This is a genomic window from Microbacterium sp. Root1433D1 (assembly GCF_001426835.1).
In the GTDB taxonomy this organism is placed as follows: Bacteria; Actinomycetota; Actinomycetes; order Actinomycetales; family Microbacteriaceae; genus Microbacterium; species Microbacterium maritypicum.
Window position 1 is genome coordinate 228,057 of sequence record NZ_LMFN01000001.1, and the last position, 57,671, is coordinate 285,727.

General features: G+C 69.8%; 48 protein-coding genes (1 of these 48 only partly in view). 19 read left to right on the top strand and 29 right to left on the bottom strand.

From position 1 onward, the window contains the following. Positions 1-79: 79 nt before the first annotated feature. From ASD13_RS01040 to ASD13_RS01050, 3 genes are read right to left on the bottom strand one after another with little or no spacing between them, the layout of a single operon-like run. On the bottom strand, positions 80-745 hold the full coding sequence (locus ASD13_RS01040; RefSeq protein WP_055864804.1) for an SDR family oxidoreductase: 666 nt from the start codon (positions 743-745) through the stop codon (positions 80-82). Between the two features lie 40 nt (positions 746-785). Then, positions 786-1,721, bottom strand: coding sequence for an N-acetylmuramic acid 6-phosphate etherase (gene murQ / locus ASD13_RS01045; protein ID WP_055864805.1), 936 nt, complete (start codon positions 1,719-1,721; stop codon positions 786-788). Beyond that, positions 1,711-2,598 (bottom strand): BadF/BadG/BcrA/BcrD ATPase family protein, encoded by an 888-nt coding sequence (locus tag ASD13_RS01050; protein WP_055864808.1) that lies wholly within the window; start codon positions 2,596-2,598, stop codon positions 1,711-1,713. Before ASD13_RS01050 ends, murQ begins: the two co-directional genes overlap by 11 nt. Positions 2,599-2,695: 97 nt before the next feature. Here ASD13_RS01050 and ASD13_RS01055 point away from each other — a divergent pair, with 97 nt between their 5' ends. Continuing rightward, positions 2,696-3,553, top strand: a complete 858-nt coding sequence (locus ASD13_RS01055) for a MurR/RpiR family transcriptional regulator (protein ID WP_055864812.1) — start codon at positions 2,696-2,698, stop codon at positions 3,551-3,553. Positions 3,554-3,667: 114 nt separating this feature from the next. Here ASD13_RS01055 and ASD13_RS01060 read toward each other — a convergent pair whose 3' ends face one another. The 4 genes from ASD13_RS01060 to ASD13_RS01075 form a co-directional block, all read right to left on the bottom strand. Then, positions 3,668-4,783: a substrate-binding domain-containing protein gene (locus ASD13_RS01060; RefSeq protein WP_055864815.1), complete on the bottom strand. Its 1,116-nt coding sequence runs from the start codon at positions 4,781-4,783 to the stop codon at positions 3,668-3,670. 59 nt (positions 4,784-4,842) lie between these two features. After that, positions 4,843-6,213: a multiple monosaccharide ABC transporter permease gene (gene mmsB, locus ASD13_RS01065; RefSeq protein ID WP_055864818.1), complete on the bottom strand. Its 1,371-nt coding sequence runs from the start codon at positions 6,211-6,213 to the stop codon at positions 4,843-4,845. Beyond that, positions 6,210-7,805: a multiple monosaccharide ABC transporter ATP-binding protein gene (mmsA, locus tag ASD13_RS01070; RefSeq protein ID WP_442922310.1), complete on the bottom strand. Its 1,596-nt coding sequence runs from the start codon at positions 7,803-7,805 to the stop codon at positions 6,210-6,212. The genes mmsB and mmsA overlap by 4 nt, the downstream gene beginning before the upstream one ends. Positions 7,806-7,935: 130 nt before the next feature. Continuing rightward, positions 7,936-8,949, bottom strand: a complete 1,014-nt coding sequence (locus ASD13_RS01075) for a LacI family DNA-binding transcriptional regulator (RefSeq protein WP_017828810.1) — start codon at positions 8,947-8,949, stop codon at positions 7,936-7,938. 179 nt (positions 8,950-9,128) lie between these two features. On the opposite strand from ASD13_RS01075, the gene ASD13_RS01080 reads away from it, so the two are divergent. From ASD13_RS01080 to ASD13_RS01145, 14 genes are all read left to right on the top strand, one after another. Next, complete coding sequence (locus ASD13_RS01080) at positions 9,129-10,613, top strand: amidohydrolase family protein (RefSeq protein WP_055864824.1); 1,485 nt, start codon at positions 9,129-9,131, stop codon at positions 10,611-10,613. Then, positions 10,613-11,941 carry a serine hydrolase domain-containing protein gene (locus ASD13_RS01085; RefSeq protein ID WP_055864827.1) on the top strand — a complete coding sequence of 443 codons (1,329 nt, stop codon included), beginning with the start codon at positions 10,613-10,615 and terminating at the stop codon, positions 11,939-11,941. Before ASD13_RS01080 ends, ASD13_RS01085 begins: the two co-directional genes overlap by 1 nt. A 141-nt stretch (positions 11,942-12,082) precedes the next feature. Next, on the top strand, positions 12,083-13,471 hold the full coding sequence (locus ASD13_RS01090) for a serine hydrolase domain-containing protein (protein WP_055864830.1): 1,389 nt from the start codon (positions 12,083-12,085) through the stop codon (positions 13,469-13,471). Beyond that, a complete protein-coding gene (locus ASD13_RS01095) occupies positions 13,468-14,391 on the top strand; it encodes a serine hydrolase (RefSeq protein WP_235562440.1) in 924 nt (307 codons plus the stop codon). Before ASD13_RS01090 ends, ASD13_RS01095 begins: the two co-directional genes overlap by 4 nt. Before the next feature lie 75 nt (positions 14,392-14,466). Further along, the gene (locus ASD13_RS01100; RefSeq protein WP_055864833.1) at positions 14,467-16,062 is read left to right on the top strand and encodes an ABC transporter substrate-binding protein; all 1,596 of its coding nucleotides are present in this window, start codon (positions 14,467-14,469) and stop codon (positions 16,060-16,062) included. Positions 16,063-16,083: 21 nt separating this feature from the next. After that, complete coding sequence (locus ASD13_RS01105) at positions 16,084-17,082, top strand: ABC transporter permease (protein WP_055864836.1); 999 nt, start codon at positions 16,084-16,086, stop codon at positions 17,080-17,082. Further along, positions 17,079-19,010 carry a dipeptide/oligopeptide/nickel ABC transporter permease/ATP-binding protein gene (locus ASD13_RS01110; protein WP_055864839.1) on the top strand — a complete coding sequence of 644 codons (1,932 nt, stop codon included), beginning with the start codon at positions 17,079-17,081 and terminating at the stop codon, positions 19,008-19,010. The genes ASD13_RS01105 and ASD13_RS01110 overlap by 4 nt, the downstream gene beginning before the upstream one ends. Next, the gene (locus ASD13_RS01115; protein WP_082524247.1) at positions 19,007-20,050 is read left to right on the top strand and encodes an ABC transporter ATP-binding protein; all 1,044 of its coding nucleotides are present in this window, start codon (positions 19,007-19,009) and stop codon (positions 20,048-20,050) included. The genes ASD13_RS01110 and ASD13_RS01115 overlap by 4 nt, the downstream gene beginning before the upstream one ends. Positions 20,051-20,069: 19 nt before the next feature. Further along, complete coding sequence (locus ASD13_RS01120) at positions 20,070-23,402, top strand: serine hydrolase (RefSeq protein WP_055864842.1); 3,333 nt, start codon at positions 20,070-20,072, stop codon at positions 23,400-23,402. Beyond that, complete coding sequence (locus ASD13_RS01125; RefSeq protein ID WP_055864845.1) at positions 23,402-24,556, top strand: M20 family metallopeptidase; 1,155 nt, start codon at positions 23,402-23,404, stop codon at positions 24,554-24,556. Before ASD13_RS01120 ends, ASD13_RS01125 begins: the two co-directional genes overlap by 1 nt. 2 nt (positions 24,557-24,558) lie before the next feature. Next, positions 24,559-25,428, top strand: a complete 870-nt coding sequence (locus ASD13_RS01130; RefSeq protein ID WP_055864848.1) for a hypothetical protein — start codon at positions 24,559-24,561, stop codon at positions 25,426-25,428. Further along, complete coding sequence (gene menC / locus ASD13_RS01135; protein WP_055864852.1) at positions 25,425-26,531, top strand: o-succinylbenzoate synthase; 1,107 nt, start codon at positions 25,425-25,427, stop codon at positions 26,529-26,531. Before ASD13_RS01130 ends, menC begins: the two co-directional genes overlap by 4 nt. A 124-nt stretch (positions 26,532-26,655) precedes the next feature. Next, positions 26,656-28,329, top strand: a complete 1,674-nt coding sequence (locus tag ASD13_RS01140) for a helix-turn-helix domain-containing protein (protein WP_055864855.1) — start codon at positions 26,656-26,658, stop codon at positions 28,327-28,329. A gap of 259 nt (positions 28,330-28,588) precedes the next feature. After that, on the top strand, positions 28,589-29,050 hold the full coding sequence (locus ASD13_RS01145) for an Lrp/AsnC family transcriptional regulator (protein ID WP_055866768.1): 462 nt from the start codon (positions 28,589-28,591) through the stop codon (positions 29,048-29,050). A gap of 28 nt (positions 29,051-29,078) precedes the next feature. Here ASD13_RS01145 and ASD13_RS01150 read toward each other — a convergent pair whose 3' ends face one another. Genes ASD13_RS01150 through rsmA form a run of 3 tightly spaced genes read right to left on the bottom strand, consistent with a single transcriptional unit; the run spans position 29,079 to position 31,977 of the window. Continuing rightward, the gene (locus ASD13_RS01150) at positions 29,079-30,011 is read right to left on the bottom strand and encodes a 4-(cytidine 5'-diphospho)-2-C-methyl-D-erythritol kinase (RefSeq protein ID WP_082531362.1); all 933 of its coding nucleotides are present in this window, start codon (positions 30,009-30,011) and stop codon (positions 29,079-29,081) included. A 7-nt stretch (positions 30,012-30,018) separates the two neighbouring features. After that, positions 30,019-31,086: an L-glyceraldehyde 3-phosphate reductase gene (mgrA, locus tag ASD13_RS01155; RefSeq protein WP_055864858.1), complete on the bottom strand. Its 1,068-nt coding sequence runs from the start codon at positions 31,084-31,086 to the stop codon at positions 30,019-30,021. Between the two features lie 9 nt (positions 31,087-31,095). Next, positions 31,096-31,977 carry a 16S rRNA (adenine(1518)-N(6)/adenine(1519)-N(6))-dimethyltransferase RsmA gene (gene rsmA, locus ASD13_RS01160; protein ID WP_017828815.1) on the bottom strand — a complete coding sequence of 294 codons (882 nt, stop codon included), beginning with the start codon at positions 31,975-31,977 and terminating at the stop codon, positions 31,096-31,098. Positions 31,978-32,067: 90 nt separating this feature from the next. Between rsmA and ASD13_RS01165 the strand changes: the two genes are divergently transcribed. Further along, positions 32,068-33,318, top strand: a complete 1,251-nt coding sequence (locus ASD13_RS01165) for an MFS transporter (protein ID WP_055864861.1) — start codon at positions 32,068-32,070, stop codon at positions 33,316-33,318. Here the strand turns inward: ASD13_RS01165 and ASD13_RS01170 are convergent. The 10 genes from ASD13_RS01170 to rsmI all read right to left on the bottom strand — a co-directional run bounded on the left by ASD13_RS01170 (position 33,297) and on the right by rsmI (position 46,018). Next, positions 33,297-34,175: a TatD family hydrolase gene (locus ASD13_RS01170; protein ID WP_055864864.1), complete on the bottom strand. Its 879-nt coding sequence runs from the start codon at positions 34,173-34,175 to the stop codon at positions 33,297-33,299. The genes ASD13_RS01165 and ASD13_RS01170 overlap by 22 nt on opposite strands. Positions 34,176-34,204: 29 nt before the next feature. Further along, the gene (gene metG / locus ASD13_RS01175) at positions 34,205-35,797 is read right to left on the bottom strand and encodes a methionine--tRNA ligase (RefSeq protein WP_055864867.1); all 1,593 of its coding nucleotides are present in this window, start codon (positions 35,795-35,797) and stop codon (positions 34,205-34,207) included. Between the two features lie 61 nt (positions 35,798-35,858). After that, positions 35,859-37,400 (bottom strand): molybdopterin-dependent oxidoreductase, encoded by a 1,542-nt coding sequence (locus ASD13_RS01180; protein WP_235562442.1) that lies wholly within the window; start codon positions 37,398-37,400, stop codon positions 35,859-35,861. 63 nt (positions 37,401-37,463) lie between these two features. Continuing rightward, on the bottom strand, positions 37,464-38,633 hold the full coding sequence (locus tag ASD13_RS01185; RefSeq protein ID WP_055864873.1) for a glycoside hydrolase family 1 protein: 1,170 nt from the start codon (positions 38,631-38,633) through the stop codon (positions 37,464-37,466). 38 nt (positions 38,634-38,671) lie between these two features. Continuing rightward, positions 38,672-40,399, bottom strand: a complete 1,728-nt coding sequence (locus ASD13_RS01190; protein ID WP_055864876.1) for an ABC transporter ATP-binding protein — start codon at positions 40,397-40,399, stop codon at positions 38,672-38,674. After that, on the bottom strand, positions 40,396-41,310 hold the full coding sequence (locus ASD13_RS01195; protein WP_055864879.1) for an ABC transporter permease: 915 nt from the start codon (positions 41,308-41,310) through the stop codon (positions 40,396-40,398). The genes ASD13_RS01190 and ASD13_RS01195 overlap by 4 nt, the downstream gene beginning before the upstream one ends. Beyond that, entirely contained in the window at positions 41,307-42,287 is a 981-nt protein-coding gene (locus ASD13_RS01200; protein WP_017828823.1) for an ABC transporter permease, read from the bottom strand. The genes ASD13_RS01195 and ASD13_RS01200 overlap by 4 nt, the downstream gene beginning before the upstream one ends. After that, positions 42,284-43,933 (bottom strand): ABC transporter substrate-binding protein, encoded by a 1,650-nt coding sequence (locus ASD13_RS01205; protein WP_082524250.1) that lies wholly within the window; start codon positions 43,931-43,933, stop codon positions 42,284-42,286. The genes ASD13_RS01200 and ASD13_RS01205 overlap by 4 nt, the downstream gene beginning before the upstream one ends. Before the next feature lie 148 nt (positions 43,934-44,081). Continuing rightward, positions 44,082-45,188 carry a LacI family DNA-binding transcriptional regulator gene (locus ASD13_RS01210; RefSeq protein WP_055864884.1) on the bottom strand — a complete coding sequence of 369 codons (1,107 nt, stop codon included), beginning with the start codon at positions 45,186-45,188 and terminating at the stop codon, positions 44,082-44,084. Then, the gene (gene rsmI / locus ASD13_RS01215; protein WP_055864887.1) at positions 45,185-46,018 is read right to left on the bottom strand and encodes a 16S rRNA (cytidine(1402)-2'-O)-methyltransferase; all 834 of its coding nucleotides are present in this window, start codon (positions 46,016-46,018) and stop codon (positions 45,185-45,187) included. The genes ASD13_RS01210 and rsmI overlap by 4 nt, the downstream gene beginning before the upstream one ends. A 62-nt stretch (positions 46,019-46,080) precedes the next feature. Here rsmI and ASD13_RS01220 point away from each other — a divergent pair, with 62 nt between their 5' ends. Further along, complete coding sequence (locus tag ASD13_RS01220) at positions 46,081-47,634, top strand: dolichyl-phosphate-mannose--protein mannosyltransferase (RefSeq protein ID WP_055864890.1); 1,554 nt, start codon at positions 46,081-46,083, stop codon at positions 47,632-47,634. A gap of 4 nt (positions 47,635-47,638) precedes the next feature. Here the strand turns inward: ASD13_RS01220 and ASD13_RS01225 are convergent, their stop codons facing one another. The 7 genes from ASD13_RS01225 to ASD13_RS01255 form a co-directional block, all read right to left on the bottom strand. Continuing rightward, the gene (locus ASD13_RS01225) at positions 47,639-48,127 is read right to left on the bottom strand and encodes an Lrp/AsnC family transcriptional regulator (RefSeq protein ID WP_017828828.1); all 489 of its coding nucleotides are present in this window, start codon (positions 48,125-48,127) and stop codon (positions 47,639-47,641) included. A 2-nt stretch (positions 48,128-48,129) separates the two neighbouring features. Continuing rightward, on the bottom strand, positions 48,130-49,533 hold the full coding sequence (locus tag ASD13_RS01230; protein WP_055864893.1) for an amino acid permease: 1,404 nt from the start codon (positions 49,531-49,533) through the stop codon (positions 48,130-48,132). After that, positions 49,530-50,621: a histidinol-phosphate transaminase gene (gene hisC, locus ASD13_RS01235; RefSeq protein WP_055866774.1), complete on the bottom strand. Its 1,092-nt coding sequence runs from the start codon at positions 50,619-50,621 to the stop codon at positions 49,530-49,532. Before hisC ends, ASD13_RS01230 begins: the two co-directional genes overlap by 4 nt. A gap of 176 nt (positions 50,622-50,797) precedes the next feature. Next, entirely contained in the window at positions 50,798-51,532 is a 735-nt protein-coding gene (locus ASD13_RS01240; protein WP_055864896.1) for a formylglycine-generating enzyme family protein, read from the bottom strand. A 65-nt stretch (positions 51,533-51,597) separates the two neighbouring features. Then, positions 51,598-53,400 (bottom strand): thioredoxin domain-containing protein, encoded by a 1,803-nt coding sequence (locus tag ASD13_RS01245; protein ID WP_055864899.1) that lies wholly within the window; start codon positions 53,398-53,400, stop codon positions 51,598-51,600. 33 nt (positions 53,401-53,433) lie between these two features. Beyond that, positions 53,434-54,003 (bottom strand): FMN reductase, encoded by a 570-nt coding sequence (gene msuE / locus ASD13_RS01250; protein ID WP_055864902.1) that lies wholly within the window; start codon positions 54,001-54,003, stop codon positions 53,434-53,436. A 90-nt stretch (positions 54,004-54,093) separates the two neighbouring features. Then, the gene (locus tag ASD13_RS01255) at positions 54,094-54,930 is read right to left on the bottom strand and encodes an aldo/keto reductase (RefSeq protein WP_055864904.1); all 837 of its coding nucleotides are present in this window, start codon (positions 54,928-54,930) and stop codon (positions 54,094-54,096) included. 104 nt (positions 54,931-55,034) lie between these two features. Here ASD13_RS01255 and ASD13_RS01260 point away from each other — a divergent pair, with 104 nt between their 5' ends. Then, positions 55,035-55,769: a hypothetical protein gene (locus ASD13_RS01260; protein WP_055864907.1), complete on the top strand. Its 735-nt coding sequence runs from the start codon at positions 55,035-55,037 to the stop codon at positions 55,767-55,769. A gap of 39 nt (positions 55,770-55,808) precedes the next feature. On the opposite strand, the gene ASD13_RS01265 is transcribed toward ASD13_RS01260, so the two are convergent. After that, the gene (locus ASD13_RS01265) at positions 55,809-56,426 is read right to left on the bottom strand and encodes a TetR/AcrR family transcriptional regulator (protein ID WP_235562443.1); all 618 of its coding nucleotides are present in this window, start codon (positions 56,424-56,426) and stop codon (positions 55,809-55,811) included. A gap of 125 nt (positions 56,427-56,551) precedes the next feature. Here ASD13_RS01265 and ASD13_RS01270 point away from each other — a divergent pair, with 125 nt between their 5' ends. Then, positions 56,552-57,337: an SDR family NAD(P)-dependent oxidoreductase gene (locus tag ASD13_RS01270; protein ID WP_055864913.1), complete on the top strand. Its 786-nt coding sequence runs from the start codon at positions 56,552-56,554 to the stop codon at positions 57,335-57,337. 51 nt (positions 57,338-57,388) lie between these two features. Here the strand turns inward: ASD13_RS01270 and ASD13_RS01275 are convergent, their stop codons facing one another. Beyond that, a protein-coding gene (locus ASD13_RS01275; protein ID WP_235562444.1) for a LamG-like jellyroll fold domain-containing protein crosses the window boundary here: on the bottom strand, positions 57,389-57,671 show its 3' end. Its footprint extends 2,975 nt past the window's final position; 283 of the gene's 3,258 nt are visible here — the last part of the coding sequence; its start codon lies off the right edge, out of view; the stop codon is at positions 57,389-57,391.

Here is a 57,671-nt window from a genome sequence, read left to right on the forward strand (position 1 = left end):
GGGCAGGCGCACAGAGACCCCGGTCTCGCCGCCTCTGCGCGTCGAGCTCTGCGCGTCGAGTCCGCGCCTGCCCCGCGGCTCAGTACCTCGCCGAGAACGCGCCGTCCGACTGCAGCAGCTGCCCCGAGATCCAGCGCCCTTCCTTCGACACGAGGAACTCCACCACGGCCGCGATGTCGCCGGGGCGCCCGAGACGCCCGAGCGGTGTCATCTCCCCCAGCCCGCGGCGCGTCTCGTCGTCCATCCAGCCGGTGTCGATGGGGCCGGGGTTGAGCACGTTCGCCGAGATGCCGCGCGGGCCGAGCTCGCGGGCCGCCGAGATCACGAGCCGGTCGAGAGCGCCCTTGGAGGCCCCGTAGGGGAGGTTGCCGGTCACGTGGTCGCTGGTGAGCGCCACGATCGCACCTCCGCCGTCGCCCACCTGCCGCGCGAAGGCCGCGATCAGCAGCAGACTCGCCCTCGCGTTCACGGCGACGTGCCGATCGAAGCTCTCGGCCGTCGTGTCGAGGATGCCGGATTCCACATCGTGCGCATGACTCAGGACGAGTGCCGAGACCGGGCCGTGGGCTGCGTTCACCTCAGCCATCAGGGTCTCCGGCCCCCCGGGCGTTGCGAGGTCGGCGATGTGATCGGCGTCGTGCAGGTCGCTGGTGACGACGGTCCAACCGGCGGCGCGCAGACGAGGAGCGATGCCGGCGGCGATGCTGTCGGCACGCGCGGCGCCGGTGATCAGAGCAAGGGGCATCCGCACACCGTATCGGACTCCCCGGGCGCTCGCATCGCCCTCAGGCGAGCGCGGCGATCGCGTCGCGGAGGATGCCGTCGGCCTCGTGGAGGGCTGCGGCCGCGTCCTGCGGCGTCGCGTCGGCGGCGAGCATCAGCAGCGCGAGCTTGACCGAACCGTCCGCCGCCTGCAGCGCCGCCGCAGCCTGGTCGATGTCGACGCCGGCGAGCTGCGACACCGTGCGGATCGAGCGGGCATGCAGCTTCTCGTTCGTGGCCAGCAGATCGACCATGACGCCGCGGTAGGTCTTGCCGAGGTTGATCATCGACAGTGTCGTCAGCATGTTGACGACGAGCTTCTGCGCCGTCCCCGACTTGAGGCGCGTGGAGCCGGAGATGAACTCGGGGCCGGTGACGACCTCGATCGCGACCTCCGCGGCCGCGCCGATGTCGGAACCGGCGTTCGAGGCGATCGCCGCGGTGAAGGCACCGACGCTGCGGGCGTAGGCCAGCCCTCCCACGACGTAGGGCGTGCGGCCGGAGGCGGAGATGCCCACCACCGTGTCGTTCTCCGAGAGACCGAGCTCGCGCAGCGAGGCTTCCGCGGCAGCGTCGTCGTCTTCGGCGTTCTCCACGGCGGAGCGGATCGCCGTCTCGCCCCCCGCGATCAGCCCGACCACCATCGACGGGTCGGTGCCGAAGGTCGGCGGGCACTCGCTCGCATCCAGAACGCCGATGCGCCCGGCCGTGCCTGCACCGATGTAGATGAGGCGTCCGCCGCGGCGGAACCGCTCGGTGATGCCGTCGACCACGATGGCGATCTCCTCCGCCCGCTCGGCGACGGCCTCCGGCACCCGCCGATCCTCCGCGTTCATGCGTCGCACGAGCTCGGCGGTGCCCAGCAGGTCGAGGTCGCCGCGATCGGTCGTCGAGGCCTCGGTGTCGAGGCGCTCGAGCACGGAGAGGAGGGTGGCCAGGCGGGAATCGTCATTCGGCACGGTGGACGAACCTTTCGTGGGGGAGGTCGGTGCGGCGCGCGAGCAGCAGCGCGCCGTCGAGTGCATCGCCGCTCGCGGGCACGATCGTGCGTCCGGCGGTCTGCAGGGAAGAGGTCAATGACGCGCGGAACCACGCGTGGTCGGTGAGGCCGCCGTGGATCACCACGTCGGTGGTGCGGGTGGATGCGGCGACAGCCGTCGCGGTGAGGAGTCGAATCGCCTCGGCCACGATCTCGCCGGCGACCGCATCGCCGTCGGCAGCGGCATCCAGCACGAGAGGTGCGAGCGTCGCGAGGCGTCGAGGGAGGGGTTCGCGCTGGGCGAGCCAGGCCTGGATGTCGGATGGCGCACCCACCGGCTGCACGATCGCCGCGGTGAGGGCGGTGCGGGCGCCCAGGGCGTCGTCCGCACGCAGCACGGCACGCAGGGCCTCGCGCCCGAGCCACGAGCCGCTGCCGAAGTCGCCGAGTTCCGGACCCCAGCCGTCGACGAGTCGCGCGCCCTCGGCGTCGACGCCGAGGGCCGCCGCTCCGGTTCCCGCGATGAGGAGCACTCCCCCGGCACCGGCGAGTGCACCGGCGTGAGCGGTGACCACATCGGAGGCGACGGCCACCGCGGCTCCGCTCGCTGCGGCGAGCCGGGACGACAGTTCCTGCGCCGCATGCGGCGCCAGCCAGGCGCCCGCGGCGCCCACCCCGATCAGGTCGAGGCGGTCACCCTCCAGAAGCGGGAGGATCGCCTCGAGTGCACTCTCCACCCCGCCGGCTGCGGCGAGCCCGGGAGCTCCGACGCCTGCGCGCGCGACCCGCTCGCCGTCGATCACGACGCGGCACCGGGACTTGCCGAGATCGACGGATGCGGTCGTCTTCGCGCTCATCGACTCTCCCGGGGATCGGTGGAAACAGGTGATGAAAAGAGACTACATGCGAAGTAGACTCTGCAAAAAGAATTTACACCGAGCAGACGGAGAACCGATGAGCATCCAGTCGACGATCGAAGCCGCCGCTTCCACGCTGACGCCGTCGCTGGCCCGTATCGCGCTGGTCGTCCGCGAGAACCCCTCCGTCGTGATCGACAACACGATCAACGAACTGGCCACGGAATGCGACACCTCGGTCGCTTCGGTCGTGCGCTTCTGCCGGGCGATCGGCTTCAGCGGCTACGCCCCGCTGCGCATGGCCCTCGCCGCCGAGCTCGGCAAGGAAGCCGCCCAGTTCTCCGCACGCGGCGCCTACGGGTCGGAGATCTCCGACGCAGACACCCTGCAGGAGGCGGTGTCGAAGGTGGCGGCGCTCGAACTGCTGGCGATCGAGGAGACCGTCGCCCGACTCGACTTCACCGTGCTCGAAGCGGCAGTGGACGCGATCGACGGGGCCGAGCGCATCATCCTCTACGGGCTCGGCGCCAGCCGGTTCGTCGCGGAGGATCTCGCCCACAAGCTCCTCCGCGTCGGACGGAACGCGCATATTCCCGCCGATCCGCACGAGGCCGTCGCCGTCTCCGTGCTGCCGACCGCATCGACCGTCGCGATCGGCTTCTCCCACTCCGGTTCGACGCTCGAAACCGTGCGGTTCTTGGAGACGGCGCGTACCAGCGGCGCCACCACGATCGCCGTCACGTCGGCGAAGGACTCCCCCCTCACCCGCGCGGCCGATCACCCGCTCTTCACTGAGGTGCGCGAGTCGACCTTCCGCGCAGGCGCCATGGTAAGCCGCATCGCGCAGCTCACGCTCGTCGACTGCCTGTTCCTCGGTGTCGCCAAGCGCCGGTACACCGAGACCGTCGACGCCCTGCAGCGCACGGGTCAGGCGACGCGCGCCCTCCGCGGCTGACGAACACGGCGACGGACACGGCCCGCATACGAGAGAGCCACCCTGACCCGAAGGTCAGGGTGGCTCTCGGTCACAGCGAGGTGCTGTGGGGTGTTCCTCGAAGGAGCATCCGGATTACTGGTACGACTTCACGATCTCGAGGAGGCTCGGGACGTTGGCGTATGCCTCGGCCGCGTTCTCCTTGGTGACGATGATCGGGTCGAGCAGGTAGGCCGGGACGACCTTCACGCCGTTGTCGTACTGCTCGGTGTCGTTGACGTCGACCTCCTCGCCCTTCTGGAGCTGGCCGACCATCTTGATCGACTGCTCGACGAGGAGCGTGGTGTCCTTGTTGATCGTGGAGTACTGGATGCCCTCCATGATCGACTTGACGGACTCGACCTCGGAGTCCTGACCCGTGACGACCGGGACCGGCTTGCCTGCTCCCTGCACCGAGGTGATGATGGCGCGGGCGAGCGTGTCGTTCGGCGAGAGGACGCCGTCGAGCGTCTCGGAACCGTAGGTCGACGTGAGGATCGAGTCCATGCGGCGCTGGGCGTTCTCGGCCTTCCAGCCCTCGGTCGCCGTCTGGGAGATCTCGGTCTGACCGGAGACGACCTTGAGCGTGCCGTCATCGATCTTCGGCTGGAGCACGTCCATCGCGCCGTTGAAGAACACGGGAGCGTTGGCGTCGTCCGGCGAACCCGAGAACAGCTCGATGTTGTACGGCGCCTCGTGGCCCGCGCGCTCGGCGAGACCGTCGAGCAGCGCCTGGCCCTGCAGCTGACCGACCTTGAAGTTGTCGAAGGCGACGTAGTAGTCCACGGCCTCGGTGTTCTCGATCAGACGGTCGTACGCGATGACGGTGACGCCGGCGTCGCGGGCTGCCTCGACCTGCGTCGACAGCTGCTTGCCGTCCTTCGCACCGATGATGATGACCTTGGCGCCACCGGTGACCATCGCCTGGATCTGGTTCTGCTGCTCGGCGACCGTGTTGCTGGCCGGTGCGTACTGCACGTCGGGCTTGAATCCGGCCTTCTTCAGGCCGTCGGTGAACAGCTGACCGGCGAGAACCCAGTTCTCGGAGGTCTTGTCAGGAAGGGCGACACCGATAGTGGCATCAGCGGCGAAGCCCTTGGCCTCGTCCCCCGACCCGGAGCCGGTGTCACCGCCGCGCTCCGAGGAGCAGCCGGTGAGGGCGAAGGCGCCCGCGACGACAAGCGCTGTCGCCGACAGAAGAATCTTCTTCATGTGATCTCTTTCTCTGGTGTGTGAAGGTCAAGGCGCGTGTGCGGTGCGCGACTCGACCCTTACTTTCCGCGCGTCTCGTCGACGGCGGGGGCTTCGTACTTCTGGCTGGTGGGGTAGTTCGCCTTCGGGTCGAAGGTCTCGAGGGCGGGGTCTTCCTTGCGACCGAACCGGCGCGTCAGGAACCCGATGATCGAGGGGCGGCCCTGCTGCTTGTTCCAGACGTCGACACCGACCGCGAACAGGAGCACCAGGCCCTTGATCATCGACACCACGTCGGCACCGGCGCCGAGCAGCGCGAGTCCGTTGTTGAGGAACGCCATCACGAGACCACCGATGATCGACCCGATCACGGTTCCGATGCCGCCCGAGACGGCGGCACCACCGATGAAGACCGAGGCGATGGCGTCGAGCTCCCAGCCGTTGCCGTCCTGCGGACCGGAGGCCGTGGCACGGGCCACGTAGATCATCCCGGCGAGCGAGGCGAGCACCGACATGTTCATCATGACGAAGAAGTCGACCCAGCGGTCCTTCACGCCCGACAGACGCGCTGCCTGGCGGTTGCCGCCGACGGCGTAGATGTGGCGGCCGAAAACGGTGTTGTTCGTGATGAACGAGTAGAGGATGACGAGGGCGAGCAGGATGACGCCCGAGATCGGGAAGCTGGTGCCTTCACGCCCTGTCGCGAACAGCCACCCGGCGATGAGGATCACGGCCGAGATCAGCACGACCTTGGTGATGCTCACCCAGCGGGGCGCCATGTCCGAACCCATCTTGGCCTGCGCGCGGCGGGTGCGGATCTCCGAGATGACGATCCAGAGCACACCGATCAGGGCGAGGACCATGGTGAGCACGTTGAACTGCACGGGGATGAAAGACAGCTCGGGCAGGTAGCCGGCGCCGATGACCTTGAACCCCTGCGGGACGGGGATCGACTGCGAGTCGCCGACCCACTGGTTCGCGCCACGGAAGAACAGCATGCCCGCCAGCGTCACGATGAAGGCGGGCACCCCGACATACGCGACCCAGAATCCTTGCCAGGCGCCCACCAGCACGCCCACGCCGAGGCCGAGGAGGATGGCCAGCGGCCACGGCAGGTTCCAGTCCGCCATCGCCTTGGCGACGATGATGCCGGTGAACGCCGCGACCGACCCGACCGACAGGTCGATGTGGCCCATGATGATGACCATCACCATGCCGATCGCGAGGATCAGGATGTAGGAGTACTGGTTGACGACGTTGATCAGGTTGCCCGACGAGAGCGTGAGTCCCTGACCCTTGAAGATCCAGGTCAGCACCTGGAAGACGACCAGGATCACGACGAGGCTGCCGAGGATGCCGAACTGACGGAGGGTCGACTGGCCGCCTCCGAACATCTTCGTGATGTCCTTGAAATGGAAGCCGCGCTTCGTTGCGGTGGTGTCGGTGGTCATGCGGATGCTTTCTGGGTCGCGGAGGTCATGCTGCGCATGAGGTCCTCAGGTGTCGCCTGATCGGCCGGGATGCAGTCGGTGACCCGACCTTCGAAGACGGTGTAGATGCGGTCGGAGATGCCGAGGAGTTCGGGAAGCTCGCTGGAGATGACGATGACGCCCTTGCCCTGGGCTGCGAGCTGGTTGATGATCGCGTAGATCTCGTACTTGGCACCGACGTCGATGCCGCGTGTGGGCTCGTCGAGGATCAGCAGGTCGGGGTCGGTGAACATCCACTTCGCCAGCACGACCTTCTGCTGGTTGCCGCCGGAGAGCTTGCCGACGCCCTCCTCCACGGAGGGCGTCTTGATGCGGAGCGCCTTGCGGTACTCCTCCGCGACGGCGAACTCGGCGCGGGCGTCGACGACACCGCGCTTGGCGATCTTGGAGAGCTTGGCGGCGACGACCGAACGCTTGATCGTGTCGAGCAGGTTGAGCCCGAGCACCTTGCGGTCCTCGCTCACGTACGCGAGCCCGTGCTTGATCGCCGACGCCACATCGTGCAGGGCGACCTCCTGGCCGTCCTTGATCAGGGTGCCGGAGAGGAAGGTGCCGTAGGAGCGGCCGAAGATGCTCATCGCGAACTCGGTGCGCCCTGCGCCCATGAGACCGGCGATGCCGACCACCTCGCCGCGGCGGACGTTGATGTTCGAGCCCTTCACGACCATGCGCTCGGGGACGGTCGGATGCTGCACCCACCAGTCCTTGACCTCGAAGAACACCTCGCCGATCTCGGGGGTGCGGTCCGGGTAGCGGCTCTCGAGCGAGCGGCCGACCATGCCGCGGATGATGCGGTCCTCGTTGACCTCCCCACGCGAGATGTCGAGCGTCTCGACCGTGCGGCCGTCGCGGATGATCGTGATCTCGTCGGCGATCTGCTCGATCTCGTTGAGCTTGTGGCTGATCATGATCGACGCGATGCCCCTGGCCTTGAGGCCCAGGATCAGGTCGAGCAGGTGCTGCGAGTCGTTCTCGTTGAGTGCGGCGGTCGGCTCGTCGAGGATCAGGAGCTTGACGTCCTTGTTGAGCGCCTTCGCGATCTCGATCAGCTGCTGCTTGCCGACACCGAGGGTCTTGATCTGCACGTCGGGGTCTTCGCTCAGCCCGACGCGGGCGAGCAGTTCGATCGCCCGTTCCTTCTGGGCCTTCCAGTCGATGCGGCCACCGCGCTGGATCTCGTTGCCGAGGAAGATGTTCTCGGTGACCGAGAGCTCGGGGATCAGGGCGAGCTCCTGGTGGATGATCGCGATGCCGGCATGCTCGCTGGCGGCGATGTCCTTGAAGCGCTGCTCCTCGCCGTAGAGCAGGATCTCCCCGTCGTAGGTTCCGTAGGGGTACACCCCGGACAGGACCTTCATCAGGGTCGACTTCCCGGCGCCGTTCTCGCCGCAGATCGCGTGGATCTCGCCGGCGCGGACGGTGATCGAGACGTCGGCGAGTGCCTTGACCCCCGGGAACTCCTTGGTGATGCTGCGCATCTCCAGGATGGGGCCTGACACGGTAGGCAACGTTGCTGTGGTGCTCACGGATCTTTCCTCGCGACGTGCGGTCACCTTCGATGTGACCGTTCACATTGGATTACATAGTCCACTCACGACGAACCGCTGTCAAGTCCGCGCGCCGATTTCGTGTCGCTACCGTGATGCATGCGGCCCGATCGGCTGGGAGCGGTCCCGCGACAGGTCAGCGTGCTGCGGCGGATTCGCGCGCACGCAGGATCGTCTGCAGCGGGCCGAACTCCGGCACCTGCTCTCCCCTGATCTGCGCGAGGAGGATGCGCACGGCTCGGCGCCCGAGCTCGGGGAAGTCCTGGTGCACCGTGCTCAGCGTCGGCGCCACGTGCGCGGCGACCGGTATGTCGTCGAACCCGATCACGCTCACGTCGTGCGGCACCCGCACCCCGGAATCGCGGAAGCCGTGCATCAGCCCGATCGCCATCAGATCGTTCGCGGCGAACACCGCCGTGAAGTCCCGACGGCGCGAGAGCTCCTTGCCCGCGAAGTAGCCGAAGTCGGCTGTCCAGTCGCCGCGGATCGGCGGGAACGTCGGCAGGTCGGCCTCGCGCAGTCCGTCGAGATACCCGCGCATGCGCGACTCCGCCTCGATCCAGTCCTGCGGGCCGGCCAGATGCAGGATGTCGCTGTGACCGAGCGATATCAGGTGGGCCGTCGCGGCCTTGGCGCCCGCCACCTGGTCGGCGGACAGGCTCACCCCGTCCGAGCCCGATGCCGTCTGCAGGGTCACGAACGGCATGTCCACCGACATGCCGCGAAGGACATGGAACACCCGCACCTGCGGTGCGAGCACCACGATGCCGTCGACCTGCTCGCGCGACAGCTGGCGCACCGCGTTGCCGATCGCCTCGGGCGTCGTGTCGGCGAGGTTCAGGGTCGAGACCGAGTACCCCTCCTCGCGCGCCGCATCCTCGATGCCGGCGATGGACGAGGTCGGACCGAACTCCCCGATCGTGGCGGACAGGATGCCCAGCATGTTCGACTTGCTGGTGACCAGAGCGCGGGCGGCCAGGTTCGGCCGGTAGTCGAGCACCGAGATCGCATCGAGGACCTTGGCCTTCGTCTCCGGACGGATGCTCGGATGATCGTTGAGCACTCGGGACACCGTCTGATGCGAGACACCGGCGAGCCTGGCGACGTCGCGGATGCTCGGCAACCGCGCACGCTCGGAGGCGGTGGACATCACTTGCCTCCTCGCGTGTGCACGGTCACATCGTCACTACATTATGTCTGGCGGCGCGCGCGTGTCACCACTCGAACGCCGTTGCCGCGCGTGACGGGTTGTGCGCGAGCACCGGAAGCACCACCCGGTTTCGTCGAGCGGCACCGGAACGGCTCCCTCCAGCATGGCATCGTGGCGGCGTGGACACACTGCTGCGCGGCGGGCGCGTCATCGACCCGAAGACGGAAACCGACCGGATCACCGATCTGCTGATCACCCAGGGGCGGGTGGCCGCGGTCGGCGACGGGCTCACGGCGCCGACCGATGCCGAGGTGGTGGACGCGACGGGCCTCATCGTCGGACCGGGTTTCGTCGACCTGCACAGCCACGTGCACTCGATCGCGGGGCACCGGCTGCAGGCGATGGACGGTGTCACCACCGCCCTCGATCTCGAGGCCGGACTCATGCCGATCGCCGAGGCCCTCGCCCGCGCCGCCGCGGACGGACGCCCGCTGAACTACGGCTTCTCGGCTTCCTGGTCGCAGGCGCGGGCGTACGCGCACCTCGACCGGGTGCCCGTCGCCGACTTCACCGCGTCGATGGATCTGCTCGGCACACCCGACTGGCAGCGGTCCTCCTCCCCCGCCGAACGCCGCCGATGGCTGAGCCTGCTGGAGGATGAGCTGGGTGCCGGCGCACTGGGGATCGGCGTGCTGATGGGTTACGCACCGCGGTCCGACCCCGACGAGTACCTCGCCCTCTCCCGGCTGGCCGCCGCTGCCCACGCCCCGACCTTCACGCACGTGCGCGAACTGATCGAGGCCGATCCGCGCACACCGATCGACGGCTCTGAGGAGCTCGTCCGCGCCGCCGCGGAGACCGGGGCGGCGATGCATCACTGCCACGTGAACAGCACCTCGCTGCGCCACATCGACCGGGTGCTGGGCCTGCTGGATCGCAGCCGCGCCGCAGGTTCCCGCGTGACGGTCGAGGCCTACCCCTACGGCGCCGGCAGCACGGCGATCGGCGCGTTCTTCCTCGCCCCGGAGAAACTCGCGGGGCTCGGCATCACTCCGAGTTCTCTGGTGCTCGTCGACACCGGCGAGCGCATCGCCGACGAAGCCCGGCTGCGCGAGGTGCGGACGACCGACCCCGGCGCCACCTGCATCGTGACGTTCCTCGACGAGGCCGATCCCTTCGACCGCGCGCACCTGCACCGGGCGCTGGCCTATCCCGACTCGATCGTGGCGAGTGATGCGATGCCCATCTCCTGGGCGGCGAGCGGCGGGGGGACGGTGTACGAGCAGCACGAGTGGCCGCTTCCCGCGGGCGGGCACACGCATCCCCGCACCGCGGGCACGTTCGCGAAGTCACTGCGGCTCATGGTTCTCGACAGCGGCACGTGGAGCTGGGTCGAAGCCTTCCGGCGCTGTTCGTTCCTCCCCGCTCGTGTGCTCGACGAGGTCTCGTCCGGCATGCGGGGCAAGGGCCATCTGACGATCGGGGCGGATGCCGACGTCGTGGTGATCGACCCGACGACGCTGACGGACAGAGCCAGCTATGCCGATCCGACTCGCCCGTCGCGGGGTGTGCGCGAGCTCTTCGTGCACGGCACTCGTGTCGTGCACGCAGGAGAGATCGTGACCGATGCCCTGCCGGGGCGCGCCGTACGAGGGGATGCCTGATGGACGACGAGCTGCAGGAGTTCCTGGACGCCACGGCCGCGGAGCTCGGCGTGCCCGGCGCAGTGGTCGGCGTGATCGACCGCGACCGGGAAGTCATCGCCGCCACCGGTGTCGCCGCTGTCGACACCGGTGCCGCCGTGACCGCGCGCACGCTCTTCCAGATCGGCTCGACGACGAAGACGTTCACCGGAACCGTCGCGATGCACCTGGTCGAGAGCGGCGTGCTCGACCTCGACGGCCATGTGGTCGATGTGCTCCCCGACTTCCGGCTCCGAGACGAGGACGCCCTCGCAGAGCTGCGCATCCGCCACCTCCTCACGCACTCTGGCGGCTTCCTGGGCGATGCGGACGATCATCCGGGGTGGGACGACGACGCCCTCGCCCGCAGCGTCGCCGGCTTCTCCGAGCTCCCGCAGTTCTTCTCCCCCGGCACGATCGCCTCCTACAGCAACTCCGGCATCCGCCTGCTGGGTCGTGTGATCGAGGAGGCGACGGGCGAGACGTTCGAGCAGGCGGTGCAGCGCATCGTCCTCGACCCGCTGGGTATGTCCGAGACGTTCTTCTTCCCGTGGGACGTGATCGCACGCCCCCATGCCGTCGGACACGTGCCCGGTGAGGACGCAGCGATGGCCGCGTTCCCCCAGTGGCCGCTGACCCGCGACATCGCGCCCGAGGGCGGCATCGTGTCGTCCGTGCGCGACCAGCTCACCTACGCCCGTTTCCAGATGCGCGGCGAGTCGGAGGGCGCAGCACCCGTGGGCGAGGCGACCAGACTCCTGATGCAGCAGCCCCACCTCGCCGCGGGGCCGCCCATCGACGCCATCGGTCTTCCCTGGTTGCTCACCCGGCACGGATCGGCACGGGTCGTGATGCACGGCGGGAACATCTCCGACATGCAGCTGAGCGAGTTCGTCCTCGCCCCGGATGAGGATCTGGCCATCACCGTGCTGACGAACAGCGGCAGCGGCAAGGCACTCGGATCCGCGGTCGTCGACTGGTGCTTCGCGCGGCTGCGCGGCATCGAGAAGCCCATGGAGGCTGCGCAGCTGCAGCCGGTCGAGAAGCTCGAAGGACTGCTCGGCACGTACGACGCCGGGCAGTGGCGCTACGACGTGACCCGTGACGGCGACGCCCTCGAGTTCGCGATGGTGCTGCGTGAGGACATCGCGGCCCTCGGCATCCCTCCTCGTCCGCCGCTACGGCTGCGCGTGCGTGCCGACGGCGCCCTGATCACCGACACGGACCAGCCCGTCGGCCGTCTTCTCGACCCGGCGGAGGGCGGCCCCCAGCTCCTGCACGTGGGCATGCGCGCGGTGCGCCGCCGCTGAGCCGCCGATCCTTCGTCGGAGCGCACCAAGGTCCGCGCAAGTCTCGTCGCCGCGCACCAACGAGGCGAGGGAGCGCGCGAATAGTCTCGGCCCATCGCCGTCGCCCGCAGACGACGGCCCACTCGACGAAGAGGAGCGCACGTGTCCGACCTGAACGAAATCGGCAGCTGGGTGCGGGAGAACCTTCCCACGATGCTGGCCGACGCGCACATCCCTGCAGCATCCGTCGCGATCCTGGCCGGTGGCGAGATCTTCACCACCGCCGCCGGGATCCTCAATCGCAACACCGGCGTCGAAGCCGACGAGGACTCGGTCTTCCAGATCGGCTCGATCACGAAGACGTGGACCGCGACACTCGTCATGCAGCTCGTCGACGAGGGTCTGCTCGACCTCGACGTCCCGGTGCGCGACACCGTGCCCGCGTTCGCGATCGGCGACGACGCGGCGGCGAGCGCGATCACCACCCGCCAGCTCCTGAGCCATGTGAGCGGATTCGAGGGCGACCTGTTCAACGACACCGGGGTCGGCGACGACGCCGTGGAGAAGTACCTCGCCACGATCGCCGACGCCCCGCAGCTCTTCGCCCCCGGTGAGCGCTTCTCCTACAACAACGCGGCTTTCGTCGTGCTCGGCCGCATCATCGAGGTGCTGCGCGGAACGTCGTACGACCAGGCGCTGCGTGCCCACCTCGCCGCCCCGCTGGGACTCACGCACGTTGCCACCACGGCCGCCGAGGCGATCATGTTCCGTGCAGCTCTGGGACACATCCCCGCAGGCGGCAGCGATGAGCCGGTACCTGCACCGGTGTGGAGCCTCGTGCGCTCGAACGCCCCGGCCGGATCGATGCTCGCCATGACGGCACGCGACCTGGTGACCTATGCGCGCATGCACCTCGACGGCGGGGTCGCAGCCGACGGCACCAGAGTGCTCTCCGAGAAGAGCGTGCGGGCCATGCAGGAGCGCCAGGTCGACCTTCCCGAACTCGGACTGATGGGCGATGCGTGGGGTCTGGGCTGGGAGATCTTCGACTGGGACGGCGGCCCCGTCATCGGTCACGACGGCGGAACGATCGGGCAGAACGCGTTCCTGCGGATGGTGCCGGGTGCGGGTGTCGCGGTCGCTGTGCTCACGAACGGCGGACGCACGGTCGACGCGTATCACGCGATCACGTCGAAGGTGCTCGACGCTCTCGCCGGAGTCACGGTTCCGGCCCTCCCCTCTGTTCCGGAATCGCCGGTCGCGATCGACCTCGAACGGGTGATCGGCACGTACTCGTCGTCGGTCTCCGACTCGACCGTGCGTGTCGATGAAGACGGCCGCATCTGGCTCGAACGCACCATGAAGGGCATCTTCGCCGAGCTGGGCCCTGCTCCCGAACCCGTCGAGCTCGTCGGCTGGGCCGGGGACACGCTCCTCCCCCGCGAACCGCAGAACGGCATGCACATGCCGCACGCGTTCGTCGGCGACGACGGCAGCGGTCGCGCCCTGTACCTGCACACCGGACGTGCCGACCGCCGGATCGACGCATGACGAACGCGCCCGCCTCGATGACGGACACGCAGACCGTGCCCGACGTCGCCGAGATCTTCGCGGATGCGGGGGCCACGGGCTTCCTGCATGCGCGGGAGATCGGCGGGGCCGACGGCCCCGAGGTGACCTTCGGCGCCGACGAGCCGGTGGTGCTCGCCTCGGTGTTCAAGATCCTGGTACTCACCGCCTTCGTCCGCGCGGTCGCCGCGGGCGAGCTCGATCCGACCGAGCGCACCACCGTGACGGCGCGCTATCGCATCGGCGGCGTGGGCACGGCCGGGTTCGCCGACGACGTCGAGGCCAGCTGGCGCGACCTGGCACTGAACATGATGTCGATGAGCGACAACGCAGCCACCGACATCATCTACCACCGCCTCGGCGGCGAGGCCGTCAACCGGGTCATCACCGATCTGGGACTGCGCAGCACTCGTCTCATCGGATGCTGCGAAGACCTGTTCGCCTCGGTGGTGTCAGACCTCGGCGGCGCCGCCGACAGCGACCTCGACGAGCTGTTCACCGGTGCGACCGCAGAGCAGATCCTCGCACTCGACGTCGTGCAGCCGCTGCGCACCTCGCACTCCACGCCGCGCGACGTCACCACCCTGCTGAACGCGCTGTGGACCGACACCGCGGCACCGGCCGAGGCCTGTCGTCAGGCGCGCGACATCATGGCCCTGCAGATCTGGCCGCATCGGCTGACCGCGGCGTTCCCCGGTGACGTGCGCATCGCGGCGAAGACCGGCACCCTCCCCACCTGGCGCAACGAGGCCGGTGTCGTCACGTATCCCGACGGCCGCCAGTACGCCGTGGCGGTGTTCACGCAGGCCGCCTCGCTCGTCGACCGGCAGCCTCTCGTCGACGCGTCGATCGGACGCGCCGCGTTCGCCGCCGTCGAGCAGCTGCGCGCTCGGACCGTCTGACCCGCACTCCCCGCACCACTGCACTCTCCCTGCACAACACACCTGCACCATCCCGAACACTGCTGGAGGCTTCTGATGCGTTCTCGTACCCCGCTGATCGCGCTGCTGGGCGCTGCGGCGCTCGCCCTGACATCCTGCGCCGGCGGCGCCCCGCCGAGCGGAGGTGACGGAGCCGACGGCGTCCTCGCCGACGGCAAGACCTTCACCTCGGTGATCTCGACCGACCCGGGCAGTCTCGACCCGTTCGTCACCGTGATGTCGGTCGCCCGCTCCATCGACCGCTTCCTCTACGCGCGGCTCGTGGAGGTACTGGAGGACGGCAGCATCGCCTCCGGCCTTGCCGACTCGTGGGAGGCCGACACGACCACCGCCACCTTCACGCTGCGCGACGGCCTCACCTGCGAGGACGGCACGCCGCTGACGGCCACCGACGTGGCGGCCAACATCACCCACATCGGCGACCCGGCGAACGGCTCACCCCTGATCGGTCTGCAGGTGCAGCCGGGCACCAGTGCCGTCGGCGACGACGCCGCCGGCACCGTCACCGTCACCAGCGGGCGGCCCGACTCGTTCCTGCTCGAGAACGTCGGCAGCATCTCGATCGTCTGCGGCACCGTGATCGACGACCCCGACGCGCTCGCGAAGGGCGAGGGCGCCACGGGCATGTTCTCCATGAGCGAGCTCGTGCCCAACAGCCAGTACACGCTGACCCGCCGCGACGACTTCACGTGGGGTCCGGACGACTGGGACCCGAAGCAGAAGGGTCTCCCCGACTCCGTGGTCTTCCGCGTGGTCCCGAACGAGACGACCGCGACCAACCTGTTGCTCTCCGGCGAAGTCAACGCGGCCCTCGTGATCGGTCCCGACAACAAGCGGCTGAAGGATGCGGGCCTGTTCCACACCGAGATCCCGACCCCGGTGGGGCAGTTCATCTTCAACCAGGCGGAGGGACGCCCCACCGCCGACCAGGACGTGCGCGAAGCGCTGATCGCAGCGCTCGACCTCGACCAGATGCGCCAGGTGCTCGGCAGCGGAGCCGGCACCGTGCCGACGGGCCTGGTGACCGTGTCTCCGAACCCGTGCCGCGCGGACGTGCTGGCGGACTTCCTTCCCGAGTTCGACGCCGAGGCCGCGGCCGCCGCGCTCGACGATGCGGGCTGGAAGGCCGGCAGCGACGGAGTGCGCACCAAGGACGGCGAGAAGCTGACCCTGCGCATGATCTACTCCTCGCAGCTCGGCGACGCCGGAAACGCCTCGGCGGAGCTCGCCCAGGCGGCCTGGAAGGACCTGGGTGTCGACATCACCGTCGCCGCCGTGGACTCCCCGACCCTGAGCGAGACCCTGTTCTCCACCGGCGACTGGGACATCTCGGCCGCACCGCTCACGGTCTCGCTGCCGAGCATGCTCGTTCCGTTCTACTCCGGACCGAACCCGCCGGACGGCACCAACTTCGCCTCCATCGACAATCCCGAGTACACGGCAGCCGTCACCGCGGCATCCGCCAAGGCCGGCAGCGAGGGATGCGACGACTGGGGCGCCGCCGAGCAGGCCCTGTACGCGACGACCAGCGTCATGCCGTACGCGAACATCAACCGGTCGACCTTCGCGACCAAGGCCACGTTCACCGAGGGCGACGGCATCGACCCCACGTCGATCCGCATGTACGAGTAGACCGAAGACCGGAGACAGCCGATGGCCAGCACCACCGCCACGCAGGCGATACTGATCAGATCCGCACGGTCGGACAACCCCTGGGTGTCCTTCCTGGTCCGGCGCGGAGGGCAGTTCCTGCTCTCGGTGTGGGTGCTGGTCACGGCTGCCTTCCTCATGATCCACCTGGTACCGGGCGACCCGGTGCGCGCGGCCCTCGGGCTGAACGCCCCGGCAGAGCTCGTCGAGGCCCGGCGCGCAGCCCTCGGCCTCGACCAGCCGCTCATCGTGCAGTACTTCCGCTACATCGGCGGCCTGTTCACCGGCGACATGGGCAGTTCGATGATCACCAGTCAGCCGGTCTCCCAGATCATCGCCACGCGGCTCCCCGCCACACTGCAGCTCGCCCTGCTCGCGGTGCTGCTGGTGCTGCTGGTCTCGGTCCCCCTCGGGGTGACGATGGCCGTCGCCACCCGCGGCGGTCGACGACGTGGCCTCGAGCTGGCGTTCGCCACCGGATCCGTGATCCTCGCCGCGATCCCCGAGTTCCTCCTCGCCGTGGGCCTCGTCTACGTGTTCGCGGTGTCACTGGGATGGTTCCCGGTGGCAGGCAACACCGCCCCGTTCTCGCTCGTCCTGCCCGTGGTGGCGCTCGCGGTCGGACCGATCGCGGTGTTCTCGCGCATCATCAGGGTCGAGGTCCTCTCGGTGCTCGGCCAGGACTTCATCCGCACCGCACGCGCCAAGCGTCTCGCACCGCACCGCATCTATTCGCGCCACGCGCTGCCGAACGCCATGACCGCGACCCTGACCCTCACGGGCCTGCTGCTGACGGGAATGGTCGCCGGCACGGTGCTGGTCGAGAACGTCTTCGCGTGGCCGGGCCTCGGCACCATGATCGTGCAGTCGATCCTCACCAAGGACTACTCGGTCGTGCAGGGCATCGTGCTCGTCTACGGCGTCGGCGTACTCGTCGTGAACCTCGTGATCGACGTGATCCTCGCGCTCCTCGATCCTCGATCCACCATCAGGGAGGCATGATGTCGGCACGCACGGCATGGTCAGGCATCGTCCGCTCACCGCTCGGGATCACCTCTCTCGGCCTGATGCTGCTCGTCACCCTCGGCGCGATCTTCGCCCCGATGATCTGGGGCGCTCAGGCGGAACAGGTGAACCCTGCCGCCATCACCCAGGGCCCGAGCGTCGAGCATCTGCTGGGCACCGACACCCTCGGACGCGACGTGCTCGCACGCGTCCTGGTCGCCACCCGGCTCTCCGTGGTGCTCGCCGTGGTCGCCGTGGTCATCGGGGTGGTCGCGGGAACCCTGCTCGGCACCGCGCCGTCGGTGCTCCCGCGGTGGGCCGGACGACCGATCGTCGGGTTCGTGAACATCGCGGTCGCGTTCCCCGGGCTCCTGCTCGCGCTGTTCTTCGCGGTCATCTTCGGCGTCGGCTCCACCGGCGCCGTGCTCGCGATCGGCTTCGCGATGGCCCCGCAGTTCGCCCGGCTCACGCAGACCCTGTCGGCGGCGATCGCCGGTCGCGACTTCATCTCGGCCGCGCAGGTGGCCGGTGTCTCGCGCCTGCGCATCCTGATCCGGCACATCCTGCCCAACATCGGCGAACCGCTCATCGTGAACGCGACCGTGGCGGCAGGTTCCGCACTGCTCGCCTTCGCCGGCCTGTCGTTCCTGGGTCTGGGCGTGCAGGTGCCCGAATACGACTGGGGGCGCCTGCTCGGAGAGGGACTGAACCGGATCTACCTCAACCCGGCGGCCGCCCTCGGACCCGCGGTGGCCGTGGTGATCGCCGGACTGGCGTTCAACCTCCTCGGCGAGACCGCCGCCGCCGCCCTCGGCGGGCGATCGGCCCGTCGCCGCCGCCGCCTGCCCGCCATCGCGCTCTCCGGCGCCACCCAGCCCGCGCAGGTCGACGGTGAAGAAGTGGTGCTCCTCGTCGACGACCTGCGCGTCTCCTTCCCGACGCCAGGCGGATGGGTCACCCCGGTGCGCGGCGTCTCGTTCACGGTCTCGCGCGGCGAGGCGATCGGCGTCGTCGGCGAGTCCGGATCGGGCAAGAGCCTCACCGCGCTCGCCGCCGCCCGGCTCATCGAGCGGCCAGGCCACGTCGCAGCCGCACGGCTCGACTTCTGCGGCACCCCGCTGCTGACCACGTCAGACCGTGCGGTGCGGAGCCTGCTGGGCACCTCGCTCGCGATGGTGTTCCAAGACCCGATGACCTCGTTCAACCCGACCAGGCGCATCGGATCGCAGCTCGCCGAAGCCGCCTCAGAGCACCAGGGCATCACGCGGAAGCAGGCCTTGGACCGGGCGATCGAACGGCTGCAGTCGGTACGGGTGCCCGCGGCCGCGCGACGGGCCCGCCAGTACCCGCACGAGTTCTCCGGCGGCATGCGTCAGCGCGCCATGATCGCCATGGGGCTCATGAACCACCCCCGGCTGATCATCGCGGACGAACCGACCACGGCACTGGACGTGACCGTGCAACGGCAGGTGCTCCAGCTGCTCGCGGGTGTGCGCCGCGACACCGATGCGGCGATCCTGCTCATCAGCCACGACATCGCCGTCGTCGCGCAGACCTGCGACCGGGTGCTCGTGATGTACGCGGGCCGGATCGTCGAGGATCTGCCGGCGGCGACCCTGCACACCGACGCCCGGCATCCGTACACCCGCGCCCTGCTCGACGTCGTGCCCGAGCTCGACGCCGACCGCGACGAACCGCTCAAGATGATCCCCGGCCGTCCTCCGGCACCGGGGGCCTTCCCTGTCGGCTGCGCCTTCGCCGCGCGCTGCCCGCTCGCGACCGACCTCTGCCGCGAGAGCGACCCCGAACTCGTGGCCGACACCGATGGGCACAGGGTCGCCTGCTGGCATCCGGTCAGCGGCGAGACAGCGGTACCCGTGGCGATCGCCACGGCGGCAGAAGAGGAAGAGACGGTCCTGCGATGAGCGAGCTGCGTTTCGATCGGGTCAGCGTGCGCTACGGCACGCATCGGGCAGGTCTCACCGCCGTCGACGACGTCTCCCTCGTCGTCCCCTCCGGATCCGTGGTGGGGCTCGTGGGCGAGTCGGGTTCGGGCAAGTCGACGCTGGCCCGCGCCGCGATCGGGCTCGCACCGATCAGCGAGGGTGCGATCACGCTCGACGGCGTGGACGTGCGCAGCTTCCGCCGTCGCCGCCCGCTCCAGATGGTGTTCCAGGATCCGTTCTCCTCGCTCGACCCGCGCATGACGATCGGCGAGTCCATCGCCGAGGCCCTCCCCCGCGACATCCGCGGTTCCGCGGCCCGGCGGGCCGAGGTTGCGCGTCTGCTCGACCTGGTGAGCCTCGACGCCGACCGCGCGCAGTCGCTCCCGGCCGCGCTCTCGGGCGGCCAGCGTCAGCGCATCGCGCTGGCCCGCGCGCTCGCTGCCCGGCCCGAGGTCGTGATCGCCGACGAGATCACCTCGGCGCTCGACGTGTCGGTCCAGGGCTCGGTGCTCAACCTCGTGCGGGAGCTGCGCGGCGAACTCGACCTCACCATGCTGTTCATCTCGCACAATCTGTCGGTCGTTCGCTACCTGAGCGACCACATCGCGGTGATGTATCTCGGGCGCATCGTGGAGTTCGGGCCCACCGAGCAGGTGCTCGCCGACCCGCAGCACCCCTACACGCGGGATCTGCTCCAGGCGGCGCCCACCCGGAACGGGAATCTGCTGGCGGTCGACCCGCTCGCGCCCGTCGACGTCGAGCCCGCCGACCCCCATTCGCCGCCCAGCGGATGCCGCTTCCATCCGCGGTGCCCGATCGGTCCTGCGGCGCGACCGGACCGGCAGATCTGCATGATCGCGGAACCTCCGCTGCCCGCGGGCGCGGCCGGCGCCGCCTGTCACTTCGCGGGCACGCACGCCGACGCGGCACTCGGAACTGTGCCCACCTCCCAAAGCATCCCCCTGGTTTCGGCCCCGCCCACAACACGGTCCCCGCTCCCAGCGGACACAGTGAACTGACCATCCGATTGGAGCTCTCATGAACCGCGTCACCGTCGACGATCTGCTCTCCGTCCGCACGCCGGAGCAGCCCGCCCTCTCTCCGGACGGCACACGCGTGGCCTTCGTGCTGCGCACGACCGACCGCGACGGCGACCGCGACACGCGAGCGCTGTGGCAGGTGCCGGCCACCGGCGGGACCCCCGTCGCACTGACCCGCGCGACCGCGGACTCGACTCCGGTGTGGAGCCCGGACGGTTCGCAGCTGGCGTTCCTGCGTGCGCAGGACGGACCGGCGCAGATCTGGCTCCTTCCGTCCGCGGGGGGTGAGGCGCACGGGGTCACGACGCTTCCCCTCGGCGCCGGCGCACCGGCCTGGAGTCCCGACGGGGAGCGCATCGCCTTCACCGCGCCTGTCGACAGCGCGGCGCTCCCTGGCGAAGGGGCCGAGACGATCCTCGCGCGCCGGTCGGCACCGACCGCCGCCGACCGGCTCGGCTACAAGGCAGACGGCGCCGGCAACCTCGGCACCCTGGTGCAGCAGCTGCATGTGCTCGACGTCGCCTCGGGGAAGATCACGGTGCTCACTCACGGGCGCTCGCACGCATCCGAGCCGTTCTGGTCGCCCGACGGCACGCGGATCGCCTACTCCACGAGCGTCGACGACGACGCGGATCTGACGATGCGGATCCCCGTGTTCGTGCGCTCCTCGACCGATCCGAACAGCGAGGCCGTGCAGGTCAGCGCCGCCGATGTGCAGGCGACGGCCGTGGGCTGGACCCCGGATGGTCGCCATGTGCTCGCGGTCGGACGCACCGACACCGAGGTCGGCAATGCGGACCTGCTGCTCTTCCCGATCGACGGCGGCGATGCACGGAACGTCACGGCGAGCCTCGACCGCAACGTGATGCCGGGCGGTCCCGGCTACCCCGGCGGTATGCCGAAGTTCACGGACGACGGCGACATCGTGTTCTGCCTGCGCGACAACGGCTACTCGCACGTGTACCGCGTGGCACAGGACGGCACGGGAGCCGTGTCGCTCGTGGACGGCACCGCGAACGTGTCGGGGCTGTCGATCGCCGGATCCTCGGCCGCGATCGTGCTCGCGACGCCGGAGTCGTTCGGCGACGTCGCCCTCGTGGACCTCGGCGGCGGACCGACGCACATCCTCACCGCATACGGCACGCCCGACGTCGAGCTCGTCCCGGCCGAGGAACGCCGCTTCACCATCTCCGACGGCACCGTGGTCACCGGATGGCTGCGCCGCGATCCCGACGCCACGGGGCCTCTCCCGCTGCTGCTCGACGTGCACGGCGGGCCGCACAACGCCTGGAACGGTGCCGCTGACCTCATCCACCCGTACCACCAGGTGCTCGCGCGCCGCGGCTGGGCGATCCTCACCCTCAACCCCCGCGGCAGCGACGGCTACGGTGACGCGTTCTTCTCCGCGGTCTCCGGCGAGTGGGGCGTCAGTGACGCGAACGACTTCCTCGAGCCGATCGACCTGCTCGTGGCAGAGGGCATCGCGGACCCGGCCCGCCTCGCCGTCACAGGGTACAGCTACGGCGGCTTCATGACCTGTTACCTCACTTCGCGCGACGACCGCTTCGCCGCGGCCGTGGCCGGAGGTGTGGTCACCGACCTGTTCTCGATGGGCGGCACCTCCGATTTCGGCCACCATCTCTCCGCGAAGGAGAACGGCGGTCTGCCCTGGCGCGACGAGGAGCGCATCTCGGCACAGTCGCCGTACACGCAGGTCGACCGGGTTACCACTCCCACGCTCATCCTGCATGGCGCGGCGGACGACCGCTGCCCGGTGGGTCAGGCCGAGCAATGGTTCACGGCGCTGCACGAGCGGAACGTTCCCACGCGGCTCGTGCTGTACCCCGGCGGCTCGCACCTGTTCGTGCTCTCCGGCCCTCCCTCGCACCGGGCGGACTACTCCCGACGGGTGATCGACTGGGTGGAGCAGTATGCGCCGCCGGCGGGAAAGCCGGTGCGCGCACGTCTCGACGCCCGCCACTGGCAGCAGCGGCTGAGTGCCCTCGCCGAGGCGCACAAGGTTCCCGGTGCGACGCTCGGCATCCTCCGCCTCGGCGAGGATCCGGTGTATGCCCATCACGGCATACTCAACGTGCGCACCGGGATCGAGACCACCGACGACTCGGTGTTCCAGATCGGCTCGATGGGCAAGGTGTGGACGGCATCCGTGGTGATGCGCCTGGTCGACGAGGGTCGGCTCGATCTCGACGCCCCGATCGTCGATTACGTGCCGGAGTTCGCCTCGTCCGATGCCGAAGTCACCCGCACCGTCACGATGCGCCACCTGCTCAGTCACACCAGCGGGATCGACGGCGACGTGTTCACCGACACCGGTCGCGGTGACGACACCCTCGAGAAGTACGTCGCGCTGCTCGACGGGGTCGCGCAGAACCATCCGCTCGGTGCGACCATGTCGTACTGCAACTCGGGATTCGTGCTCGCCGGCCGCGTGATCGAGAAGATCACCGGCACCAGCTGGGATCAGTCCATGCGAGACCTGCTGTTCACCCCGCTCGGGCTCACGCACTCGTGCACGCTGCCGGAGGAGGCGATCATGTTCCGCGCGGCGAGCGGCCACACCGAGGTCGGCGACGAGGGACCGACGCTCGCCCCGGCGTGGATGCTCCCCCGCTCGATGGGGCCGGCGGGTCTCATCAACTCCACCACCGCCGACGTGCTCGCGTTCGCCCGCATGCACCTCACCGGGGGCCTGGCCGCCGACGGCACGCGGGTGCTCTCGGAGGCCAGCGTGGAGCGGATGCAGCAGCACGAGGTCGATGTGCCCGATCCGTACTCGATCGGCGACAGCTGGGGCATCGGCTGGATCCGGTTCGACTGGGGCGGCCGCAAGCTCGTCGGCCACGACGGCAACACCATCGGACAGTCGTCCTTCCTGCGCATCCTGCTCGACGAGGGCGTTGCGGTCACCCTGCTCGCCAACGGCGGGAACACCCGCGACCTGTACGACGCGCTCTTCGGGGAGATCTTCGCCGAGGTCGCCGACGTGCACCTGCCTGCGGGACTCGTCCCGCCCGAGGAGCCCTTCACCGCCGACTTCTCGGAGTTCGAGGGCATCTACCACCGGGCCGGTGTGCGCACCGAGATCTTCCGCGACGACGAGGGACTGCGCATGCGCACGACCTTGAACGGTCCCCTCGCGGCGCTGCTCCCCGACCCGGTGCAGGAGCACCCGCTGGTGCCCGTCCGCCCCGGCGAGTTCGTGATGCGCACGGAGGGTGAGCAGGCCTGGCACGCCGTGGTCTTCTACTCCCTGCCCAGCGGCGAGCGCTATCTGCACCACGGCGTGCGCGCAGCGCCGAAGGTGTCGTGATGAGCGTGCAGGCGGGCCGGGACCTCGACCTGGTCCTGGCCGACATCGAGACCCTCGTCTCCTGCGAGTCGCCGTCGGACGACCTCGATGCCGTCGCCCGCAGCGCCGATGTGCTCGCGGCCCTCGGCGAGAGGCTTCTGGGCACCGCGCCGGAGCGCATCGTGATCGACGGGCGCACCCACCTGCGCTGGCGGTTCGGCGATCCGGTCGTGCTCGTCCTCGGCCACCACGACACGGTCTGGCCCCTCGGCTCGCTGCAGCGGCTTCCTTTCCGGGTCGACGATGGCGTGCTGCGCGGCCCGGGATGCTTCGACATGAAGACCGGGGTCGTGATGGCCTTGCACGCCGTGGCGGCGCTGCCCGACCGCACCGGCGTCAGCATCCTGATCACGGGAGACGAGGAGCTGGGCTCTCCCAGCTCGCGCACGCTGATCGAGCAGGAGGCGCTCGGCTGCAGCGCGGCGTTCGTGCTCGAAGCCGCAGCCGATGACGGCGCCGTGAAGATCGCCCGCAAGGGCGTCTCGCTGTACCGCGTGCATATCGCGGGGCGGGCGGCGCACGCCGGACTGGAACCGGAACGCGGTGTGAACGCCGCGGTCGAGGCCGCGCACCTGCTGCTCGCGATCTCCCGGCTCGGCGACGCGAACGCCGGAACCAGCGTGACCCCCACGCTCCTGCGCGCCGGCAGCACCACGAACACGGTGCCGGCCGAGGCGGAGTTCGCGGTCGATGTGCGGGTGCGCACGGTCGCCGAGCAGGACAGGGTGGATGCGGCACTCCGCGCCATCCCCGCGACGCTTCCGGGTGCGTCCATCCGCGTGGAGGGTGGTGCGAACCGTCCTCCGCTGGAGCCGGGATCATCGGCGCACCTGTTCGCACAGGCCGTCGCGATCGGCGAGAGCTCCGGCCTGACTCCGTTCCAGGGTGTTGCGGTCGGCGGGGCCTCCGACGGCAACTTCACCGCGGCTCTCGGCGTACCGACACTCGACGGCCTGGGCGCTGTGGGCGGCGGCGCGCACGCCGACGACGAGCATGTGGTGGTCGCGATGATCCTCGAGCGCACGTTGCTGCTGCGGGAGCTGATCGCCGCCGCACTGGCTGACCGAGAGAGATCCGCTACAGGGCACGGGACGCCGGCAGGAGGAAGGGTATGAGCATGACGGATGCCGCGGCCTTCCGCGCCTCGCCGGAGGAAGCCTCCGACGCCGCGATCGCCGCCGCCACGAGAGCCGGGGTGGAGATCCGGCTGCTCTCCGAAGTGGGCGATTTCGCCAGGGTCGCCGCGCTGTTCCAGAGCATCTGGACGAAGCAGGGCGAGACCTCCCCCGTCAACGTCGAGACGCTGCGGGCCCTGTCGAAGGCCGGCAGCTATGTGGGCGGCGCGTTCGAGCACGACGAGCTCGTCGGCGCATGCTTCGGGTTCTTCGCCGCGCCCGATCAGCGCGCCCTGCACAGCCACATCGCCGGTGTCTCCTCGCGGATGCGGGGGCGCAGCGTCGGCTTCGCCCTCAAGGTGCATCAGCGCGCGTGGGCGCTGGAGGAAGGACTCGACGAGATCTCCTGGACCTTCGATCCGCTCATCAGCCGCAACGCGCACTTCAACCTCGTGAAGCTCGCCGCGACGCCGACGTCGTACCACCGCAACTTCTACGGGCACATGGCCGACGCCCTCAACGGTGCCGACGACACCGACCGGATGCTGGTGACCTGGTACGTGCGCGACCCCCGGGTCGTGGCGGCCTGTCACGGGGAGCCATTCGACGCTGCGCGCGACATCGCGGCCGCCGAGCCGCTGCTCGGTGTGGGCGAGGATCTCGGACCGCTCCGCCATCGCACCGACGCGCGACTGGTGCGCGTGGCACTGCCGCGCGACATCGAGACGTTGCGCCTCACGGAGCCGGCGCTTGCGACCGCGTGGCGTCTGGCGCTGCGCGAGACTCTCGGATCATCGCTGGAGGGTGGAGGGCGCGTGCTCTCGTTCGACCGCTCCGGCGCGTACACCATCGACAGAGGAGAACAGGGATGAAGCTCACCGGATTCGAGCTGCGTGTGATCGAGATGCCGCTGGTGTCGCCGTTTCGGACGTCGTTCGGCGTGCAGACCGTGCGCGAGGCGCTGGTGGTCCGCGCCGTCACCGACGAGGCGGAGGGCTGGGGCGAGGGTGTCGCGATGAACGACCCGCTGTACTCCTCGGAGTACGTCGAGGCGAGCGTCGATGTGATCACTCGATTCCTGCTGCCGGCGCTCGCCCAGGTGAAGGATCTGGATGCCGGGGGCGTCGCTCCTGCTCTCGCGAAGTTCAAGGGGCATCGCATGTCGAAGGCCGCCGTCGAGCTGGCGATCCTCGATGCCGAGCTGCGGGCCACCGGAGTGCCCCTCTCCCGCGAGCTCGGCGCCGTGCGCGACCGGGTCGACTGCGGCGTCTCGGTGGGGATCATGGACTCGATCCCCGAGCTGCTGGGCGCGGTGGGCGGCTACCTCGACGAGGGGTACGTGCGCATCAAGCTCAAGATCGAGCCGGGATGGGACATCGAGCCCGTGCGCGCCGTGCGCGAGCGCTTCGGCGACGACGTGCTGCTGCAGGTCGACGCGAACACCGCCTACCACCGCGGCGATGCGCGGCATCTCGCCAAGCTCGATCCGTTCGACCTGCTCCTGATCGAGCAGCCGCTCGACGAGGAGGACCTGCTCGGCCACGCGCAGCTGGCCAGGGCGATCACGACCCCGGTGTGCCTGGACGAGTCGATCGTGTCGGCCAGGGCGGCGGCGGACGCGATCGCTCTCGGCGCGTGCTCCATCGTGAACATCAAGCCGGGTCGCGTCGGCGGGTACCTCGAAGCGCGTCGCATCCACGACGTGTGCGTCGCCAACGACATCCCGGTGTGGTGCGGCGGGATGCTGGAGACCGGGATCGGGCGCGCGGCGAACGTCGCCCTCGCCGCCCTGCCGGGCTTCACGCTCCCAGGCGACACCTCGGGTTCCGGCCGCTACTACTCGCGCGACATCACCGATCCCTTCGTCGTGGAAGATGGCACGCTCACGGTTCCCACGGGGCCGGGGATCGGGGTCACCCCCGACCCCGATGCGCTGGACGCCGTGACGGTGCGCACCGAGTGGATCACCCTCTGAACGCGGGCTGACGTCCCGGGTGGGGCACGATGATCCTGTCGAGATCGACGAAGAGTCGATACGATTTCGTCGTGCCCCACAGCTCCGCGACCGGCGGTCGCCCCCTAGCCTGGGCCCTGTGCTCATGTCCGTGACGACCAGGCCCCGCGCCAGCCTCGGCCGGGTCATCGAAGACCTCGGCACCACGCTGCTCGAAGTGGTGAGCGGCGCGGCCGACGACGACGCCGAGATCGAGACCGTCGTGATCCACGACGTTCTCGACGACGCGATGCCGATGCGCGGTGCGCTCGTGCTGGGCGTCGGGCTGAGCGATCCGGATGAGATCGCCGCGTTGCTGCGGACCCTCGCCGCCCAGCACGCCTCCGCCCTCGTGCTGCGCGCTCCGGTGCGGGCGGAGCAGCCGGTGCGCGAAGCGTCCGAGGCCAGCGGCATCCCGGTCCTCGCCCTCACCCGCGGTGCGTCGTGGGCACAGCTGACGGCGATGCTGCGCTCGCTGATCGCCGAGGGCGACGTCGGCGACCAGGCGGCCACGACGCTGGGCGGGATGCCCTCCGGCGACCTGTTCGCGCTCGCGAATGCGATCGCGACCTTGCTGAATGCGCCGGTCACGATCGAGGACCGCAACTCCCGGGTGGTCGCGTTCTCCGGTCGCCAGCACGAAGCCGATCCGGCCCGCATCGAGACGGTGCTCGGTCGGCAGGTACCCGAACGGTTCGCCCGGCAGCTCGAGGAGCGCGGCGTCTTCCAGGAGCTGTACCGCAGCGAGGATCCGATCGACGTCGGTCCTGTGCTCAACACCGAGGGCCTCCCCTCGTTCCCCCGCGTGGCGCTCGCGGTACGCGCCGGCGATGAGATCCTCGGCTCGATCTGGGCCGCGGTGCAGGAGCCCCTCTCCCCCGATCGCGTGCAGGCGCTCAAGGACTCCGCGGGCCTGGTGGCGCTACATCTGCTGCGGCTGCGCGCCGGAGCGGACGTCGAGCGTCGGCTGCGCGCCGACCTGCTCGCCACGATCCTCGAAGGAGGCCCGGGGGCGGCGGATGCGACGGCGCGACTTCGTCTGAGCGACCACCGATGCGTGGTGCTCGCGTTGTCGGCCACAGAAGAGGTCGACGACGAGCCGTCCGCCGGAGCCCGCGGAGTGGCCGAGCGGCAGCGGATCGCCGATGCGTTCGCCGTGCATCTGGGCGCCGTGTATCTCCGTTCGGCGGTGGCCGTGATCGGAAACGTCGTGTACGCCGTCGTCGGCATCCGCCCGGAGCAGGGCGACGCCGATCCCGGCGATGCGAAGACCAGCGATGCCGACAGCCGTGCCGCGCGGGTCGCGGCGGACTTCCTCGGCCGGCTCGGCGCGACGAGCGAGATCCGCATCGGGGTCGGCACCGTGGCGCAGGAGGCAGCGAGCATCCCGTCGTCGCGCGCGAACGCCGACCGCGCGCTCCGTGTGGTCCGTCAGGCGCCCTCGCGCGAACCCGTGGCACGCTTCACGGCCGTGCAGATGGAAGCCCTGCTGGTCGAGCTCGGCGACCTCGTCCGCGCCCGGGGCGACCAGCCGACCGGTCCGGTCGCGCAGCTGCTGGCGCAAGACCGGGAGAAGGGCACGCATCTGGTCGAGACGCTGCGGGCCTGGCTCGACGCCTTCGGAGATGTGGCGGTCGCCGCCGCACGGGTCTACACGCACCCCAACACGTTCCGCTACCGGCTGCGCCGCCTGTCGGAGATCAGCGGACTCGATCTGACCGATCCGGAAGCCCGGTTCTCGGCCATGGTGCAGCTGCGCCTGCTGGTGCCCCGGGACTGACGCACGACGTGCGATGACAGCGCCTGCCCCGCCCCTCATCGGGACGGGGCCGACAGAGGCTCGTGGCCCGTCGCCGTCTGCACTCGGCGACTGCGGGCTCGTGGCCTCCGCGTCGAGTGCGCTCGATGTCCGCTCGTGGCCGACATCCTGCGTTTCTGACACTGATTCCAACACACGGCGATCACGAAGACCATAGAGTGGATTCTGATTGATCAATTCGATCAATCATGACCCGATGACGAAGGCGACGGTGATCGAAATGGCCAACCTCGACGAGACCGACCGGAGGATCCTCACGGTGCTCGACACGGACCCGCGGCGGCCGGTCGCCCTGATCGCCCAGGATCTGGGTCTCGCCCGCGGCACGGTGCATGCCCGTCTCGACCGCCTCGAATCGGGCGGATACCTGCGCGCGCACAGCTCGCGCATCCTCCCTCAGGCCCTGGGTCGCGGCGTCGCGGCGTCGATCCTGGTCGAGTTGGATCAGCATCAGATCACCGCCGCCATCGATGCCCTCAGCCGCGTGCCCGAGGTGCTGGAGTGCTTCGCTCCCGCCGGCGACACCGACCTGCTGCTGCGGGTCGTCGCCAAGGACCCGGACGACCTCTACCGCGTGGCAGAAGTCGTGCGCCTATGCCCCGGCATCCTCCGCACCTCGACGAGTCTCTTCCTCCGCGAGGTGATCCCCTACCGTGTGAGCGCCCTGCTCAACGCGGGGTGAGGCCGCATCCCGCCGAAACGGCGTCCGCTCAGCCGATGATGCGCGCGCCGGGCACCGGACCGTGCACGTGGAGCGGATCGAGACCGGTCTCCCGCAGGGAGGACTGCACGTCCTGTGCCGTCTCGGGGTCGGGGCAGAGCAGCGCGACCGTGGGTCCTGATCCCGACACGATGCCCTGGAGCGCGCCGGCGGCGACGCCCTGCCGGATCGTCTCGGCGAGGTCGGGCCGTTCGTAGAGGGCCGCGGCCTGCAGGTCGTTGAACAGCGTCTCGGCGAGCTGGACCGGGTCGCCCGACCGGAGAGCCTGCAGCACCGGGATCGGCACGTCCAGCGACAGCGGCGGGTCGTCGGCGAGGGCGCCCTCCTCCTCGCGCAGCAGGTCGAGACGTTCGTAGACCACGGGCGTCGAGAGGCCCTGCTCGCTGGGCACCAGGATCCAGTCGAAGCGACCCCGTGCGAGCGCCGGATTGAGCTGATCGCCGCGGCCGGTGCCCACCGCCGTGCCGCCGTGCAGCGCGAACGGCACATCGGCGCCGAGGCGGGCGGCCAGATCGTGCAGACGGGTCTGCGACAGGCCCGTGCCCCACAGTGCGTCGCAGGCGACCAGCGCCGCCGCGGCATCGGCTGATCCGCCGCCCATGCCGCCGGCCACGGGCACGCTCTTGCGGATCTCGAGCGCGACGCCGCCCCGGTGATCCACCGCCACCGCGAGCAGCTTGGCCGCACGCATCGCCAGGTTGCGGTCGTCGAGGGGGACCGAGTCGATGTCTTCCACACCAGAGACCGTGACCGAGAAGTCGTCGGCAGGGCGTGCGATCACGTCTTCGTAGAGCGAGACCGCTTGGAAGACCGTCGCCAGCGCGTGGTAGCCGTCGTCATGCCGGCCGCCGACCCCGAGGAAGACGTTGATCTTGCCCGGGGCGCGCACGTGCACGGAATCGGCGAACGCGGCATGGCTCATGATCGGCTCACAGCTCCGAGGACTTCGCCCACAGGTTGACGTCGATGGCACCGGCGAGCTCGTCGATACGGGCGAGCTCCTCGGTGGTGAAGGCAGGGCCGTTCACGGCCGCGATGTTCTCGTCGAGCTGCTCCGGACGCGAGGCTCCGATCAGCGCGGAGGCCACGACGGGCGTGCGCAGCGTCCACTGCAGCGCGAGCTGCGCAAGCGACTGGCCGCGACCCTGTGCGACCTCGTTGAGCGAGCGCAGCGTCTGGACGGCCTCCTCTGTGAGCCGGCCCTCGGGCAGCGAGCCGCGCTTCTGCGCGCGCTCGGCCGTGCCGTCTCCGAGGTACTTGTCGGTGAGCAGCCCCTGCGCCAGCGGCGTGAAGGCGATCGCCCCGAGGCCCGACTGCTCGAGCGTGTCGGTCAGTCCGTCTTCGACCCAGCGGTTGAGGATCGAGTACGCCGGCTGGTGGATGACGAGCGGTGTGCCGAGGTCGTTCGCGACCGCGACGGCTTCTGCCGTGCGCTCGGCGCTGTACGACGAGATGCCAACGTAGAGCGCCTTGCCCTGGCGGACGAGGGTATCGAGGGCGCCGACCGTCTCAGCGATCGGGGTGACCGGGTCGACTCGGTGCGAGTAGAAGATGTCGACGTAGTCGAGCCCCATGCGGGTCAGCGACTGCTCGGCGCTCGCGAGGATGTACTTGCGGCTCGCGAAGTCGCCGTACGGCCCCGGCCACATGTCCCATCCGGCCTTCGACGAGATGATCAGCTCGTCGCGGTACGGGCGGAAGTCCTCGGCGAAGATGCGGCCGAAGTTCTTCTCGGCCGAGCCGTAGGGCGGACCGTAGTTGTTCGCCAGATCGAAGTGGGTGATGCCGCGGTCGAACGCGTGGCGCAGCAGTGCGCGCTGATTGTCGAGCGGGATGTTGTCGCCGAAGTTCCACCACAGCCCGAGCGAGATCGGCGGCAGGTACAGGCCGGAGGTGCCGACCTGCCGGTAGGCGAACTGCTGATAGCGACTCTCGTCGGCCGCGTACGGACGGTGCAGCTCGGGGACATCGGGGCGGAAGCGGGGGGACTCGTTCACGGTGCCAGGTTACTGGGTGGGAGCGACGTCGTCGGTGAGAACCTCGGACGCGGCCGCGTGCTGTGCGATGCGCTGGTAGTCCTCGACGGTGAGGTCCTCGCCTCGAGCCGTCGGCGCGACGCCGGCGGCGAGCAGCACCTCGGAGGCCGCCGCGGAGCTGCCGAAGATGCCGGACAGCGCCTGACGGAGCATCTTGCGACGCTGGTTGAAGGCGGCGTCGACGATCCGGAACGTGCGACGACGTTCCTCTTCGGTGCCCCGCTCCCCTTCGGAACGGTCGAAGCCGACGAGCAGGCTGTCGACATTCGGAACCGGCCAGAACACCTGACGGGAGACGTTCCCGGAGAGCTTCCAGTCGCCGTACCAGGCGGCCTTGACGCTGGGCGAGCCGTAGATCTTCGAACCGGGCTTCGCGGCCAGCCGCTCGGCGACCTCGGCCTGGACCATCACGACACCACGCTGCAGATAGGCGAAGTTCTCGAGGAAGTGCAGCAGCACCGGCACCGAGACGTTGTAGGGCAGGTTGGCCACCAGCACCGTCGGCTCGCCAGGCAGCTCGGTGATGCGCAGCGCATCGGCATCGACGACCGTGAGGCGGTCGGCTTCGACGCCGTGCTCGGCGGCGGTCTGCGCGAGGCGGGCCGCGAGGCGGTGATCGATCTCGACGGCCGTGACCGATGCGCCGGTCTCCAGGATCGCGAGTGTCAGCGACCCGAGCCCCGGGCCGACCTCGACCACGCGCTCGTCCGGCTGCACGCGGGCCGCCTGCACGATCTTGCGCACGGTGTTCGCGTCGGTGACGAAGTTCTGGCCGAGCTTCTTCGTGGGGGTGACGTCGAGCTCGGCGGCGAGGCGGCGGATCTCGGTGGCGCCGAGCAGGGTGACGGTCATCCTCCCATTCTCCCCCACGGCACCGATGTCTCCCGCCGTCAGTAGTCTTCTCTGGTGCCCTCCCTCGGTGAACTCGTCGCGCCCCGCCGCATGGGCCGGGACTTCCGATGGCTGCTCGCCTCCTCGTGGACGAGCAACATCGGCGACGGCGTCGCCCTCGCGGCCGCTCCCCTGCTCATCGCGTCGATGACCTCCTCGCCGATCCTTGTGGCGGCCGGTGCGATCCTGCAGTTCCTCCCCTGGCTGCTGTTCGGGCTGCACGCGGGCGCGATCGCCGACCGCTTCGACCGTCGGCGCCTCGTCATGTTCGCGAACGCCGCCAGGGCCGTGGTGCTCGCGGCGCTGTGCATCTTCCTCATCACGGGCGTCGCGAACATCTGGATCGTGCTCGCCGTCGCGTTCCTCTACGGCACCGCCGAGGTCTTCGTCGACACTGCGGGCAGCACTCTGCTGCCGATGCTCGTGAAGCCCGCCGACCTCGGGATCGGCAACGCTCGTCTGCAGGCCGGATACCTCGTGGCGAACCAGTTCGCCGGCCCGCCGCTGGGCGCGTTCCTGTTCGCCGCGGGCACCGCCTGGCCGTTCCTGCTCGAGGTGGTGTGCGTGAGCTTCGCGGTCGTGCTCATCTCGCGCATGGCCAAGACGCCCGTCCCGCCCCGCGAGACCGACACGCATCCTCCCGTGCACACCGACATCGCCGAAGGTCTGCGCTGGCTGTGGCGCAACCCTCCGGTGCGCATGCTCGTGCTCATCATCCTGGTCTTCAACATCACCTGGGCAGCCCCCTGGGGCGTGCTCGTGCTGTACGCCACCGAGCACCTGCACATGGGCGCTGTCGGCTACGGAGCGCTCACGACCGCGTCAGCGGCCGGCGGCATCCTCGCGACGCTCAGCTTCGGCTGGCTGGAGAGGCACGTGTCCTTCGCGACGCTGATGCGGGTGGTGCTGTCGCTCGAAGTGCTCATGCACCTGTCGTTCGCGCTGACCACGACCGGCTGGGTCGCGCTGGTCATCATGTTCTTCTTCGGCGCCTATGCGTTCGTGTGGGGCACGATCTCCACGACCGTGCGGCAGCGCCTGGTGCCCGCCGAGCTGCAGGGGCGGGTGGCCTCGGTGAACATGGTCGGAGTCTTCGGCGGCATGGTCGTCGGACAGGCGCTCGGCGGCGTGATCGCCCAGGTATGGGGGCTCACCGCGCCGTGGTGGTTCGCGTTCGTCGGCGCGGCCCTCACGCTGCTGCTGGTGTGGAAGCCCATCTCACAGATCGTGTCGGCGAAGCCCATCGCCGACACCGGGCCCGACGACGCGGAACCCGCGAGTCAGTCGGCGAACGAGCCGTAGACCCGCAGGGTGTTCTCGGCGAGCTGGGCGCACAGCTCATCCACGTCGATGCCGAGCTCCGCAGCCATGAAGCGCACCGTGATCGGCACGAGGTACGGCGCGTTCGGGCGGCCTCGCAGCGGCACCGGAGTGAGGAACGGGGCGTCCGTCTCGACCAGGATGCGATCGAGCGGGGTGACCTGCAGCGCGTCGCGCAGGTTCTGGGCGTTCTTGAACGTGAGGTTGCCCGCGAACGACAGGTGGTAACCGGCGTCGGCGCAGATGCGGGCCATCGCGTCATCGCCCGAGAAGCAGTGGAACACCGTGCGCTCCGGCGCACCGACGCGGGCGAGCGTCTCCAGCACCGCCTCGTGCGCGTCGCGATCGTGGATCTGCATCGCGATCCCGTGCTTCTTCGCGAGGGCGATGTGCGCCTCGAACGACTCGAACTGCGGCGCCTGCCGCTCGGGCTCCGTGCGGAAGAAGTCCAGGCCCGTCTCGCCGATCGCCCTGGTGCGCGGGTGGGCGGCGAGTTCGTCGATCACCGCGATCGCCTCGTCGAGTCGACCTTCCTCGGCATAGGTCGGCGCGTCGTTGGGATGGATCGCGACGGCGGCGAGCACGCGCGGGTCGGATGCCGCGGCCTCGACAGCCCACCGCGACGACTCGATGTCGCCCGAGGCCTGGACGACCCCGGCGATGCCCACGGCCGCCGCGCGGTCGAGCTGTTCGGTCAGCGACAGCGGCTCGTCGCCGTCGACGATCTCGAGGTGCGCATGGTTGTCGTACACCGGAACCGTCAGCGGCTCAGGGGCGGACGGATACTTCAGATCCTTGCGTCCGTCCCCCGAGCGCTCACGCACGTAGGTCTCGGCCATGTCGTCGAGCTCCGTCGTCGGGCCGCGGCTCAGGCCGTGGTCTCCACCCGCGGGAACAGCGGGGCGAGGCCGTTCACGCTGGTACCGGGACGAAGCACGCCCCAGGTGCCGGCCTCGCGGATCGGCTGGTCCTGCAGACGGCCCAGGCTCTCAGCGGCCCCGAGGGCGATCCAGAGCTTCTCGGTCGACTGCGGCATCACCGGCGAGAGCAGCACCGCGAGCGCGCGCAGGCCCTCGGCGCAGGTGTACAGCACGGTGCCGAGGCGCGCGCGCTGGTCCTCGTCTCCGCTGTTCGCCTGCTTGGCCAACGCCCACGGCTCGTTCACGGTGATGTAGCCGTTCAGCGCGTCGACGATCGTCCAGATCGACGAGATCGCCTCATCGATGCGGAATTGCGCGACCGCGGCATCCGCGTTCGTCGCCGCATCCGCCACGATCTTCTGGATCGCGAGATCCTTCTCGGTGTACTCGGCCGCGGGGGGAACGACGCCCTCGAAGTACTTCTCGATCATCGCGGTCGTGCGCGAGGCGAGGTTGCCGAAGCCGTTCGCGAGCTCGGCCTGATAGCGGGCCGACAGGTCTTCCCACGAGAACGAGCCGTCCTGGCCGAAGGCGATCGCGGAGAGGAAGTAGAAGCGGTAGGCGTCGGAACCGAAGACATCGGTGATCTCGGTCGGCGCGATGCCGGTGAGCTTCGACTTCGACATCTTCTCGCCGCCGACGAGCAGCCAGCCGTGCGCGAAGACGCCCTTGGGCACCTCGAGGCCCGCCGCCATCAGCAGCGCCGGCCAGATCACCGCGTGGAAGCGCAGGATGTCCTTGCCGACCACGTGGTACGCGGGCCAGCGACGCTCGAACGTCTCCTCGTCGGAGCCGTAGCCCACCGCCGTGGCGTAGTTGAGCAGGGCGTCGACCCACACGTAGATGACGTGCGACTCGTCCCACGGCAGCGGGATGCCCCAGTCGAACGTCGACCGCGAGATCGACAGGTCCTTGAGTCCCTGGCTCACGAAGGAGACGACCTCGTTGCGTGCCGAGTCGGGGCGCACGAAGTCGGGCTGGGTCTTGTAGAGCTCGAGCAGACGGTCCTGGAACTCGCTGAGCTTGAAGAAGTAGTTCTTCTCCTGCAGCAGCTCCAGCGGCTTCGAGTGGATCGCACAGACCTTCAGCCCCTCGAAGGGACCGGTGCCGTCGACGATCTCCGACTCGGGCTTGAACTCCTCGCAGCCCACGCAGTAGAGCGCCTCGTACTCGCCCGCGTAGATGTAGCCGCGGTCGTAAAGGCGCTGGAAGAACGTCTGCACGTTCGTCTCGTGGCGTTCCTGCGTGGTGCGGATGAAGTCGTCGTTGGCGACGTCGAGCGTCGTCAGCAGCGGGAACCAGCTCTCGCTGACGAGCTTGTCGACCCACTCCTGCGGGGTGACGTTGTTCGCCGCCGCGGCCCGCAGCATCTTCTGCCCGTGCTCGTCGGTGCCCGTGAGCATCCAGGTGTCATCCCCCGCCTGGCGGTGCCACCGTGCGAGCGTGTCGACGGCCACCGTCGTGTACCCGTGGCCGATGTGAGGCACGTCGGACGGGTAGTAGATGGGCGTGGTGATGTAGAAGGATTCGCCTGCGGGCATGGAGCAATTCTAGGCGGGATACCGCGGGGGGTTACGCCGTGCGCCCGAGGTCTCCCCCGGCTCACGCCACCGACACGTCGATCCGATGCCACCCCTGCGCGCCGTCGGGCGCGGGGGCCGCCGGATCCGCTGTCTGCGTCTCGCCATCGACGCTGAGCGCCCGGCATTCGACGGTGTGCGCGCCGCTCTCCGCCACCCAGTCGATGCTCCACTGCACCCACGTGTCGGCCGAGATGGCGGTCGCGAGTTCCGCGGCACGCCAGGGACCGTCGTCGATGCGCACCTCGACGCCGGCGATGCCGACGTGCTGCTGCCAGGCCATTCCGGCGATCACCGCGTCACCCGCCGGGATCGACTGCCCGCGGCGTGGCACGTCGATGCGCGACTGCAGCTTGACCGGTCCGCGATCGGACCATCCCCGCGTCGTCCAATAGGCCTTCGCACGGTCGAACCGCGTCACCTCCAGCTGCGTGACCCACTTCGTGGCCGACACGTAGCCGTAGAGCCCCGGCACCACCATCCGCACCGGGAAGCCGTGCTCGATCGGCAGCGGCTCGCCGTTCATGCCGACCGCGAGCAGGGCGTCGCGGTCATCGGTCAGAGCCTCGATCGGGGTCGATGCCGTGAAGCCGTCGGCGGAGGTCGAGAGCACCATGTCGGCCTCGGCGTCGACGCCCGCACGTGCGAGCAGCTCCCGCACCGGCACACCCAGCCAGCGGGCGTTGCCGATCAGCGAGCCGCCCACTTCGTTCGACACGCACGCCAGCGTCACGTCGGACTCCTGCATCGGCATGGCGAGCAGCTGGTCCCAGGTGATCTCCACCTCGCGGTCGACCATCCCGTGGATGCGCAGCGACCAGTCGGCAGGATCGACCTGCGGCACGATCAGGGCGGTGTCGATGCGGTAGAACTCCGCGTTCGGGGTCACGACGGAGGCGAGGCCGGGTATCCCCAGCTCCGCGCCGGCGGCGACCGGGGCGGCCGGTCGTGCCGAGACAGGCAGTCGCAGTGCCGCGCGGACCGCCTCGATCGAACGGGTCGCGCCGCGGGCGACGTTCCCGACGATGAGGGCGACGGCGCCGGCGGCGGCGACCCCGGCGGTCCAGATCAGGAACCGTCTCCGATCCTCGCCGTCGGGTGGCAGGCCGGCGACCGGACGCAGTCGAGCGACGAGGAGGCGCAGGACGATCACCGCGACCAGACCGGCGACGAGACCGGGAAGCCATGCGAACGGCCCCGCACCGGGACGGATCATCGCGGCGACGACGGCGAGGACGCCGAGTGCTCCCAGGATCACGGCGCCGACACCGGACCGTCGACGCTCCAGGATGCCCGCGCCGGCGGCGACGACCACGAGCACCAGAGCGATACCCACGATCAGCGCCACCTTGTCGCCGGTGCCGAACAGCGCGATGGCTGTGTCCTTCGCCCAGCTCGGTGCGAGGTCGATGAGCCCGCTGCCGATCACGGCGAACGGGCTCGCGCTCGGCTCCACCACCGCGGCGACGAGTTCCGCCAGGCCGACGGCGAGGAACGATGCGCTCAGTCCGGCTGCGGCCGAGCGGAGCGTGTCCTCCCTGGTCGCGTGCATGGCGTTCGTCATGACCCGAGGGTAACCCCGCCACGGATGCCGGGGGCGCATCCGAGGCGGGGTCGTCGACCGGTCTCAGAGACCGTTGCGGCGCGCGACCTCACCCAGCCACGCGAGCGAGGGCTTCGGCGAGCGCGCGAACGTCTCGTGGTCGAAGCCGATCAGCCCGAACGTGGGCCGGAAGCCGCTGGCCCACTCGTAGTTGTCCAGGGCGCTCCAGTGCTGGTAAGCGCGCACGTCGATGCCGTCGGAGATCGCGCGGTGCAACCCCTCCAGCGCTCCCTGCGTGTAGGCGATTCGCCGGGTGTCGTCGGCGGTCGCGATGCCGTTCTCGGTCACGAGCACCGGCACGCCGCCACTGCGCTCCCAGGCGCTGCGCACACCCATCTCGAGGGCCTCGGGGAAGAACTCCCAGCCGGTCAGCGTGGTCTCGACGTCCGGCGACACCGGCAGCGGACCCTCCGGGCCGATGAAGGTGCGGGTGTAGGCCTGCACTCCGACGAAGTCGTCGCCGGCCGACTGGTCGAGGTACCAGTGGTCGCGCGGGTCGCCGTACGTGGCGAGCATCTCGTCGGCGCCGGGCTCACCGGTGGAGTGGAACGCCTGCGTGGCGATCGTCCATCCGGCCTTGACTCCCGGTACCGAGTGCAGGATCTCGGTGGCACGGTGGTGCGCCGCGAGCAGCGTGTCGGCCACGGCGAGGTCGGGGTTCGGGAGGCCGTAGGCGACCAGATTCGCCGCGTCCTCTCCCCCGGCCAGCATCGCGGCGATGTTCGGCTCGTTGATGGTGCACACGTAGTCGATGCCGTCGAGGATCGGCAGCACGGTCTCGACGTAGCGGGCGAACAGGTCGACCGCATCATCGGCGCGCCAGAAGCCGTCCTTCTGGAACCACTGCGGCACCGTGAAGTGCATGAGCGTGACCGTGGGGTCGAGCCCGTTCTCGCGCGCCGTGTCGATCATGCGGCGGTAGTGGTCGAGCATCGCCCGGGAGACGAAGCCGCGCTCGGGCTCGATCCGCGCCCACTCCACCGAGAATCGGTAGGAGTTCAGCCCGGCGTCGGCGAGCAGCCGCATGTCCTCCGGGTAGCGATGGAAGTGATCGGCGGCGTCGCCGGAGGGCTCCACCATGGGCGAGCCGGGGGCGTGTTCCATCGCCCACCAGTTGCTCGTGGTGTTGTTGCCCTCCACCTGGTGGGCCGCTGTCGCGGCACCCCACAGGAAGCCGTCGGGGAATGCGAGCACGAGTGCTCCTCTCGGTGTTGATGTACGGATCGAGGGTTCTATCGGATTCGTGTGGGATTGGGCACGGCGTCCAGCAACTGGATCGTGTACGGATCCTCCGGATGCTGCAGCACCTCCGCGGTCTCGCCGCGTTCGACCACGCGTCCGCCGTTGAGCACCAGGATGTTCTGGGTCACGAGCCTCGCGCTCAGCAGGTCGTGCGTGATGTAGAGCATGCTGATGCCCCATCTCTCGCGCAGGTCCTCCAGCAGCGCCAGGACCCCGGCGCGCAGCGAGACGTCGAGCATCGAGACGGGCTCGTCGGCGATCAGCACCTGCGGGTCGCTCGCGAGCGCCCTGGCGATCACGACGCGCTGCCGCTGTCCGCCGGAGAGCTGGTGCGGCAGCTTCGCCGCGAACTGTTCGACGGGCGTGAGGCCGACCGTCTCGAGCAGTTCGAGCACGCGGGCCCTGGCCTCGGATCCTCGCAGCGTGGTGTAGTTCATGACCGGGCGCGTGAGGGCGTACTCGACGGTGTGCAGCGGGTTCAGTGCCGCATACGGGTCCTGGAAGACCATCTGCACGTCCTTGCGTAGATCGCGCAGACCCCGCCGCTTGAGGGACGCCACGTCGACATCGCCGAAGTGCACGGTGCCGGAGGTCGGCTTCTCGACGCCGGTGAGCATCTTGGCGATGGTCGACTTGCCCGAGCCGGAGGCGCCGACGAGCGCGAGCGCCTCGCCCGGTTCGAGCCGGAACGACACGTCGTCGACCGCGGTCACGGCGTCCTGTCCCCGTCGCGGTGCCGGGTAGTGCTTCGAGACGCCCTGCACCACGATCGCCGCATCCGCACGACGGGTGTCGCGCGAGGAGACGGTCGGCAGCGTCTCGGTGACATCGGTCCGCGCGCGTCCTTCGCGGCGACGCGTACCGGCGTCGAGGAATCCGGGGATCTCGATCTTCTCCGCCCGAGGGTCTGCGTAGTGGCTCAGCAGCATCCGCGTGTACTCGTCCTGCGGGCGTTCGAGGATGTCGATGCTCCTGGCGTCCTCGACGATGTGGCCCTCGTGCATCACCATCACCCTGTCCGTCGCCTCGAGCACGATGCCGAGGTCGTGGCTGATGAGGATGGCCGTGAAATGCTCGGCGCGCTGCAGCTCCTTGATCGTGTCCATGACCGCGTGCTGCACGAGCACGTCGAGCGCGGTGGTGGGCTCGTCGAACACCATCAGCTGCGGTTCGAGCGAGAGCGCGAGCGCGATCGATGCGCGCTGACGCATGCCGCCGGAGAGCTCACCGGGGTAGCGGGCGAGCACCGACTCGTCGAGTCCGACCTTGCCGATCAGTTCCCTGGCGCGTGCATCGCGCGCGTCCTTGGGTACGTGGCCGTGCGCGGCGAAGATGTCGCGGAAGTGGTTGCCGACCGTGCGCACCGGGTTGAGCGCGTTCATGCCCGACTGCAGCACCATGGCGAACCCGCCCTGGCGCTGGCGACGCAGCTCCTCCGCATCCAGTTCGCGGATGTCGCGGCCCCCGAAGAGGATGCGCCCTGCGCTGATCCGCGCCGGCGGCTTCTGCAGTCGGGTGAGCGCGAAGCCGAGGGTCGACTTGCCGGACCCCGACTCGCCGACCAGCCCGACGAACTCGCCGCGGCGCAGCGAGAACGAGACGTTCTCGACCGCGGTGACGGGCTTCGTACCCGGCGAGGCGTACTCCACGGAGAGCCCCTGCACGTCGAGCAGGATGTCGTTCGGCATCGGCGTGGTCTCGGGTGCCATGGCGGTCATCGGCCCTTCCCCTCTCGCAGGCGCGGATTGGAGATGCCGTCCACGCCGAAGTTGATCAGTGTCAGGCTCAGCGCCAGCAGTGCGATGCACAGACCGGGGGCGAACAGCAGCAGCCACTGTCCGGTGAGCAGGGAGTTGGAGTTCTGCGCCCAGTAGAGCATGGTGCCCCAGCTGACGATGCTGGAGTCGCCGAGGCCGAGGAACTCCAGCCCCGCCTCCGCGAGGATCGCCGCCGTGGCCGCTCCGAAGAGCGTGCCGGCGATGATCGACGTCATGTTCGGCAGGATCTCGCGGAACACGATGCGCGCCCTGCTGTCACCCGAGAACTGCGCCGAGGTGACGAAGTCGTTGCCGCGCAGCGACTGCGTCTGGCTGCGGAGCACGCGAGCACCCCACGCCCAGCCGGTCACCACGATGACCGCGATGATCATCAGGATGCCGCCGTTCTGCAGATACGCGGCGATCACGATCATCAGCGGGAGTCCGGGGATCACCAGGAAGAGGTTGACGATGAAGCCGACCACCTCGCCGGCGAAGCCACGCATGTATCCCCAGCTGAGGCCGATGAGCACGGCCACGATGGTGGACAGGATGCCGGCGGCGAAGCCGACCAGGAGGCTGATCTGCGCGCCGTAGATGAGCTGGCTGAGCACGTCCTCCCCCGCCGCCGTCGTGCCGAGCCAGTGCGCCCAGGAGGCATCGGCGTTGCGCTCGAAGGTGTTGTCCTTCGCGCCGTAAGGGGCCAGGAGCGGGGCGAACACCGCCACCAGCACGAAGAAGGCGAGGATGCACAGTCCGAGCCGTGCCTTGCCGTTGCTCCAGAGGGTGGCGACCATGCGCCCGAAGGCACGCCCCGGGCTGGGCGCGGCGATGCGCTCGGCGGGGATCTTGACGTTCATGGTGGAAGTCATCGGCGGGTCCTTGGGTCGAGTACCCCGTACAGGATGTCAACGAGGAAGTTGGCGATGAGCACGCTCACGGTGATCATCAGGAAGAGCGCCTGCATGAGCGGGTAGTCCTGCCCGATCACGGCGTTGAACAGCAGATACCCGATGCCCGGATACCCGAACACCTGCTCCACGAGGATCGATCCGCCGACGACACCGCCGAGCGTGAGCCCGAAGCCGGTGAGGTTGGGCAGGATCGCGTTGCGCGCGGCGTAGCGGAGGGCGATCGTGCGCCCGTGCAGGCCGTTCGCCTCGCCGAACGTGATGTAGTCCTCGCCGAGCGTGTTGATCATGGCGTTGCGCATCCCGATGATCCATCCGCCCAGCGAGGTGAGCAGGATCGTCAGCGCGGGAAGGAACGCGTGGCTGAGCAGGTCTCCGAGGAACTCCCAGGTGAATCCGGGGGTCGTCGTCGCGGAGTAGGCGCCCGTGGTCGGGAACCAGTGCAGCACGTAGCCGAAGAAGAACAGCAGCAGCAGCGCGGTCCAGAAGTAGGGGAACGTGCTGAGGAACGAGCCGGTCAGCGTCGGGAGGCTGTCGAGCCAGGTACCCCGTCGCCAGGCCGCCGAGACGCCGATCAGCGTGCCGATCACGAACGCGAGGATCGTGACGATGCCGACGAGGCCGATCGTGTACGGCAGGGCCGTGGACACCATGCTCGACACCGACTGCGGGTAGAACGTGTACGAGACGCCGAAGTCGAGCCGGACGACCTGACCGAGGTAGGCGATGTACTGATCCCACAGCGACCCGGTCGGGACGCCCAGCTGCGCCTCGATGGCGGCACGCGTGGCATCGGACACCGGCCCGTTCTGGGACAGCTTCGCGATGGCGGCATCCGCCGGAGAACCCGGCATCATCCGCGGGAGGAAGAAGTTCAGGGTGACCGCGGCCCACAGCGTGAGCACGAACAGGCCGAACTTCTGCAGCGCGTACTTCATCGGTCGTCCCCCTTGACCCGCTTCAGGTGCGTGAAGATCATCAGCGGCGCGGAGTCGTAGTTCTGCGGGATCATGTACGGGTCTTCCTCACTCGGCCAGCCGGTGAACTTGGCGTCGTTGAACAGGCCCCAGATGCCGCCGTAGTAGAGGCCGATCACGGGCATCTCGTCGTAGACGATGCCCTGCAGCTCCTTCACGATCTCGGCCTGGCGGGCGGTGTCGACGGTCTCGCGGTACTCCGCGAGCAGCGCGTCGACCTTCTCCGAGCTGTAGCGCTCGAAGTTGTTCGCCGTCGGCTCTCCCGACGGTACGTAGAACTCGCTGGAGAGCAGGTTGTTGTACGCCTGGTAGACGTCGCCGTTGCCCATGCCGCCGATCGCCATCTCGAAGTCGCCGTTGCTGATCGCGCTCTGGTAACCCGCGGGCTGCGGGAGCTTGAGCGTGACCTTCACGCCCACGTCGGCGAGCTGGCTGCGCACGGTCTGCGCGGCCCTGGTCCAGTCGGTGAAGCCGTTGGCGGTGGTGAGGGCGAATTCCAGCTGCTCCCCGTTCCCATCCACCAGGCGATCGCCGTCGAGGGAGTATCCGGCTTCGGCGAAGGCGGCGAGGGCGGCATCCTTGTCCTGCGTGATCATGCCCTGGTCGGGGATGCTCGGATCCAGGTACTGCTCCTGGTTGGGGAGGATGAGCCCGGTCTGACCGGCCGGCTTCATGTATCCCTCGGAGGCGGTCTCGGCGATCTCCGCGCGGTCGAGGGAGAGCGCGATGCCACGGCGCACGTTCACGTCGTCGAAGGGTGCGACCTCGAGGTTCGGCATCAGCGCGATCACGCCACCCGGCGGGAACCACCAGGAGTTGTGCTCGCTCGCCGCGCCCCACGTGCCCTCGACATCGGAGATGAAGGCGTAGGCCCAGTCGTAGCCGCGGCTGACGGTGTCCAGCTGCGAGTTCGTGGCGGGGAGGATGATGTGCTCGATCTCGATCGAGTCGGCCTGCCAGTAGTCGGGGTTCTTGTCCATCGAGTACTGCTGGTCGTTGTAGTTGCCGAGCACGAAGGGGCCGGTGCCGACCGGCGTCTCGTTGCGGTAGGTGCCGGGGTCCTTCACATCGGCCCAGAGATGCTCAGGGACGATCATGGTCTGCCCGAGGATCGACAGGGAAGGAGCGTCGTCGGTCTTGAGGTGCAGGATCACGTCGCCTCCCTCGGTCTCGACGCTCTCGAGGTGCTGCCATGCGCCCTTGATGTCGAGGGACGGGTTGTCCTTCAACAGCTGGAACGTGAAGGCGACGTCCTCGGGGGTGAGGTCTTCGCCGTCGCTCCAGGTCACGTCGTCGCGGATCGTCATCACGATCGTGCGGGCGTCGGGCTGGGACCACTCGGAGGCGAGCCACGGGTTCTGGGTGCCGTCGAGCGGGTTGATCAGGATCAGCGGCTCGTAGATCCACCGCGACGCCGTGCGCGTGTTGGTGAGATACGGGTTGAAGTTCTTCGTGAAGAACGGGTTGCCCTTGTCGGCGTTGATCAGCATCGTGTCGGCGCCGATCGACGGATCGGGTTGGGATGTGATCTGGATGCTGCAGCCGCTGAGTGCGACCGCGACGGCCGCCAGGCCTACGATCGCCGCTCGGCGCCAGCGCTGGATCACGCGCCCTCTCGGTGTTCTTCCACCGGACATCTGCCACCTCATGTCGTCTCTGTCATGAACGGCATCCTGCGCCGCCTCAGTGATTGTAAGCGCATACATTTTGCGATCGCAACCCCTTGACACCGCCACCGGGGCATGTGTCGAGCCGTCAGGCGGGGCGCAGAGAGCTCTCGCGCAGCAGGATCTGCAGCGGCAGCCGCGCGACCACGGGGTCGGCGTCGGCGTTCTCGAGGCGGCGGGCGAGCACCTGCACCGCCGCGCGCCCGAGGTCGATCATCGGCTGGCGGATCGTGGTCAGCGGCGGCTGCGAGAGCGCGGCGGCCTCGATGCCGTCGAAGCCCGTCACCAGCACGTCGTCCGGCACCCGGACGCCCGCGCCGCGGAACACGTCGAGCGCGCCGAGGGCCATCTGATCGTTCGCGCAGATGAGCGCGGCCGGCGTGCCGGCCGCGAGAAGCTCCTCGGCGGCCTGGCGCCCGGACGCCCGGGTGAAGTCGCCGCGCCGCACCGTCACGTCGTCGAGTGATCCGCCGGCCTCCGCCACGGCAGCGGCGAAGCCCTCCCAGCGCTGCAGTCCATCCGGGGAGTCAGCCGGCCCCGCGAGGAAGGCGAGCCGCCCGTCCCCCACCTGAGCCAGCACGTGCCTGGTCAGCTCGGCCATCGCCTCGGCGTTGCTCACCGTCACGTGGTCGTAGTGATCGCCGCGCGGGGGGCCGGAGAGCACCACCACGGGGATGCGTCGCGCCAGTCGAGCCAGCACGTCGTCGGGCACGCTGCTGGCGAGGACCATGAGCCCGTCCACGCGGCCGGCCATGTCCCGCACGGTGGAGCGATCGGGGTCGTCACGTCCGACCCCGACCATCAGCACGAAGCCCTGCTTCCACGCCTCCAGCTCCGCACCGCGCAGCACCTCGTCGAGGAACAGCATCGAGGTGTGCCGGCCGTCGACCTCCGCCTCCTCGCGGACGATCGCGAACGGCGGCGCCTCGCTGTCGGCGGCGGAGAGGGCGTCGAGAGGCGGGGCATCCTCCGCGGCGTCGAATCCGGGGAAGTACAGCCCCAGCACCCCTGTCCGCCGCTCGGCGAGGCCCCTGGCACTGCCGCTGGGGACGTACCCCAGCGCGGCGACGGCGTCGAGCACGCGTTCGCGGGTGACCGGACGCACGGCGTCCGGCGAGCGCAGCACCCGCGAGACCGTGGCGATCGAGACGCCGGCCCGATCGGCCACGTCGTACACGGTCGCCGCCTTGCTCACGCCGACGCCCCTCCGGATCGGGCGGCGAGGGCGGCCTGGTAGAGGTCTCGGGAGGAGAGACCGGTGAGGGCGGCGACCTCGGACGCGGCATCCTTCAGCCGGATGCCGTCGGCGACGAGCTTCTGCACCTGGACGAGGGCGTCTTCCGGGGAGGCATCACGACGCGACGCCCCTTCGACCACGACGACGATCTCGCCCTTCACCCCGTTCTCGGCCCAGGCGACGAGTTCGGAGGAGGTGCCGCGGCGCACCTCCTCGTAGAGCTTCGTGAGCTCGCGGCACACCGCGATCCGCCGCTCGTCGCCGAAGGCGGCGCCCATGTCGGCGAGAGCGCTGGCGAGGCGGGCGGGCGACTCGAAGAAGACCATGGTGCGGGGTTCGGCGGCCAGCGCGCGCAGTGTGGAGCGACGCTCCCCCGGCTTGCGCGGCAGGAACCCCTCGAACGTGAAGCGGTCGGTGGGCAGGCCCGAGATCGCGAGCGCCATCAGCACCGCGCTCGGCCCGGGGATCGCGGTCACCGTCACGCCCTGGGCGACGGCCTCGGCGACCAGTCCGTACCCGGGGTCGCTGACGGTCGGCATCCCGGCATCGCTCATCACCACGATGTCGGTCTCCGCCGCGAGGGCTGCCAGCTCGGCCGCCTTCTGCTTCTCGTTGTGGTCATGCAGGGCGATCAGGCGCGGCCTGTTGTCGATCTGCAGGGCCTTGAGCAGGCGCTGGGTGGTGCGGGTGTCCTCCGCGACGACGACCTCGGCGTTCTCCAGCACCTCCACGAGGCGGCGAGATGCGTCGCCGAGATTTCCGATCGGAGTGGCGGCGAGGATGATCACCCGCCCAGCTTAGGCGGGCGGGATGCAGCCGGCGGAGAAGGCCGGTTGTCTAGGCTGGAGCGGTGACCGCGCCCGTGCCCCTGCTTCCCGCTCCCGAGGAGCGGTCGACGCGCTACGGGCAGCTCCGCGATCGTCTGCTGCGGGATCCGGACTGGGGACGCGCGATCCGCTGGCTCGCCCCTCTCGTGATCACCGCGATCGCCGCCCTCCTCCGTCTGATCAACGTCGCGCATCCGCATCAGCTGGCGTTCGACGAGACCTACTACGTCAAGGACGCGTGGTCGCTGTGGACCCTCGGCTACGAGGGCACCTGGGGTGAGAACGCCAACGACGCGTTCATCACCCTGCAGCAGCTGCCGCTGTCCGAACAGGGCGCGTTCATCGTGCATCCGCCTCTCGGCAAGTGGCTCATCGCGCTGGGCATGGCGATCGGCGGTCCCGACAACAGCGCGGGCTGGCGACTCGCGACGGCACTGCTCGGCACCGCCTCCGTTCTGCTGGTCTACCTGATCGCGCGACGACTCAGCGGTTCCGTGGTGGTCGCGAGCGTGGCCGGAACACTGCTCGCGATCGACGGCCTCAGCATCGTCATGAGCCGCATCGCCCTGCTCGACGGCATCCTGACCTTCTTCGTCCTGCTCGGCGTGCTGTTCGTGATCATCGACCGGCAGCGGACCATCCCGGTGCTCGAGAGGCGCGACCCCGACAAGCCCGACCCGTTCTGGGGTCCGATGCTCTGGCGTCGCCCCTGGCTGATCGCGGCGGGGACGGCCCTGGGCGCAGCGTCGGCCGTGAAGTGGTCGGGGCTGTACGCGCTGGCCGGATTCGGCCTGTACGTCGTGGTCACCGATGCGCTGGCCCGGCGGCGGGCCGGGGTGGTGCTGTGGCCCACGGCGGCCGCCTTCCGCCAGGGGCCCGTCTCGTTCGTGCTGCTCGTCTTCCCCGCCCTGGCCGTGTACCTGATCAGCTGGACCGGATGGCTGGTGACCGCAGGGGGCTATGACCGCCAGAGCGACCCGAACCCGCTGATCGCCCTGTGGAAGTACCACGAGTCGATGCTCGGGTTCCACGTCGGTCTGACTCGCGGGCACCCCTATGCGAGCCCCGCCTGGGAGTGGCCTCTGCTGCTGCGTCCCACGGCCGTATGGGTCGACTCCGATCCCACCGGCTGCGGCACGGACCACTGCATCGGCGTGATCTCCGCGATCCCGAACCCGCTCATCTGGTACGCGGGCGTGGCCGCGGCGATCTACCTGCTCTACCGCCTGGTACGCGGCTGGATCACCCGGCGGCCCGTCGGCCCGGATCTGAGCATCCCCCTCGTCGGCCTCGCGGTCACCTATGTCCCGTGGCTGATGTTCCCCGATCGCACGATCTTCCAGTTCTACACGGTCGTGATGATGCCGTTCCTCGTGATCGCGCTGGCCATGACGCTGCGGATCATCGCCGGCACGCGCGAGGATCCGCTGCACCGTCGGCAGTCCGGCGAGCGCACCGTGATGATCTTCCTCGCGTTCGTGGTGCTGGTGTCGGCGTTCTTCCTGCCCCTGTGGACAGGGATGAGCGTGCCGTACGAGTTCTGGCTCCTGCACAACTGGCTGCCCGGCTGGGTGTGACCCGCTAGCCGGAGAGCACCTCGTCGGTGGCGACGTGTTCCACGAGCGGCAGCACCCGTCCGGAGAGATGCGTGCGCATCGCGATGGACGAGGCCGTGCGGGCGACTCCCGGCACCAGAGCGACCCGGTCGAGCACCTCCTGCAGCCTGGTGGCATCGCGCGCCACCAGCCGCAGCTGCATGTCGCTGGCACCCGTGACCGTGTGCATGTCGACGATCTCGGGCACGGCGTCGGCGAGCGCCGTGGCCACCTCGTCGTGCCCCACCTTCTGATCGATCTCGACCAGGCAGAACGCGACGACGCCGTAGCCGAAGCCGGCCGGGTCGATGCGCGGCACGATCGCCTCGATCACCCCGCCCTCGTGCAGGCGCGCGAGCCGGCTCGTCGCGGTGCCGCGGGCGATGCCGAGCCGCCGCGCGCATTCGAGGATCGGCAGCTGCGGCGACTCGGTGAGCAGCCGGATGAGCTGGGCGTCGAGGCGATCGATGCGCATCGCTACTCCCGGGGGACGCCGGGCCGGGCCACACCCCTGGTCGCGCGGGCGACGAGGAGGAGCACGGCGGTGAGCCCCAGCGTCAGCAGCAGCTGGATGCGCGCGGCCTCATCGATCATCGCGAGGGCGATCACGGCCGCGAGCAGCACCAGGCACAGCCACGACAGCCAGGGGAAGCCCCACATGCGCATCGGCATCGCCTCTCCCGCCCGATCCGCGCGGCGGCGGAGGATGATCTGCGCCACGGCGGTCGCCGTCCAGATCACGAGCAGCGTCGAGCCGACCACGTTGAGCAGGGCGGGCAGGACCACATCGGGGAAGGCCCAGTTGAGCCCGACCGTGACGAAGCCGAAGGCGACCGAGGCCAGCACCGCGACGAACGGCACGCCCTTGAGGCTGGTGCGGGTGGCGGCCAGCGGCGCGAGCCCGCGCTCCCCCAGCGAGTACGCCATGCGGGAGGCGCCGTAGATGTTGGCGTTCATGGCCGACAGCAGCGCGATGATGACGATGAGGTCCATCACCAGTCCGACGCCCGGCACGTTCAGGGTCTCGAGCACCGCCGAGAACGGCCCCGCCTTCACGGCCGGGTCGTTCCAGGGCAGCACCGCGACGATCACGAAGATCGATCCGACGTAGAAGACGAGGATGCGCACGAGCACCTCGCGGACGATGCGGCGGATGTTGTGGGCGGGATCGTTCGACTCGGCGGCCGCGATCGCGACCACCTCGGTGCCGCCGAAGGCGAACACCACGATCAGCAGGGCACCGGCGATGCCGGCGATGCCGTTCGGGGCGAAGCCGCCGGCGTCGACGAGGTTCGAGATGCCGGTGGCCGCCACGCCGGGGATGAGACCGATGATCGCGCACACTCCCACCACGAGGAAGGCGATGATCGCGGCGACCTTGATCGCCGCGAACCAGAACTCGAAGCGGCCGTAGTTGCGCACGCCGAACAGGTTCACCGCGGTGAGCGCTACGACGAAGATCAGCACCCACACCCAGGCGGGGATGCCCGGCGTCCAGTTGGCGACGATCGCGCCCGCACCCGTCGCCTCGGCCGCGATCACCACGACCAGCTGGATCCAGTAGAGCCACCCGACCGCACTGCCGGCGCTGCGCCCCATCGCCTTCTGGGCGTAGGAGCTGAAGGCGCCGGAGCTGGGGCGTGCCGCGACCATCTCGGCGAGCATCGCCATCACGAGAACGACGATGCCACCGGCGACGAGGTACGACACCAGCACGGCGGGACCCGCGATGCTGATCGCCTGACCCGATCCGACGAACAGACCGGCGCCGATCGCACCGCCCAGTCCCATCATCGAGATCTGACGACGGGTCAGGCCCGGATGCAGTCCCTTGGTGGTCGTGGTGGTCGGGGGGACCTCGGTGATGCGGTCATCGGTCATGCGCCGACCTCCACGCGCTCGGCGTCGACCGCGAGCGGAGCGGATGCGGCGAGCGCGGCCTCCACCCGGTCGATGTCCTCCGCGGAGCCCGAGGAGATGCGGATGCCCTCCCCGGCGAAGGCGCGCGCGATCACTCCCCCCTCCTGCAGCAGGCTCTCGAGCTCTGCGGTGCGGTCGGCGGACGGCACCCAGACGAAGTTGGCCTGGGAGCGGACGGCGGGCCATCCGGCTGCGGTGAGCACGGTGTGGAGGCGATCGCGCTGGGCCACGACGTCGTCGATGCGGGTCGCGAGCTCGTCCTCGGCGTCCAGCGAGGCCAGAGCCGCGACCTGAGCGAGGTCGGTCACCCCGAAGGGCACGGCGACCTTGCGCTGGTTCTCGGCGACGGCTGCCGGGGCGATCGCGTAGCCGATGCGGAGCCCGGCGAGCCCGTAGGCCTTGGAGAACGTGTGCAGCACCGCCACGTGCGGGTGCCGGCGGAACAGCTCGATACCGGCGCCCCTGCTCTCGGTGCGGTCGAAGTGCACATAGGCCTCGTCGATCACCACGAGCACGTCGTGCGGAACCGCGGAGACGAAGCGCTCCAGCTCGTCGGCGCCGACGACGGTCCCGGTCGGGTTGTTCGGGTTGCAGACGAAGATCAGGCGGGTACGCGGGGTGATCGCCGCGATCATCGCATCGAGGTCATGCCCGTGGTCCGCGTCGAGCGGCACCGGCACGGGCGTGGCCCCGGCGATGCGCACCAGCGAGGGATATGCCTCGAACGACCGCCACGCGAAGACGACCTCGTCGCCCTCACCTGCCACCGCGTGGATGAGCTGGGAGGCGATCTCGACCGACCCGGCCCCGACCGTGACCTCGGACGCATCGACGCCGTAGCGTTCGGCGAGCCGTTCGCGAAGCGCGGCGGCGCTCATGTCGGGATAGCGGTTGATGCCGTCGAGGCGATCGCGCACGGCCTGGACCACCGAGGCCAGCGGCGGATGCGGGGACTCGTTCGAGGAGAGCTTCGAGGCACCGGCCGGAGCGGAACGCCCCTGACGGTATGCGGGAACGGCGTCGAGTCCGGCGCGGGTGGGGAGGGGCATCGTCAGAGCGTCCTTGCTGTGATCCATGGGCGGCCCCCGAGCGGCACCGCCTGCTGTCGCGCAACAGTAGAACGGATCGCGGCCACTGGGCAATCGGCGCACCGGAAGCTGCGCATCCCGCGCAATCGACCGGCACTCCTCGGGGAACTGTTAGGCAGATTGCACAGTCGCGACGATCACTCGGCGGAGGCCGCGAGCCGGAACCCGATGCCCACCGCGAGGAGGTCGGCCTCGTAAGCCCCGTGTCGCCGCGCGCAGCGGGCCAGGTCGACGTCGTGGCGGAACGCGCCGCCGCGCGTGATGTGCGGGTCGGCCGCCCAGTCCTCGACGGCCGGGACGCTGTCGGGCGCACCCGGGTACGGCGCGTACCGGGTCGAGGTCCACTCGTCGACGTTGCCGGCCATGTCGAGCACTCCGAACGCGCTGGCACCGTCGGGGAACGACCCGACGGGCGTCGTGGTGCCGAGCCCGAGGTCGAACAGGTTCGCCCTCCCCCGCACGTACTCGTCTCCCCAGGGGAACTCGCGGGTGTCATCACCGCGCGCCGCCCGCTCCCACTCGTCTTCGGTCGGCAGTCGCACCTCTTCGCCGAGTTGCGAGCCGATCCAGGCGGCGAAGGCGGATGCTTCGGCCCAGGTGACTCCGACGACCGGATGCTCGTCGATCCCGGCGATGGCACGGGCGCCGGTCTCCTCCGCGTACGCGGCCCACTGCGCGACGGTGACCGGGGTGCGGGCGAGCCGGAACGCCGGGACGACGATCCGCGTGCGCGGCGTCTCCTTCTCGTACCAGGCACGCGGAACCCCCGTGTCGGCATAGCGGACGGTGAGGGCGTCGACCTCGTCGGGCGGCGTCCCCCGCTGCAGCGTTCCCGCCGGGATGCCGACCCACTCGATCTGCTGCGCGGCCATGCACCTTCCCCCTCGAACCGTGTCGGTCCCCAGCGTAGGAGCCGCAGCGCCCTCGAGGGCCGCCGTCAGCGCGTGAGCGACACCTCGGCCGGGTCGCTCACCGGCAGCCGGCACACGAACGCGCGGCAGTCGTAGGCGCGTTCCGCCGACGCGTCCTTCCCCTCGAACAGGTCGAACCCGGCGTCGGCGAAGGCCCGCGCCTGCTCCGTGGTCACCACGGCGACGACCTCGGCGTCCGCGCCCCTGGCGACCACGGCGAGGGCACTGTTGCGCGCTCCGGTGACCACGACGAGCTGGCGGGGAGGAACGGCGAGACCCGCCGCCACCCGCAGCAGGGTGCCGTGGGCGAACGGCTGCTCCAGCGAACGCGCGGCGAGCGCGCTCACGGTCGTCACCGCCGCTTCGCGATACCGCTCCCCCGCTCCCAGCCACCATGCGGTCAGGGCAGCGCCGGCCACCGCAGCGGCATCGGAGGGCAGGTCGCCGTCGGTCTGGTCGGGCGAGGCCGCGATGCCCTGGGCAGACAGCAGCGGGTCGTCACCGACCGTGCCGTCGAGTGCCCCGTCGAGGATGCTGCGCGCCGCGATCGCCCAGGTCGCCTCGCCGGTCGCCAGCGCGAGCGCGAACAGACCGTCGGCGAGAAGGCCGAGGTCCGCGGCGGTCGCTGACGCGGCGGATGCCCGTCCGTCGAGCGACGCCCGCACGAGGGCGCCGTCGGCATCCCGGTTGGTCCGCAGCACCTCGTCCGCGGCAGAGGCCGCGGCATTGATCCAGCTCTGCTCGCCGAGCGCCGCGCCGGCCCTGGCGAGGGCGCCGATCGCGAGTCCGTTCCAGCCGGTGATCACCTTGCCGTCGACCGCCGGGGGCTCGAGCCCCGCCCGTTCGGCGAGCGGGCGGAGGTAGTACCCACCCTCGTTGCGCACGCCGTCGATCGTCGACTCCGAGTCCTGCGCCGCGCCGAATCCGCCGCCGTCGCGACGGAGCGCATCGATCAGGAAGGACGCGATGCCGCGCACGGTGCGCTCGTCTCCCGCGTCGCGCGCGACATCGAGCAGCTGCGCGTTGTCGGTCAGCATCCGCTCGTAGTGCGGCACCGTCCAGTCGCGCTGGGTCGCATACCGGAAGAACCCGCCATCCGCATCGCGAAGGTCGGAGTCCGCCATCGCGGCGAGCGCGCGTGCGGTGGCCGCTGACGCCTCGGGAGCGCCCTCCCGCACGAGCGGGTGCTGCAGGAAGCGCAGCGTCGTGGCGACAGGGAACTTCGGGGCTCCCCCGAAGCCGCCGAACTGCGGATCCTCGCGCTGCGCGATCGCCTGCGCCGCGGTCCCGATCGCGACGACGTCCGGCAGGGTCGAAGGCGTGGACTCCGCCGCGCGGGCGAGCGCGTCGGTCACGGCATCCGCCGATTCCTCCGCCTGCGCACGACGCAGCGTCCACGCCTCCCGCACCGCCGCGAGCACGTCGCGGAACGCGGGCATCGAGGGGCGCGCCTGCGGCGGCCAGTAGGTGCCGGCGTAGAAGGTGCGCCCGCGCGGGGTGGCGAAGACCGTGAGTGGCCAGCCGAGACTCTGCGTGAAGGCCGAGGCTGCGGCCATGTAGGCGCCGTCGACCTGCGGATGCTCCTCGCGGTCGACCTTCACGGCCACGAACCCGTCGTTGATGAGCGCGGCGGTGGCGGGGTCGGCGAACGACTCCCGCGCCATCACGTGGCACCAGTGGCAGGTCGAGTAGCCGATCGAGATGAGCAGCGGCACGTCGCGCCGCTGCGCCTCGGCGAACGCCTCCTCACCCCACGGATACCAGTCCACGGGGTTGTCGGCGTGCGCCCGGAGGTACGGGCTGAGGGTGTCGGCGAGCCGGTTGGTCATGCCTTCACGCTACGCCCGCGGGGCGCGGCGGGGTCAGCCGACGAGCAGCTCGATCGGACGCGACGCCGCGTAGCCCACCAGCGGCAGAGCGCGCTCCGCCGCCAGGGCGATGCGGGCTTCGAGCACCTCCGAGACGATCTCGTAGCCGTCGAAGTCCGTGTTACTGGCGTAGACGCCGACCGGAAGGGTAAGCGCCTGGAAGAACGCGAACAGCGGACGCAGCTGGTGCTCGATGATCAGCGCATGCTTCTCGCCGCCGCCGGTTGCCGCCAGCAGCACGGGCGTGCCCACAAGGTCGTACTGGCCGACGAAGTCGAAGAGGTGCTTGAAGAGCCCGGTGAACGAGGCGCGGTAGACGGGACTGCCCACGATCAGCAGATCGGCGGACTCGATCGCCTGCAGCTGCGCCTCGACCTCCGGCGGCAGCTGGTCGCGCTGGAGCGCGCCGGCCAGTCCCGGACCGATCCGCGTCAGCTCGATGAGCTGCGCCTCGACCTCAGCACGCTCGGCGACGGCGGCCGTGATCGCGCGGACGAGGGCGGTCGTCTTGCTGGGCTCGTGCAGGGATCCCGACACGGCGACGACACGGAACGGAGCTGTCATGCCTCGACGGTACTCACGACGACGCCCTGTGTCGCGTGGTGCGACACAGGGCGTCATGTGAGCTCGAAGGCTCCGTCTCACCGCAGCGGGTCAGTTGACCTCGTCCGGGTGGGAGCCGACGCGGCCGGAGCCGTCGAGCGGGTCGAGCGCGTCGATCGCCGCGATCTCGGCATCGGTCAGTTCGAAGCCGAAGACATCGAGGTTCTCGCGCAGGCGCTCGGCGCGCACCGACTTCGGGAACACGATGATGTCCTTCTGCAGGTGCCAGCGCAGCACGGCCTGGGCGGGCGTGACCCCGTGGGCCGCCGCGGCATCCGCCACCGCCGGAGCGCCGAACAGGTCGTACTTGCCCTGACCGAGCGGACCCCACGCCTCGATGCGCACACCGTTCGCGTCGGCCCAGGCGACCACGTCGCGCTGCTGGTAGGCGGGGTGCAGCTCGATCTGGTTCACGGCCGGCACGACACCGGTCTCCTTCACGGTGCGCTCCAGGTGCGGAACCAGGAAGTTCGAGACGCCGATGCTGCGGGTGAGCCCCGCCTCGCGCAGCTCGATGAGCTTCGCGAAGGCGTGCACGTAGTCGTCCTTCGCGGGGGTGGGCCAGTGCACCAGGTACAGATCGACCTTCTCCAGGCCGAGCTTGTCCAGGCTCTCGGCGATGGCCGCACGCGGCTCGTCGTCGTGGTGGCGGTCGTTCCAGAGCTTCGTCGTGACGAACAGCTCGTCGCGCGGGATGCCGGAAGCCGCGATGGCGGCACCGACGCCCTCCTCGTTGCCGTAGATCGCGGCGGTGTCGATGTGGCGGTAGCCGATCTCGAGCGCCTCGCTCACCGCGCGCTCGGTCTCTGCCGGCGGCACCTTGAAGACGCCGTAGCCGAGCTGCGGGATGGAATTGCCGTCGTTCAGTTCGAGTGCAGGAATCGTCATCCCTCCAGCCTATGACCTGTGATGACAGGCGGATCCGAACGATGACGAGGGAAGTCGGTGCGGGTGACGCGGCCCGCAACCGAGGTTCCGTAGGCTGAGGAACGATGAACGAGCGCGACGCCTCCGACGATGCGGAGTATCTCCCGCCACCTCCCCCTGCCGCGGACACGCATGCGCCGGACGAGGAGGAGACCCGGATCGTCGCCGCGACCAAGAGGCGCAGTCGAACCATCGTCATCCTGGTCACCGTCGTCGCCGCCGTCCTGCTCCTCGGAACGATCGCGACGAACCTCCTTCTCGCCGCCGGACTGCGCGCCGAGATCGGCGAGGGACGCCCCGGCACATCGGCGACGCCGTCGGCATCCGCGTCCCCGACACCGACCCCCGATCGGCCGACGTCCGCGTGCAGCGAGCTCTGCGCCGCGGCCACCGAGGAGATCGGAGCCACCGCCGGCGACTGGCGGATCGAGGGCGACTGGACGAACGCGGCGAACGACCTCGGCTCGCGCGATGCCGCAACAGCGGTGTTCGCCTCCGACGCCGGCCGTGCCACGGTGACGGTGCTGCAGTTCCCCACCGACGACGCTGCCGCGCAGGCGGCCCTCGACATCCGCGCCAGGATCGGCGACCCGACATACACGGAACAGGTGTTCGACGACGGGTCGGGCACGCGATACGACTTCGACGGCGCGACCGTCAGCCGCGTCGTGTGGCATCTCGACGCCCAGTCGAGGCCGCACACGCCCGGGCGTCTGTACATCGTCGAAGCGCCGACGAACGCCGCGGACAGCTTCGCAGGGCAAGCCGCCTATCAGCTGTATCTGGCGCTCCCGCTCTAGGCGCGGCGCATCCCGCCTGTCGTCCCGCGAGCACCGAGGTCAGTCGAGCCCGCGCAGCCCCTGCGACATCGCCTGGAAGGCGTCGACCGCCCGCGCCGCGGGGCGAGGGCCGTCGGGGTCGGCCGCCCACTGTTCGAGCCCGACACGGATCGAGGCCGTCGCGACCGTGGCCAGCAGCGTCGCCTCCCACACCGCGAGCCCCCGATCCTGGAGGATCACGCGCAGCCGCCGCTCGGAATCGTCATTCACGCGCAGCCAGACGTCGCGCATCGCCGTGTCGTCGTCGAGTCCGCGGAGCACGCCGAGCATCGTGTCGAGTTCGAGACCCTCGGTCTCGGTGCGCTCCCCCGCATCGGACCGGTCCTCGATGAGCTGCGCCCGGATCACGGCCGGTATCTGCGCGCGCAACGACCGCTCTCCGACCTCCGCGAACGCCTCTTGCCAGCGCTGGGCTCCCACACTGAGGATCGGCGCGATCGCATCTTCCTTGCGCGCGAAGTACCGGTAGAACGTGCGCACCGATACGCCGGCACGCGCGGCGATCTGCTCAGCGGTGACACCCGTCACGCTCTGCTCGGCGAACAGGGCGGCGGCAGCGGCGGCGATGTCGCGTTCGGTCGCGGCCTTGCGGCGCTCGGTGAGGGTCGAGGTCTCCACCGTCACAGCGTACGGGAAGAGGCCGCCTGCTCGACAGGCGACGCCTAGGTGGCACGATCTGCCATACAGGCATAGTCTGCCTACAACGGAGTGTCGCACCACGACACCACGACGAAGGGAAGACCATGAACCGCTACGAAGGACGTCGGGCGCTCATCACCGGCGGAGGGTCGGGCATCGGCCAGGCCACCGTGCTGCGGATGCTGCGCGAGGGCGGCAGCGTCGTCGCCGCCGACGTCAGCACCGCAGGCCTCGAGGACACCATCGCCCGGGCCGGGACCCTCACCTCGCGGCTCACGACGGTCACGATGAACATCGCCGACGAGGCCTCCGTCGCCGCGGGCGTCGCCGAGGCCGTGGCCGCCCTGGGCGGACTCGACGTCCTCGTGAACGCCGCCGGCATCCTGCGCTCCTCGCACACCCACGAGACGACGCTCGACCAGTTCGAGCAGGTCATCCGGATCAACCTGGTGGGCACGTTCCTCGTGATCCGTCAGGCGATCCCCGCGCTGCTCGAGGGCACTTCGTCGGCCGTGGTCAACTTCAGCTCGACCTCAGCCGGCTTCGCCCACCCGTACATGGCCGCCTACGCCGCCAGCAAGGGCGGCGTGCAGTCGATGACCCACGCGCTGGCAGCCGAATACGCCAAGAGCGGGATCCGCTTCACCGCGGTGCAGCCCGGTTCGATCTCCTCCGGCATGACGGACGGATCCGGTCGGAGCAACCAGAGCAACGGCCCGGGCCTGCCTGACGACGCCGACATGAGCCTGTTCATGAAGCTCTCACCCGCGACCGGTCAGGGCTTCGCCGGCCCCGAGTCGGTCGCCGGTGTCGTGGCGATGCTCGCGAGCGAGGACGGCGCCTTCATCACCGGCACCGAGGTGCGCATCGACGGCGGCACCCACTTCTGACAGAAAGGGTGGGGGCCCGGCTCGCGCCGGTACCCCCACCCGCTCACCCGATCACTCGCCCTGTCGAAGGGTCTTGACCTCGTTCACGCTCACGACGTTGGTGCCGGTCGCGGCGCCGGCCCGATAGGAAAACACCGACGGCGATCCCTCGCCCTGCAGCGCGGGGGTCGCATCGGTCGTGGACACCAGCCACGCCGCCGGCTCCGGCTGCCCGTCGGCCCACACCTTCGCGCGGATCGTCGTCGACGGCGAACCGGACGTCTCGGTCGACAGGTGGAACACGGTCCCCGCGCTCCAGGTCATACCGGGGACCGCCGCGCTGGCGATCGCCGTG

Coding starts and splice junctions, on each gene's coding strand:
- ASD13_RS01130 (WP_055864848.1), top strand. CDS start 24,559: ATGACGGATGCCGCGGCCTTCCGCGCCTCGCCGGAGGAAGCCTCCGAC.
- ASD13_RS01055 (WP_055864812.1), top strand. CDS start 2,696: ATGAGCATCCAGTCGACGATCGAAGCCGCCGCTTCCACGCTGACGCCG.
- ASD13_RS01260 (WP_055864907.1), top strand. CDS start 55,035: ATGAACGAGCGCGACGCCTCCGACGATGCGGAGTATCTCCCGCCACCT.
- ASD13_RS01240 (WP_055864896.1), bottom strand. CDS start 51,532: ATGGCCGCGCAGCAGATCGAGTGGGTCGGCATCCCGGCGGGAACGCTG.
- ASD13_RS01230 (WP_055864893.1), bottom strand. CDS start 49,533: ATGACCGATGACCGCATCACCGAGGTCCCCCCGACCACCACGACCACC.
- ASD13_RS01115 (WP_082524247.1), top strand. CDS start 19,007: ATGAGCGAGCTGCGTTTCGATCGGGTCAGCGTGCGCTACGGCACGCAT.
- ASD13_RS01190 (WP_055864876.1), bottom strand. CDS start 40,399: ATGACCGCCATGGCACCCGAGACCACGCCGATGCCGAACGACATCCTG.
- ASD13_RS01085 (WP_055864827.1), top strand. CDS start 10,613: ATGGACGACGAGCTGCAGGAGTTCCTGGACGCCACGGCCGCGGAGCTC.
- rsmA (WP_017828815.1), bottom strand. CDS start 31,977: ATGACCGTCACCCTGCTCGGCGCCACCGAGATCCGCCGCCTCGCCGCC.
- ASD13_RS01110 (WP_055864839.1), top strand. CDS start 17,079: ATGATGTCGGCACGCACGGCATGGTCAGGCATCGTCCGCTCACCGCTC.
- ASD13_RS01225 (WP_017828828.1), bottom strand. CDS start 48,127: ATGCGCATCGATCGCCTCGACGCCCAGCTCATCCGGCTGCTCACCGAG.
- ASD13_RS01105 (WP_055864836.1), top strand. CDS start 16,084: ATGGCCAGCACCACCGCCACGCAGGCGATACTGATCAGATCCGCACGG.
- ASD13_RS01270 (WP_055864913.1), top strand. CDS start 56,552: ATGAACCGCTACGAAGGACGTCGGGCGCTCATCACCGGCGGAGGGTCG.
- ASD13_RS01195 (WP_055864879.1), bottom strand. CDS start 41,310: ATGACTTCCACCATGAACGTCAAGATCCCCGCCGAGCGCATCGCCGCG.
- hisC (WP_055866774.1), bottom strand. CDS start 50,621: ATGCCCCTCCCCACCCGCGCCGGACTCGACGCCGTTCCCGCATACCGT.
- menC (WP_055864852.1), top strand. CDS start 25,425: ATGAAGCTCACCGGATTCGAGCTGCGTGTGATCGAGATGCCGCTGGTG.
- ASD13_RS01125 (WP_055864845.1), top strand. CDS start 23,402: ATGAGCGTGCAGGCGGGCCGGGACCTCGACCTGGTCCTGGCCGACATC.
- ASD13_RS01095 (WP_235562440.1), top strand. CDS start 13,468: ATGACGAACGCGCCCGCCTCGATGACGGACACGCAGACCGTGCCCGAC.
- ASD13_RS01255 (WP_055864904.1), bottom strand. CDS start 54,930: ATGACGATTCCTGCACTCGAACTGAACGACGGCAATTCCATCCCGCAG.
- ASD13_RS01180 (WP_235562442.1), bottom strand. CDS start 37,400: ATGACGAACGCCATGCACGCGACCAGGGAGGACACGCTCCGCTCGGCC.
- ASD13_RS01165 (WP_055864861.1), top strand. CDS start 32,068: ATGGGCCGGGACTTCCGATGGCTGCTCGCCTCCTCGTGGACGAGCAAC.
- ASD13_RS01140 (WP_055864855.1), top strand. CDS start 26,656: ATGTCCGTGACGACCAGGCCCCGCGCCAGCCTCGGCCGGGTCATCGAA.
- ASD13_RS01200 (WP_017828823.1), bottom strand. CDS start 42,287: ATGAAGTACGCGCTGCAGAAGTTCGGCCTGTTCGTGCTCACGCTGTGG.
- ASD13_RS01040 (WP_055864804.1), bottom strand. CDS start 745: ATGCCCCTTGCTCTGATCACCGGCGCCGCGCGTGCCGACAGCATCGCC.
- metG (WP_055864867.1), bottom strand. CDS start 35,797: ATGCCCGCAGGCGAATCCTTCTACATCACCACGCCCATCTACTACCCG.
- mmsB (WP_055864818.1), bottom strand. CDS start 6,213: ATGACCACCGACACCACCGCAACGAAGCGCGGCTTCCATTTCAAGGAC.
- ASD13_RS01145 (WP_055866768.1), top strand. CDS start 28,589: ATGGCCAACCTCGACGAGACCGACCGGAGGATCCTCACGGTGCTCGAC.
- ASD13_RS01050 (WP_055864808.1), bottom strand. CDS start 2,598: ATGAGCGCGAAGACGACCGCATCCGTCGATCTCGGCAAGTCCCGGTGC.
- msuE (WP_055864902.1), bottom strand. CDS start 54,003: ATGACAGCTCCGTTCCGTGTCGTCGCCGTGTCGGGATCCCTGCACGAG.
- ASD13_RS01245 (WP_055864899.1), bottom strand. CDS start 53,400: ATGACCAACCGGCTCGCCGACACCCTCAGCCCGTACCTCCGGGCGCAC.
- ASD13_RS01075 (WP_017828810.1), bottom strand. CDS start 8,949: ATGTCCACCGCCTCCGAGCGTGCGCGGTTGCCGAGCATCCGCGACGTC.
- ASD13_RS01150 (WP_082531362.1), bottom strand. CDS start 30,011: ATGAGCCATGCCGCGTTCGCCGATTCCGTGCACGTGCGCGCCCCGGGC.
- ASD13_RS01120 (WP_055864842.1), top strand. CDS start 20,070: ATGAACCGCGTCACCGTCGACGATCTGCTCTCCGTCCGCACGCCGGAG.
- ASD13_RS01170 (WP_055864864.1), bottom strand. CDS start 34,175: ATGGCCGAGACCTACGTGCGTGAGCGCTCGGGGGACGGACGCAAGGAT.
- ASD13_RS01060 (WP_055864815.1), bottom strand. CDS start 4,783: ATGAAGAAGATTCTTCTGTCGGCGACAGCGCTTGTCGTCGCGGGCGCC.
- ASD13_RS01100 (WP_055864833.1), top strand. CDS start 14,467: ATGCGTTCTCGTACCCCGCTGATCGCGCTGCTGGGCGCTGCGGCGCTC.